The sequence below is a fragment of the Haloarcula limicola genome, from assembly GCF_010119205.1.
GTDB classification, from domain to species: Archaea; Halobacteriota; Halobacteria; order Halobacteriales; family Haloarculaceae; genus Haloarcula; species Haloarcula limicola.
On sequence record NZ_WRXM01000001.1, the window covers coordinates 828,648 to 883,244 of the forward strand.

60 protein-coding genes (2 of these 60 running past the window's edge) are annotated in these 54,597 nt (G+C 68.0%); 30 read left to right on the forward strand and 30 right to left on the reverse strand.

Annotated elements, in window-relative coordinates; translation table 11 throughout:
• From GO488_RS04295 to GO488_RS04315, 5 genes are all read left to right on the forward strand, one after another.
• Positions 1–113 carry the 3' portion of a protein translocase SEC61 complex subunit gamma gene (locus GO488_RS04295; protein WP_162316558.1) on the forward strand. Its footprint begins 67 nt before the window's first position, so only the last 113 of its 180 coding nucleotides appear in the window; its start codon lies off the left edge, out of view; it ends in the stop codon at positions 111–113.
• Positions 114–117: 4 nt separating this feature from the next.
• Complete coding sequence (locus GO488_RS04300; protein ID WP_162316559.1) at positions 118–555, forward strand: transcription elongation factor Spt5; 438 nt, start codon at positions 118–120, stop codon at positions 553–555.
• Positions 556–671: 116 nt separating this feature from the next.
• Entirely contained in the window at positions 672–1,634 is a 963-nt protein-coding gene (locus GO488_RS04305; protein WP_162316560.1) for an ABC transporter ATP-binding protein, read from the forward strand.
• Positions 1,631–2,482: an ABC transporter permease subunit gene (locus tag GO488_RS04310; protein ID WP_162316561.1), complete on the forward strand. Its 852-nt coding sequence runs from the start codon at positions 1,631–1,633 to the stop codon at positions 2,480–2,482. Before GO488_RS04305 ends, GO488_RS04310 begins: the two co-directional genes overlap by 4 nt.
• A complete protein-coding gene (locus GO488_RS04315; protein WP_162316562.1) occupies positions 2,479–3,105 on the forward strand; it encodes a hypothetical protein in 627 nt (208 codons plus the stop codon). Before GO488_RS04310 ends, GO488_RS04315 begins: the two co-directional genes overlap by 4 nt.
• Positions 3,106–3,185: 80 nt before the next feature.
• Here the strand turns inward: GO488_RS04315 and GO488_RS04320 are convergent, their stop codons facing one another.
• Positions 3,186–3,476: a DUF7565 family protein gene (locus tag GO488_RS04320; RefSeq protein WP_162316563.1), complete on the reverse strand. Its 291-nt coding sequence runs from the start codon at positions 3,474–3,476 to the stop codon at positions 3,186–3,188.
• Between the two features lie 97 nt (positions 3,477–3,573).
• Here GO488_RS04320 and GO488_RS04325 point away from each other — a divergent pair, with 97 nt between their 5' ends.
• A complete protein-coding gene (locus tag GO488_RS04325) occupies positions 3,574–4,335 on the forward strand; it encodes a PHP-associated domain-containing protein (RefSeq protein ID WP_162316564.1) in 762 nt (253 codons plus the stop codon).
• On the opposite strand, the gene GO488_RS04330 is transcribed toward GO488_RS04325, so the two are convergent.
• Together GO488_RS04330 and GO488_RS04335 are read right to left on the reverse strand one after the other, a co-directional pair.
• Entirely contained in the window at positions 4,332–4,838 is a 507-nt protein-coding gene (locus GO488_RS04330) for a metal-dependent hydrolase (RefSeq protein ID WP_162316565.1), read from the reverse strand. The genes GO488_RS04325 and GO488_RS04330 overlap by 4 nt on opposite strands.
• A 37-nt stretch (positions 4,839–4,875) precedes the next feature.
• On the reverse strand, positions 4,876–5,388 hold the full coding sequence (locus GO488_RS04335; protein ID WP_162316566.1) for a CinA family protein: 513 nt from the start codon (positions 5,386–5,388) through the stop codon (positions 4,876–4,878).
• A gap of 80 nt (positions 5,389–5,468) precedes the next feature.
• Between GO488_RS04335 and GO488_RS19600 the strand changes: the two genes are divergently transcribed.
• Together GO488_RS19600 and GO488_RS04340 are read left to right on the forward strand one after the other, a co-directional pair.
• Complete coding sequence (locus GO488_RS19600) at positions 5,469–5,612, forward strand: hypothetical protein (RefSeq protein ID WP_164509616.1); 144 nt, start codon at positions 5,469–5,471, stop codon at positions 5,610–5,612.
• A gap of 70 nt (positions 5,613–5,682) precedes the next feature.
• Positions 5,683–6,801 (forward strand): pyridoxal phosphate-dependent aminotransferase, encoded by a 1,119-nt coding sequence (locus GO488_RS04340; protein WP_162316567.1) that lies wholly within the window; start codon positions 5,683–5,685, stop codon positions 6,799–6,801.
• Here the strand turns inward: GO488_RS04340 and GO488_RS04345 are convergent, their stop codons facing one another.
• The 7 genes from GO488_RS04345 to glmS are packed head-to-tail and all read right to left on the reverse strand — an operon-like array spanning position 6,802 to position 13,925.
• A complete protein-coding gene (locus GO488_RS04345; protein WP_162316568.1) occupies positions 6,802–7,590 on the reverse strand; it encodes an ABC transporter permease in 789 nt (262 codons plus the stop codon). It abuts the gene before it with no gap.
• Positions 7,583–8,581: an ABC transporter ATP-binding protein gene (locus GO488_RS04350; RefSeq protein WP_162316569.1), complete on the reverse strand. Its 999-nt coding sequence runs from the start codon at positions 8,579–8,581 to the stop codon at positions 7,583–7,585. The genes GO488_RS04345 and GO488_RS04350 overlap by 8 nt, the downstream gene beginning before the upstream one ends.
• 60 nt (positions 8,582–8,641) lie before the next feature.
• Entirely contained in the window at positions 8,642–9,688 is a 1,047-nt protein-coding gene (gene citE, locus GO488_RS04355) for an L-malyl-CoA/beta-methylmalyl-CoA lyase (protein ID WP_162316570.1), read from the reverse strand.
• Complete coding sequence (mch, locus tag GO488_RS04360) at positions 9,685–10,773, reverse strand: 2-methylfumaryl-CoA hydratase (protein WP_162316571.1); 1,089 nt, start codon at positions 10,771–10,773, stop codon at positions 9,685–9,687. Before mch ends, citE begins: the two co-directional genes overlap by 4 nt.
• Positions 10,766–12,037 (reverse strand): methylaspartate ammonia-lyase, encoded by a 1,272-nt coding sequence (locus GO488_RS04365; RefSeq protein WP_162316572.1) that lies wholly within the window; start codon positions 12,035–12,037, stop codon positions 10,766–10,768. Before GO488_RS04365 ends, mch begins: the two co-directional genes overlap by 8 nt.
• A complete protein-coding gene (locus GO488_RS04370; RefSeq protein WP_162316573.1) occupies positions 12,027–13,481 on the reverse strand; it encodes a methylaspartate mutase subunit E in 1,455 nt (484 codons plus the stop codon). Before GO488_RS04370 ends, GO488_RS04365 begins: the two co-directional genes overlap by 11 nt.
• 3 nt (positions 13,482–13,484) lie before the next feature.
• Positions 13,485–13,925, reverse strand: a complete 441-nt coding sequence (glmS, locus tag GO488_RS04375; protein ID WP_162316574.1) for a methylaspartate mutase subunit S — start codon at positions 13,923–13,925, stop codon at positions 13,485–13,487.
• A gap of 121 nt (positions 13,926–14,046) precedes the next feature.
• Here glmS and mct point away from each other — a divergent pair, with 121 nt between their 5' ends.
• The 4 genes from mct (at position 14,047) to GO488_RS04390 (ending at position 19,413) form a co-directional block, all read left to right on the forward strand.
• Positions 14,047–15,237: a succinyl-CoA:mesaconate CoA-transferase gene (gene mct / locus GO488_RS04380; protein WP_162316575.1), complete on the forward strand. Its 1,191-nt coding sequence runs from the start codon at positions 14,047–14,049 to the stop codon at positions 15,235–15,237.
• Positions 15,238–15,537: 300 nt separating this feature from the next.
• A complete protein-coding gene (locus GO488_RS04385) occupies positions 15,538–17,982 on the forward strand; it encodes an ATP-dependent DNA helicase (RefSeq protein WP_162316576.1) in 2,445 nt (814 codons plus the stop codon).
• Between the two features lie 90 nt (positions 17,983–18,072).
• Positions 18,073–18,234 carry a DUF7563 family protein gene (locus GO488_RS20180; protein WP_422111213.1) on the forward strand — a complete coding sequence of 54 codons (162 nt, stop codon included), beginning with the start codon at positions 18,073–18,075 and terminating at the stop codon, positions 18,232–18,234.
• An 81-nt stretch (positions 18,235–18,315) separates the two neighbouring features.
• Complete coding sequence (locus GO488_RS04390) at positions 18,316–19,413, forward strand: ArsA family ATPase (RefSeq protein ID WP_162316577.1); 1,098 nt, start codon at positions 18,316–18,318, stop codon at positions 19,411–19,413.
• 82 nt (positions 19,414–19,495) lie between these two features.
• On the opposite strand, the gene GO488_RS04395 is transcribed toward GO488_RS04390, so the two are convergent.
• The 4 genes from GO488_RS04395 to GO488_RS04410 all read right to left on the reverse strand — a co-directional run bounded on the left by GO488_RS04395 (position 19,496) and on the right by GO488_RS04410 (position 23,167).
• Entirely contained in the window at positions 19,496–20,329 is an 834-nt protein-coding gene (locus GO488_RS04395; RefSeq protein ID WP_162316578.1) for an SDR family oxidoreductase, read from the reverse strand.
• 57 nt (positions 20,330–20,386) lie between these two features.
• Positions 20,387–21,202 (reverse strand): endonuclease V, encoded by an 816-nt coding sequence (locus GO488_RS04400; RefSeq protein WP_162316579.1) that lies wholly within the window; start codon positions 21,200–21,202, stop codon positions 20,387–20,389.
• 1 nt (position 21,203) lies between these two features.
• Complete coding sequence (locus GO488_RS04405) at positions 21,204–22,151, reverse strand: rhomboid family intramembrane serine protease (protein WP_162316580.1); 948 nt, start codon at positions 22,149–22,151, stop codon at positions 21,204–21,206.
• Positions 22,152–22,231: 80 nt separating this feature from the next.
• Positions 22,232–23,167, reverse strand: coding sequence for a response regulator (locus GO488_RS04410; RefSeq protein ID WP_162316581.1), 936 nt, complete (start codon positions 23,165–23,167; stop codon positions 22,232–22,234).
• A gap of 469 nt (positions 23,168–23,636) precedes the next feature.
• Here GO488_RS04410 and GO488_RS20185 point away from each other — a divergent pair, with 469 nt between their 5' ends.
• The gene (locus tag GO488_RS20185) at positions 23,637–23,753 is read left to right on the forward strand and encodes a DUF7503 family protein (protein WP_422111216.1); all 117 of its coding nucleotides are present in this window, start codon (positions 23,637–23,639) and stop codon (positions 23,751–23,753) included.
• 77 nt (positions 23,754–23,830) lie between these two features.
• Here the strand turns inward: GO488_RS20185 and GO488_RS04415 are convergent, their stop codons facing one another.
• Positions 23,831–25,906, reverse strand: a complete 2,076-nt coding sequence (locus GO488_RS04415; protein WP_162316582.1) for a hypothetical protein — start codon at positions 25,904–25,906, stop codon at positions 23,831–23,833.
• Between the two features lie 130 nt (positions 25,907–26,036).
• Here GO488_RS04415 and GO488_RS04420 point away from each other — a divergent pair, with 130 nt between their 5' ends.
• The 3 genes from GO488_RS04420 to GO488_RS04430 are packed head-to-tail and all read left to right on the forward strand — an operon-like array spanning position 26,037 to position 28,690.
• Positions 26,037–26,489, forward strand: coding sequence for a DUF5788 family protein (locus GO488_RS04420; protein ID WP_162316583.1), 453 nt, complete (start codon positions 26,037–26,039; stop codon positions 26,487–26,489).
• 1 nt (position 26,490) lies between these two features.
• Positions 26,491–28,233 carry a DNA polymerase/3'-5' exonuclease PolX gene (gene polX, locus GO488_RS04425; RefSeq protein WP_162316584.1) on the forward strand — a complete coding sequence of 581 codons (1,743 nt, stop codon included), beginning with the start codon at positions 26,491–26,493 and terminating at the stop codon, positions 28,231–28,233.
• Positions 28,226–28,690, forward strand: coding sequence for a Mut7-C RNAse domain-containing protein (locus tag GO488_RS04430; protein WP_162316585.1), 465 nt, complete (start codon positions 28,226–28,228; stop codon positions 28,688–28,690). Before polX ends, GO488_RS04430 begins: the two co-directional genes overlap by 8 nt.
• Before the next feature lie 26 nt (positions 28,691–28,716).
• Here GO488_RS04430 and GO488_RS04435 read toward each other — a convergent pair whose 3' ends face one another.
• From GO488_RS04435 to GO488_RS04455, 5 genes are read right to left on the reverse strand one after another with little or no spacing between them, the layout of a single operon-like run.
• Entirely contained in the window at positions 28,717–29,184 is a 468-nt protein-coding gene (locus tag GO488_RS04435; RefSeq protein WP_162316586.1) for a hypothetical protein, read from the reverse strand.
• Between the two features lie 30 nt (positions 29,185–29,214).
• Positions 29,215–29,586, reverse strand: coding sequence for a hypothetical protein (locus tag GO488_RS04440; protein WP_162316587.1), 372 nt, complete (start codon positions 29,584–29,586; stop codon positions 29,215–29,217).
• A gap of 39 nt (positions 29,587–29,625) precedes the next feature.
• The gene (locus GO488_RS04445; RefSeq protein WP_162316588.1) at positions 29,626–30,765 is read right to left on the reverse strand and encodes an ABC transporter permease; all 1,140 of its coding nucleotides are present in this window, start codon (positions 30,763–30,765) and stop codon (positions 29,626–29,628) included.
• Positions 30,758–31,453 carry an ABC transporter ATP-binding protein gene (locus GO488_RS04450; protein WP_162316589.1) on the reverse strand — a complete coding sequence of 232 codons (696 nt, stop codon included), beginning with the start codon at positions 31,451–31,453 and terminating at the stop codon, positions 30,758–30,760. The genes GO488_RS04445 and GO488_RS04450 overlap by 8 nt, the downstream gene beginning before the upstream one ends.
• The gene (locus GO488_RS04455) at positions 31,450–33,027 is read right to left on the reverse strand and encodes a COG1361 family protein (RefSeq protein ID WP_162316590.1); all 1,578 of its coding nucleotides are present in this window, start codon (positions 33,025–33,027) and stop codon (positions 31,450–31,452) included. The genes GO488_RS04450 and GO488_RS04455 overlap by 4 nt, the downstream gene beginning before the upstream one ends.
• A 100-nt stretch (positions 33,028–33,127) precedes the next feature.
• Between GO488_RS04455 and GO488_RS04460 the strand changes: the two genes are divergently transcribed.
• Positions 33,128–33,607, forward strand: a complete 480-nt coding sequence (locus tag GO488_RS04460) for a DUF5797 family protein (protein ID WP_162316591.1) — start codon at positions 33,128–33,130, stop codon at positions 33,605–33,607.
• Here the strand turns inward: GO488_RS04460 and GO488_RS04465 are convergent, their stop codons facing one another.
• The 3 genes from GO488_RS04465 to GO488_RS04475 form a co-directional block, all read right to left on the reverse strand.
• Positions 33,608–34,639 (reverse strand): DUF5787 family protein, encoded by a 1,032-nt coding sequence (locus GO488_RS04465; RefSeq protein WP_162316592.1) that lies wholly within the window; start codon positions 34,637–34,639, stop codon positions 33,608–33,610.
• 52 nt (positions 34,640–34,691) lie between these two features.
• The gene (locus GO488_RS04470) at positions 34,692–35,111 is read right to left on the reverse strand and encodes a hypothetical protein (protein ID WP_162316593.1); all 420 of its coding nucleotides are present in this window, start codon (positions 35,109–35,111) and stop codon (positions 34,692–34,694) included.
• A 151-nt stretch (positions 35,112–35,262) separates the two neighbouring features.
• Positions 35,263–35,697, reverse strand: coding sequence for a bis(5'-nucleosyl)-tetraphosphatase (locus tag GO488_RS04475; RefSeq protein ID WP_162316594.1), 435 nt, complete (start codon positions 35,695–35,697; stop codon positions 35,263–35,265).
• Between the two features lie 204 nt (positions 35,698–35,901).
• Between GO488_RS04475 and GO488_RS04480 the strand changes: the two genes are divergently transcribed.
• Both GO488_RS04480 and GO488_RS04485 read left to right on the forward strand, forming a co-directional pair.
• Complete coding sequence (locus GO488_RS04480; protein WP_162316595.1) at positions 35,902–36,234, forward strand: uS10/mL48 family ribosomal protein; 333 nt, start codon at positions 35,902–35,904, stop codon at positions 36,232–36,234.
• 74 nt (positions 36,235–36,308) lie between these two features.
• Positions 36,309–37,577 (forward strand): amidohydrolase, encoded by a 1,269-nt coding sequence (locus GO488_RS04485; RefSeq protein WP_162316596.1) that lies wholly within the window; start codon positions 36,309–36,311, stop codon positions 37,575–37,577.
• A 21-nt stretch (positions 37,578–37,598) separates the two neighbouring features.
• On the opposite strand, the gene GO488_RS04490 is transcribed toward GO488_RS04485, so the two are convergent.
• Both GO488_RS04490 and GO488_RS04495 read right to left on the reverse strand, forming a co-directional pair.
• Positions 37,599–38,087 (reverse strand): type IV pilin domain-containing protein, encoded by a 489-nt coding sequence (locus tag GO488_RS04490; RefSeq protein WP_162316597.1) that lies wholly within the window; start codon positions 38,085–38,087, stop codon positions 37,599–37,601.
• A gap of 177 nt (positions 38,088–38,264) precedes the next feature.
• Complete coding sequence (locus GO488_RS04495; protein WP_162316598.1) at positions 38,265–39,638, reverse strand: geranylgeranyl reductase family protein; 1,374 nt, start codon at positions 39,636–39,638, stop codon at positions 38,265–38,267.
• Between the two features lie 191 nt (positions 39,639–39,829).
• Here GO488_RS04495 and GO488_RS04500 point away from each other — a divergent pair, with 191 nt between their 5' ends.
• Both GO488_RS04500 and GO488_RS04505 read left to right on the forward strand, forming a co-directional pair.
• A complete protein-coding gene (locus GO488_RS04500) occupies positions 39,830–40,159 on the forward strand; it encodes a 2Fe-2S iron-sulfur cluster-binding protein (protein WP_162316599.1) in 330 nt (109 codons plus the stop codon).
• Between the two features lie 186 nt (positions 40,160–40,345).
• Positions 40,346–40,948, forward strand: coding sequence for a DUF7110 family protein (locus GO488_RS04505; protein ID WP_162316600.1), 603 nt, complete (start codon positions 40,346–40,348; stop codon positions 40,946–40,948).
• Between the two features lie 16 nt (positions 40,949–40,964).
• On the opposite strand, the gene GO488_RS04510 is transcribed toward GO488_RS04505, so the two are convergent.
• Complete coding sequence (locus tag GO488_RS04510) at positions 40,965–41,594, reverse strand: stage II sporulation protein M (RefSeq protein WP_241692890.1); 630 nt, start codon at positions 41,592–41,594, stop codon at positions 40,965–40,967.
• Positions 41,595–41,714: 120 nt separating this feature from the next.
• Here GO488_RS04510 and GO488_RS04515 point away from each other — a divergent pair, with 120 nt between their 5' ends.
• The 4 genes from GO488_RS04515 to GO488_RS04530 all read left to right on the forward strand — a co-directional run bounded on the left by GO488_RS04515 (position 41,715) and on the right by GO488_RS04530 (position 45,619).
• Positions 41,715–42,689: a phosphoadenosine phosphosulfate reductase family protein gene (locus GO488_RS04515; protein ID WP_162316601.1), complete on the forward strand. Its 975-nt coding sequence runs from the start codon at positions 41,715–41,717 to the stop codon at positions 42,687–42,689.
• Between the two features lie 518 nt (positions 42,690–43,207).
• Positions 43,208–43,771 carry a PH domain-containing protein gene (locus GO488_RS04520; protein ID WP_162316602.1) on the forward strand — a complete coding sequence of 188 codons (564 nt, stop codon included), beginning with the start codon at positions 43,208–43,210 and terminating at the stop codon, positions 43,769–43,771.
• Positions 43,768–44,367 carry a PH domain-containing protein gene (locus GO488_RS04525; protein ID WP_162316603.1) on the forward strand — a complete coding sequence of 200 codons (600 nt, stop codon included), beginning with the start codon at positions 43,768–43,770 and terminating at the stop codon, positions 44,365–44,367. Before GO488_RS04520 ends, GO488_RS04525 begins: the two co-directional genes overlap by 4 nt.
• Before the next feature lie 61 nt (positions 44,368–44,428).
• A complete protein-coding gene (locus GO488_RS04530; protein ID WP_162316604.1) occupies positions 44,429–45,619 on the forward strand; it encodes an MFS transporter in 1,191 nt (396 codons plus the stop codon).
• Positions 45,620–45,622: 3 nt separating this feature from the next.
• Here the strand turns inward: GO488_RS04530 and GO488_RS04535 are convergent, their stop codons facing one another.
• Positions 45,623–47,656, reverse strand: coding sequence for an AMP-binding protein (locus GO488_RS04535; protein WP_162316605.1), 2,034 nt, complete (start codon positions 47,654–47,656; stop codon positions 45,623–45,625).
• 159 nt (positions 47,657–47,815) lie between these two features.
• Between GO488_RS04535 and GO488_RS04540 the strand changes: the two genes are divergently transcribed.
• The gene (locus GO488_RS04540; protein WP_162316606.1) at positions 47,816–48,403 is read left to right on the forward strand and encodes a GNAT family N-acetyltransferase; all 588 of its coding nucleotides are present in this window, start codon (positions 47,816–47,818) and stop codon (positions 48,401–48,403) included.
• Here GO488_RS04540 and GO488_RS04545 read toward each other — a convergent pair.
• Positions 48,400–48,879, reverse strand: coding sequence for an FKBP-type peptidyl-prolyl cis-trans isomerase (locus tag GO488_RS04545; RefSeq protein ID WP_162316607.1), 480 nt, complete (start codon positions 48,877–48,879; stop codon positions 48,400–48,402). The genes GO488_RS04540 and GO488_RS04545 overlap by 4 nt on opposite strands.
• A gap of 176 nt (positions 48,880–49,055) precedes the next feature.
• Here GO488_RS04545 and GO488_RS04550 point away from each other — a divergent pair, with 176 nt between their 5' ends.
• Both GO488_RS04550 and GO488_RS19605 read left to right on the forward strand, forming a co-directional pair.
• Positions 49,056–50,213, forward strand: a complete 1,158-nt coding sequence (locus tag GO488_RS04550; RefSeq protein WP_162316608.1) for a glutathione-independent formaldehyde dehydrogenase — start codon at positions 49,056–49,058, stop codon at positions 50,211–50,213.
• A 63-nt stretch (positions 50,214–50,276) separates the two neighbouring features.
• Complete coding sequence (locus tag GO488_RS19605; protein ID WP_164509617.1) at positions 50,277–50,438, forward strand: hypothetical protein; 162 nt, start codon at positions 50,277–50,279, stop codon at positions 50,436–50,438.
• 1 nt (position 50,439) lies between these two features.
• On the opposite strand, the gene GO488_RS04555 is transcribed toward GO488_RS19605, so the two are convergent.
• Positions 50,440–51,600: a CobW family GTP-binding protein gene (locus GO488_RS04555; RefSeq protein WP_162316609.1), complete on the reverse strand. Its 1,161-nt coding sequence runs from the start codon at positions 51,598–51,600 to the stop codon at positions 50,440–50,442.
• Between the two features lie 113 nt (positions 51,601–51,713).
• Between GO488_RS04555 and GO488_RS04560 the strand changes: the two genes are divergently transcribed.
• Both GO488_RS04560 and GO488_RS04565 read left to right on the forward strand, forming a co-directional pair.
• Positions 51,714–53,396 (forward strand): acyl-CoA mutase large subunit family protein, encoded by a 1,683-nt coding sequence (locus GO488_RS04560; RefSeq protein WP_162316610.1) that lies wholly within the window; start codon positions 51,714–51,716, stop codon positions 53,394–53,396.
• A gap of 119 nt (positions 53,397–53,515) precedes the next feature.
• The gene (locus tag GO488_RS04565) at positions 53,516–53,908 is read left to right on the forward strand and encodes an SHOCT domain-containing protein (RefSeq protein WP_241692891.1); all 393 of its coding nucleotides are present in this window, start codon (positions 53,516–53,518) and stop codon (positions 53,906–53,908) included.
• Here the strand turns inward: GO488_RS04565 and GO488_RS04570 are convergent, their stop codons facing one another.
• On the reverse strand, positions 53,909–54,597 hold the 3' portion of the coding sequence (locus tag GO488_RS04570) for a sulfite exporter TauE/SafE family protein (RefSeq protein ID WP_162316611.1). Its footprint extends 97 nt past the window's final position; the window shows 689 of its 786 coding nt (coding positions 98–786); its start codon lies beyond the right edge, outside the window; its stop codon occupies positions 53,909–53,911. It abuts the gene before it with no gap.

Here is a 54,597-nt window from a genome sequence, read left to right on the forward strand (position 1 = left end):
AGGAGTTCTCGCAAATCGCAAAGATCGCCGGTGCCGGTATCATGCTGGTCGGACTGCTCGGGTTCGTCATCTTCGCGGTGATGACGTTCGTCCCCGGAAGCAAGCCGGTGTAAACAGATGGGTATCTACGCTGTCAAGACCACGGCGAGTCAGGAACGCACCGTCGCGGAGATGATCATCAACCGCGAGGAACCGGACATTCACGCGGCGCTGGCCCCGGATTCGCTGACCAGCTACGTGATGGTCGAGGCCGAGGACGCCGCCGTCTTCGACCGCATCTTGGACGAGATTCCCCACGCCAACGGTATCGTGCAGGGCGAGTCCTCCATCGCGGAGGTCGAGCACTTCCTCTCGCCGAAACCCGACGTCGAGGGGATCGCCGAGGGGGACATCGTCGAACTCATCGCCGGCCCGTTCAAGGGCGAGAAGGCGCAGGTCCAGCGCATCGACGAGGGGAAGGACCAGGTCACCGTCGAACTGTACGAGGCGACGGTCCCGATTCCGGTGACGGTCCGCGGCGACCAGATCCGGGTGTTGGATAGCGAAGAGCGATAAGCCGGCCCCCCAGCGGCGGAGCCGTTCAGTTCTCCGCCGACGAGTTAGAAGGCTCAAAATACGATCGAACTGTTCTGAGCATTTAAGCGGGAACCGTTCGACGGTGCGGCTACACGATGCCTGCCCTCCAGACGAACGGACTGACGAAGCGATTCGGCGACGTCGTCGCCGTCGACGACCTCGACCTGACCGTCGAGTCGGGCGAGGTGTTCGGCTTCCTCGGCCCGAACGGGGCCGGGAAGTCGACGACCATCAACCTCCTGCTGGACTTCATCCGCCCCACCGAGGGAAGCGTCGAAGTGCTCGGGATCGACGCGCAGGCCGACCCCGAGGCGATCAGGCGGCGGGTCGGCGTCCTCCCGGAGGGGTACGGCTTCGACGACCCGCTGCTCGGTCGGGAGTACCTCGAATGGGCCATCGGGACGAAGGGAGCCGACGACGACCCCGACGAACTGCTCTCGCTCGTGGGCCTCGAAGACGACGCCGACCGTCTCGCGGGCGACTACTCGAAGGGGATGCAACAGCGCCTCGCGTTCGCCATCGCGCTGGCCGGCGACCCGGACCTGTTGATCCTCGACGAGCCGTCGACCGGCCTCGACCCCAACGGCATCCGGCGGATGCGCGAGGTCGTCCGCGACCGGGCGGCCGACGGGACGACGGTCTTCTTCTCCAGTCACATCCTCTCGGAGGTCGAGGCGGTCTGTGACCGCGTCGGCGTGATGAATCGGGGGGAACTCGTCGCCGTCGACAGCATCGACGGCCTCCGGGACAGCGCCGGCGGTCACGCCACCGTTGAGCTCGAATGCGCGACGCCGCCGACGGGCCTCGGCGTCGAGTCGCTCTCGGGCGTCGAACGCGCGACGGTCGAAGACCGGACGCTCGTCGTCCGGTGTTCGGAGCCGAGCGCGAAGGTGGACGTGGTCACGCACGTCGCCGAGCGCGCCGCCGTCGAGGACATCCTCTCGGAGACCGTTCCCCTCGAAACGCTGTTCAACGAGCTGACCGGCGGCGGCCGCGACGGCGGCGAGGCGGCGACGGCGGACGAGGCGACGGACGACCCGGCGGAGGCGCTCCAGTGAGCGCCCTCGACGTCGCGCGGAAGGACTTCAAGGGGGCGCGCCGCTCGCGGTCGCTGTGGACCGTCGCGACCCTGTTGGGAGCGGTCACCGCGCTGATCGCCTTCGGGTATCAGGGGTATCAGCTCTCCCCGAGAGAGACGGTCGTACGGCTGTTCTCGACGATGGGGCTGCTGCTCGCGATGTTGCTCCCCGTCGTCGCGCTCGTCGCCAGTTACATGGCCATCGCCGGCGAGCGAGAGAGCGGCGGCGTGAAGTTCTTGCTCGGCCTGCCGAACACGCGCCGCGACGTGTTCCTCGGGAAGCTCCTCAGCCGGCTCGCGGTCGTCGCCGCGGGCGTGACGTTCATGTTCGCGACGGCCAGCGCCGTCGCCGTCGCCCGCCACGGCGTGCTCCCGGCCGGCGTCGTCGTCGGAATGCTCGCTATCTCGCTCGCCTACGCCGCCGTGTTCGTCGCCATCGCCGTCGCGCTCTCCTCGGCGCTCGCCGAGCGGAGCCGCGCCATCGCCGCCGCCATCGGGTCGTACTTTCTGCTCGTCATCCTCTACGTGGTCCCCGGCATCGGCGTCTCGACCGTCGCGCAGTGGGTCCACACCACGATGCTCGGGGCCGAGCCGAACCTCGACCTCTACAACGCGGTGACGTACACGAGTCCCTTCATCGCCTATCGGAAGGCGGTGAACCTCGTGCTGCCGGCGGGGATGGAACAGCGGGTCCTCCAGCGGGCCGGCGAGAACAGCGAGCTGCCGGCGTACCTCGGCGACGAGGTGGCGCTCGCGGTGTTCGCCGTCTGGCTCGTCGTCCCGCTGGCGATCGGCTACCTGCGGTTCGAGGGGGCCGATTTAGAATGAACCGGCGCGATACGCTCGGGAACGCGCTGCTCGTACTGGGCGTCGTCGCCCTGATCGGCCCGGCGTTGTTTCCCGTCCAGCCGGTCTTGTACCACGATACGGGCGACGGGAGCCCGGCGAACGAGTCACAGCTCCGCGAACAGGGCTATCGCATCGTCGCCTACGAGAACCTCTCCGAGCGGGGACAGCGGCTGTACGTCGAGACGCTCCGGGCCGGCGGCGAATACACGGTCCCGGTCGGCGAGGGCGCGCCCGAGTTCTCCTATCCCGACTCGGAGCGGCTCGGCGAGATGGAGGACTACGACGAGCGCCGTCGGCTGACGACAGTGGTCATCGAGCGGCCGCCCGAGGCGGGTCTCCCGCCGGCGGACGAACCGCTCCGGGCGGCGGAGTACTCCCTTCGCCGGGAGCGACGCGAGCGGAACGAAGAGGGAGAGCGAGTCGAGACGCCCAGCGAGGCCGCCGTCGAAGAGCGGCAGCGAGCCATCGCTCGCTACGACCTCGTGACGACGCGGACGGATAAACCGCCGCTGACGGCGACGCCACAGCTCCTCCGAATCGTACCGGCGCTGCTCGGCATCTTCGCGATCGGAACGGGCGGATACCTCCGGTCGTCGCCCTGACACCGGCGCGTCGCTTTCGGACAGTCGGATACGATCTCAATCAGGCGTCAGCGATATGCGGCAGAACGTGCCCAGTCGGCTCACCCTTCTAACCGCTCGATGATCTCGTTCATGTCTGCGGTCGACTCGACGGACTCCTTGACGTTCTCGCGCCGGCGGACTTCCGCGGCGGAGGCGTCGTAGGCGCGGACGTACTCGGCCCGCGAGTGTTCGTCGAACGCGTGTTTGATGGCGAAGTAGCCGTCGGGGACGACGGTCCCGCACACCTTACAGGAGACGCGGTCGTGTTCGGTCGACTGATGGACGATGAGATCCTCGACGCGGTCGAACCGGCTGTCGTCGCCCGCGATAGCGCACTCCCAGCGTGACATTGCAGAGGGGGAGGCGGGCCTCGGACAAAAGCGTTCGCCACCGTCGAGGCTGTTTCGAATAGAAACCTCTAATGGGACCACCGAGATAACGAAAGCCGTGACGAGCGAGGGGTTCAACGTCGATCCACACGTCAAAGTGCTGGACGAGTCCGTCGTCCAGCGGGCGAGAGAGCGGGGACTCGACGCCCTCGTGTACGCTCCGCACTTCACGCGACTGTCGGAGATCCGCGCTCGGGCCGAGCGGTTCTCCGACGACGACCTCCGGGTCTATCCGGCCCGAGAGCTGTTCACCGGGACGTGGCAGCGACGACGACACGTCCTCGCGGTCGGGCTGGAAGAGCAGGTGCCGGACTTTCTCACTCTCGACGGAACGATGGCGGAACTGCGACGGCAGGAAGCCGCCGTGTTGGTTCCTCATCCCGGGTTTCTGAGCGTGAGCCTCGGCATCAGCGAACTGGAGACGTACAGGAACACCATCGACGCGATCGAGACGTACAACACGAAGTTCCTGCCACATCACACCCGACGAGCGGAGCGGTTCGCCCGCGAGACGGATCTGCCGACGTTCGCCTCCTCGTACGCGCACCGCACCGGGAGCATCGGCGAGGTCCACGTGTCGTTCGACCGCTCGTTCGACGACGCCGAGGCGTTCGCGGCGGCGCTTCGGGACGGCGAACCGCGCCGTATCGTCCACCGCGACGGCGTGTCCCACACCGGCCGTCGGATGCTGGAGTTCGCCCACTTGGGGTACGAGAACAGCTGGGAGAAGTTCGACCGGGTGATGTTACAGGGGACTGCGCCGACCCACCCCGACCACGTCGCTTACGATGGGCAGTTCGACGACGTGAAGGTGTACTAGGCGATCAATGCCGTGTTCTCGGCGAGCAGCCGCGTGATCCCCGGCGGGAGATACTGCGGGAGGACGTAGACGAGGACGGCGACGCCCGCGAGTTCGAGAGCGGTGATGACGACGGTGACGACCTCGGCGTACTCACTCGACGTGGTGACCCCCGACGGGAAGCCGAACTCCTCGTCCCAGAACGGGTAAAACAGCGCGATCCCGCGCCGAGATCCGAACATGTCGAGGACGTAGTGCGTCAGCACGCCGAGCCACACCCACTGGAGGTTGCCGCCGTGGTATATCGGATGGGCGACGAAGACGAGGAGCACCGGGAGGTTGTGGAGCGTCTTCCGGTGTCTGCCGAAGGCCGTGTCGACGTCGGGGAACAGCGCGCCGAGCACGACCGGGAGGAACACCTCGGCGATGGTCGCGAACGTCGAGACGTCGCCGGACGGGTCGAGGACGTATCCCAGTCCGATGCTCAGGAGGACGGCGTTCAGGACGTGCCCGCGTTTGTTCATCTACACGGGCGGACGCTGTGGCTCCCGAAAGGCTTTACTACTCCTCCTGTACCGCCGCCAACAGGTCTGAGAGGGCCCGTCCGGCGATGCGCTCTTTCACCTCGGCTCGGTCGCCCTCGAACTCGTAATGAGAGACCGCGCAGTCGGAGTCGCCGGACTCCCAGGGCGCAGCGTGCGCGACGGCGATGTACACCGTCCCGACGGGCGTCTCGGGCGATCCGCCGGTCGGTCCGGCGACGCCCGTCGTGGCGACACCCCAGTCGGTGCCGGCGGTGTCCCTGACGGCGCGAGCCATCTCGTCGGCGACCGGTTCCGAGACAGCCCCGTGGGCGTCGAGCGCCTCTCGGGAGACGGCGAGCAGTTCCTGCTTTGCGTCGTAGGAGTACGACACCACCGACCGGTCGAAGTAGTCGCTGGACCCCGGCACGTCGGTCAGCAGCGATCCGACGAGGCCGCCGGTGCAGGACTCTGCGACGGCGACGGTCTCGTTCCGTTCGCGGAGCGCCTCGCCGACGCGCGCTTCGACCGGCGTCTCGCTGTCCTCGGTCATATCTCGGGATTGACGGCAGGGCGGGATAAGCGTTCAGTTGCCGGCCCCGAACCTATCCGTGTGGCCGCCCAATCGATCGTATGGCCTACCAGACGACGATCGGCTGGTCGCTCATCTCCTCGGGAATCGTCACGCTCGTGCTCGGATTCCTCCCCGGGTCGGACCTCACGTGGGGTATCACGCTGCTGGTGCTGGGCGCGATAACGCTCTACATTCGGCAGTGACCGGCCGGTAACTGCATCGAACCTCCTCGCTAACGGAAAGACAGACGGTCTCGGGGCTCCCACCGCCGGTATGGACTACGAGACGCCGCAGTTCTTCCGGGTGATGCAGTACGCCGCCCGGGCCGATCGGGACGTGGTCGACATGGTCTCGGGCAACCCCGATTGGGACCCGCCCGAGGGCCTCCGCGACGGCCTCCGGGACTACGCCGAGGCCGAGCCGACCGAGTTTCAGTACCCGCCCAGCGTCGGCCTACGGGAACTCCGCGAGGAGATCGCCGCCCGCCGAGACGTGGCCGTAGAGCGCGTAATCGTCACGAACGGCGCGGGCGAGGCCAACCACCTCGCCATGACCGGCGGTCTCGACCACTTCGACGGCGACGAAGTCCTGCTCGCCGACCCCGTCTACCCCTACTACGCCGGGCGAGCGAACTTCCTCGGTGCGACGACGAGATTCGTCCCCGTCGACGACGACGGCCGACTCGACCCGGCGGCCGTGCGGGCCGCGGCGAGCGAGGAGACGAGCGTCCTCGTCGTCAACTCGCCGAACAACCCGACCGGCGCGGTGTACGACGCCGACGCGATGGCCGAGTTCGCCGCCATCGCCGAGGCGAACGACGCCCTGCTCGTGAGCGACGAGGTGTACGACCACTTCGACTACTCCGGGCGGTTCGGGTCCGCGCTCGAAGCGGACTCGCCGAACGTCGTCGCCACGAACTCCTTCTCGAAGTCGCTGGCCATCACCGGCTTCCGCGTCGGGTACGCGGTCTTCCCGCCGGAGGGCGGTCCGAACGGCGACCTGCTAGAGCGGGCTCGCACCCGCCACATGCTGACGAACGTCGCCGGGAGTCGGCCCGCACAGTGCGCCGTCTCGCGGGCGTTGAAGACCACCTCGCCCGAGTACTACGCCGACTGCCGCCGCCGGCTCGAACGCCGAATCGACCGCTTCTGCGGGGCGCTCGACGAGGCGGGCGCGGAGTTCAACCGGCCCGACGGCGGCTTCTACGTGATGGCGCGCTTCCCGGACTTCCCGGGGAGTTTCGAGAACGTCTACGAACTCATCGACGAGGCGGGCGTCGGCGGGATGCCCGGCGAGGCGTTCGGGGATTCCCGGGCCGACTGGATCCGCTTCGCGCTGGTGACCCCGCGCGTGGACGAAGCGGCCGAGCGGCTGGCCGACTTCTTCGGCTGATTACACCGCCTCGACGCGGCGGAACAGCGCTGCGCCGAGGGCGACGGTGACGGCGGCGGCGACGACCATCGCGCCGAAGTCCGCGACCAGCGCCCGCTCGGAGTAGCCGACGAGCGCTCCGCGAAGCCCGTCGACGCCGTAGGTCAGGGGGTTGAGATAGCCGACGAGCCTGAGCGGGAGCGGGAGATTGGAGAGGGGGTAGAACGCCCCGGAGAGGAACGCCAGCGGAAACAGCGCGAAGTTGACGATGAGGTTGTACCCCTGCGTGTCCTTGAACTGCGAGGCGATGGCGAGCCCCAGACCGATGAACGTCGCGGCGACGAGGACGAGGAAGGAAACGGCGACGAGCACACCCGCGAGCGACGCCGGCCGAAAGCCCAGCGGGATCGCCAGCACGAGGATGAGCAGCGCCTGCAACATCGTCGTCGTCGCGCCGCCGGCGATGCGCCCGACGACGATGGCGGTGCGGCTCACCGGCGCGACCAGGATCTCCTTGAGGAAGCCGACTTCGCGGTCCGATAGCACCGCCAGCCCCGTGAAGGAGGCGGAGAACAGCATCGTGAACCCCAGTATGCCGGGCACGAGGTATTCGAGATACGAGAGCGACGACGGGACGGAGCCGAAGCGGGCGTCGCTGAACCCGAAGCCGAAGAAGACGAGGATGAAGAACGGCCCCAGGAGGAGGCCGACGACGCGGCTTTTGGCCCGCCAGAAACGCACGATATCGCGCTTCCAGAGGCCGTAGACGGCGACGGCGTCCCGTCGGAGTCGGCCGCCGTCCTCAGTCATCGTCGTCACCGCCCGTCCCGGCGCTCGCGGCTGCGGCGGGAGGGCCGCCTGTCGAGTCCGCCGCTTCCTCGACGGTGCGGCCGGTCAGCGAGAGGAACACCCGTTCTAAGGTCGGTCGGTCGACGGAGACCGTACTGACGGCGGCCGCGTCGCTGGCGGCGGTGACCAGCGCCGCGACCCGCCGCTCGCCGTCGTCGACGCCCACGTCCACGCCATCGCCGGACACTGTCACCGAGCGGACCCACGGTTCGTCGGGGACGGCCCGCTCGACGGCCGCCGGGTCGTCGGTGCCGATACGGACGACGTCGCCACCCAGCGAGTCCTTCAGCGCGTCGGGCGCGTCGAGCGCGACCACGCTTCCGTCGTCGACGATGGCGACCCGGTCACAGAGCGCGTCGGCCTCCTCCATGTAGTGAGTCGTCAGGACGACGGTGACGCCGGCTTCGCGGTTCAAGCGATCGATGTACTCTCGCACCGTCTTTCGCGTCCCCGCGTCGAGGCCGACGGTCGGTTCGTCCAGAAAGAGCACGTCGGGTTCGTGGAGTAGGCCGCGGGCGAGTTCCAGCCGTCGGGCCATCCCTCCGGAGTACTCGCCGACCGGCTTGTCCGCGTCGTCGGCGAGATCGACCAGTTCGAGGACCATCGCCGTCCGCTCCCGTCTACGCTCCGTTCGGATGCCGTACAGTCGCGCGTGAAACCGCAGGTTCTCCGCGCCCGTCAGTTCCTCGTCGAGCGCCGGTTCCTGGAAGACGGCGCCGATGCTCGCCCGGACGCCGCCGGGGTCGGCCGACACGTCGCGGCCGGCGACCCGCGCGGTCCCCGAACTCGGTCTCAGAAGCGTACAGAGCGTGTTCACGAGCGTCGACTTGCCCGCGCCGTTCGGTCCCAACAGCCCGAGAATCTCCCCCTCGGCGACCTCGAAGGAGACGTCGTCGACGGCGACGAGGTCGCCGTAGCGCCGCGTCAGTCCCTCCACCTCGATGGCGTTCATCACCGGCCGAAGGGGCCGGACGGGCTTGAGGTTGGTCCCGACGAGCGCGCTGACGCGAACTCAGTTGAAGATCAGTTCCACGTCGAGCGCCCGCGACAACAGCGCGTCGTCGTAGTGCTCTCCGGTCTGTTCGGGGTGGGTTTCGTCGATGGCCCGCACTTTCTGGACGGTGTTGGCGAAGTTCTTGTAGGTCGCCTCGTCGACCATCTGGCCGTCGACGACGACGGCTCCCGTGCCCTCACGCTTGGCGTCGTTGAACGCCTCGATCTTCGAGAGGTCGCGGTCCAGCTCCTCGCCGCTGGGCATGTGGACGCGGTTGGCCTGTGCGGTCTGTTTGGGATGGAGCGACCACGAGCCGTCGATGCCGATGGTCGCCTCGTGTTCGACCTGGTCGGCGTACCCCTCGGCGTTGTAGTAGGTGACGCCCGCCCGCTCGTGGAACAGCTGGTCGAACGGGCCGCCGATGGAGACGATGCCCGCGGCGCTCGTCTCGTTCGAGAGGGCTTCGAGCAGGCTGTCCCACCGAGGCCGCTCGCCGTGCAGGGCGCGGCCACCCAGTTCTGCCGTGTAGTCGACCGGGCCGAAGACGATGCCGGACAGCCGGGAGTCGGCGGCGAACTGACAGATCTCGCGCAGGTCCGAGCGGGCCGCGGCGGTTTCGAGGATGATCGCCATCTCCAGTGTGCCGTCCGCCAAGCCCGCCTCGCGCTCGGCGTCGGCGAGCACGCCGGCGGCGTCGCGCACGTCGTCGAGGCGGCCGACCTTCGGGAAGACGAACCCGTCGAGGTGCTCGCCCACCTCGCTCGCGAGTCGGCGGACCTGCTCGGTGCCGCGCTCTCTGAACTGCTCGCCGTCGTAGGCCCACTCGACGCGCGGGAGGATCTCCCCGGCGAAGTCGGGCGCGTGGTCGGGCAGTCGGTCGGCGATGTTCTCGACGGCCTCGTCTTTCATCGACGGCGCGGTGCCGTCCTCGATGTCGGGAATCAGCCAGTCGGGGGTCTGGAACCCCTCGCTGGTCAGGCCCGAATCGAGGAACTTCGCGCTGTCGTCTCGCGGAACGGCGGCCGGTGCGGTCTGGAACGTGCGGCAGAGTCGTGTGTCGGTCATTGCTGTCGCTGAATGAGGGCGGTTCGCCGGCCCGAGTAGACCGGGGTGCTGTCCTGATTGAACGCGACGTGCTCGAACGTCACCGCGCCCGCGCGGTCGGGGCCCGCGTCGGGGTCGCAGTCGAGGACGCGGGTGAACCCGTAGATCGTGTCGCCGAGCGTGACGAACGAGTGGAATCGCTCGTCCTCGAACCGGCGCTCGCGGTAGGTCGCCTCGTCCGACCGGGCGTGCGCGAGCGCGATGGAGCGCGTCACGTCTCCGTAGGCGACGATGTCGCCCGACGGCGAGTCGGCCATCTCGTCGCGGTTGTGGTGCTGGCGGGCGGTGTTGAGCGTCGAAAGCGGCAGGCCCGCGACGAGCTGGTCGTCCATCGTCCGCCCGCGCTCATGGCGGTAGGCGACGGCGGCGTCCTCCGCCTCGGCGCGTTCGAGAGCGGTGCTGAAGTCCTCGAAGCGCGCGCCGTCGGGCGCGAGCAGCGTCTCGGGCAGGTCGGGCGTCTCGGGGTCGACCCCGTCTCCGTCGGCCATCGAACCGCCGCCGTCGGTGGCGGCGGGCTCGCGCCGCGGGATCATGTTCGTCCGTTCGTAGGAGACGAGTCGGTCGCCCGTTTCGCGGTCTCGACCTTCCGTCTCCCACGTCACGATGCCGTAGGTCGGCCGCGACGACGATGTACGCGTGTCGACCACGCGGGAGGTGACGGCCAGCTCGGTACCCGGGTAGGCCGGTCGGTGGAACTCGACGTCCGTGCGTCCGAGAAAGTAGCCGCCCTTCTCAGAGAGGTCCTCGACGGTGATCCCCATCACGCAGGCGAGCAGGTAGTCCGGGTGGACCGGCACGCCGTCGAAGCCGCGTTCGCGGGCGGCGTCGCTCCGCCAATAGGCTGGATCGTGGTTCAGCGTCTGTCCCATCCACCCCTCGCTGCCGTGCTGTGAGAGGCGCAGGCCGGGGTCGTGACTGAGTTCGTCGCCCTCCGCGAAGAATTCGAAGTAGTTCCCCTTCTCGCGGGTCTCGGCGCGGTCGAGGAGCGCGTCGAACGTGTCCTCGTCCGAGCAATCGAGCGCCTCGGGGTCGCTCCAGTCAGTCATCGGCTTGCACCCCCTGTCGGCCGCCCTGACGGCGACTCAGCATCCGGCGCATCTCGTTGGTGACGACCATGAACCCCTCGTCGAAGCCCATGCCGGGCTTTGCCAGCACCTGCGCGGCGTCGGTGGCCAGCGCGACGTGGGCGCAGGCCCGCGCCGAGGTGACCGTCTCGTTGCAGGTGCCGCCCAGGTACGCGCGGGTGTCGGTGCCGTCGCAGTACAGCACCGCCTCCGCCGAGCGCTGGACGCCGCCGAGGTCCGGCGTCTTCACCTGCACCACGTCGGCCGCGCCCGCGTCGACGAACGCCCGCACGTCCTCGAAGGTGTTGCACCACTCGTCGGCGACGATTTCGACGGCGACGCCGGCGTCTCGGAGGCCCTCGCGCAGTTCGGCCATCTGCTCTATCTGTTCGGCGCGGCCGCCGGCGTCCATCGGCCCCTCGACTTGGAGGGGGTAGGGCGCGGCGGCCTCCCGCAGCGTCTCGAAGTAGTCCGTGACCTCGCGCCGGTCGTACGGCGGGCCGAACACCTTCCCGAGGATGCCGTAGACGTCGACGTGGAACCGCGGCGCGTACTCCTCGGGGCCGAGTTCCCCCGCTCGGTCCGAGAGCCACGCGAGGTACTCGCGCAGACCCTCGCCGCCCTCGCCGACCTTCTCGACGCTGTTGAACAGGCCGTGGGGGAGGACGGGGACGCCCTTGATGAGCATCTTCTCGGCGTTGCTCCGGCGCTCGTCGCCCGACTGGCCGAACACCGGGACGGGCGAGGTAGCCGGGTCTGTGTCGTAGGCCGCCGAGAGAACGTCGGTCGGCGTCTGCCCGCGGGCGCGGGCGGCGGCGTTCAGCAGCGCCTGTGAGACGCCGTAGCGGACCGCCGTGTGCAGACGGTCGCCGCCGGAGCGCTCGGGGTCGATCGCCTCCAGCGTCTCCGCGTTCTCGCGGAACAGCGTGGCGTCCCGGCCCCGGAGCGCGTCGGCGACGACGCCCTCCACGACCGGGCGGTACGTCTCGGCACGAAAGAGCGGGTCCCGACCGCCCGCGCCGGAGTACTGCACCGCCGCGCAGTCGCCCGTGACGACGGTGCCGTCGGCGAGTTCGAGTTCGACGATGAGCGACTCGCCGGCCTCGCGGACCCGGTCGAATCCCTCCGTCACCGGCGGCCCATCGTAGTCGAAGCCCCGCTGGGTCGCGCCGTCCTTGATGGCGCGCTGGTCGTCGAAGAAGAACCCCGAGACGCCCGGAACGGCCCGAATCTCCTCAATCCGCATCGCTGGCACCTCCCCGCTTCCCGGTCGGGCGACCGATGAGTTTCCCGTCGCTGATGGCGTCCACGTCGTCGGCGACCATCCGGAACGACTGGTCGCGTCCCTCCGTGCGGGCGCGTTCGCCCAGTCGGGCCTTGTGCGTCTCCTTGATGTCGTCGGGCAGGGCGAGGTCCGCGAACTCGAAGATGCGGACGCGGCCGTCGTCGTCCCGCGCCGGGAGGACCGCCCCGGCGGCGGCGTCGCTCGGCGCGAACGGCACGTCGAGGTCGCCGGTCTCGAACGCTCGGACGACGCCGCTCGCCACGTCGCCGTCGCCGGCCTCGAAGACGGCGTCCATCAGCGCGCGGGTCGCCCGTTCGATGAGCCGCTGTTCGTCGCCGATACCGCCGAGATCGATGTCTTGCTCTATCATCATATCGATGAGCTGTCTCGTCGTGCGCAGACCGGAGGCGTTGGCCTCCTTCGTCGGGACCCCCTGGAACTCCTGCGGGGACTTCGTGATGACCTTATCGGGCTTGGCGACGGCCGCCGTCGCGCCGCCGAGGCTGATGACGCCGTTGGCGCGGGCCTCGTCGGGCGGGAACCCGCCCATCCACTCGTGGAAGACCGTCGTGACAGTGACCGCGTCGGGGAGGTACTCCTCGCCGAGTTTCCGGAGCGCGCGCAGGGCCGCCACGTCCTGCACGAGGTTGCCGACCTGTCCGTAACCGAGCGTCAGCGAACGCACGCCCTGCGTGGCGGCGAGTTGCCCCTCGACGAGCATCACCGCGATGGCGATACACGGCGGGACGAGCGTCCCGGTCAGCGGGCCGAACGGCTCGCGGTTTATCGTGACGCCCCGTTCGGTGTAGGCCCCGCAGAGCCGGTCCACGAACTGCCAGTGTTCGATGGTCGTCGCGAGGTCGTGGCGCTTCGTGTAGGGGATGTTGTACGAGATCGGGCCGCCCTCGAAGGACTGGAACCCGCCGGCGAGGGTGACCATCGCCAGCAGGCGCGCGTCGGGCGTGCCGTGGCGCACTTCGATGGGGGCGTCGAGCGCGCGAACGAGCCGGCGGCAGTCCTCGACGCCGTGGTTCACCGCGGGAAAGCCGTTGAGCTCGTCGGTCTCGCTGTTCCGGGAGGCCGCCAGCCCCTCCTCGGCCTTCTCGTACTCGTTGTCCCGCGTGTAGGAGTCGATGGTCGTCGGGAGGAGGTCCGCCGCGCCCTCGTCCTGCAGGTAGCGCAGGAGCGAGATCTGGTCCTCCAGGCAGGGGACGCCGGCGCGCGGTTGGAGCAGCGGCCGGTCGGCGGACTCGAGGACCGTCGCGAACTGCTTCGCGGCCGGAAGGGACTCGTGGAAACTGATCGCTTCCTCGAAGTCGACTTCCCGGCCGGTGGGCCACTCGTCGCGGAGGTCGTTTGCGATGCGCTGTAGCTGGTCGGTGGAGAGCTTGCTGTCTGTCGGCATGGATTACCCGTCGACTCTGACCCGCTCGGCCTCCGTCGTCGTGAGCTGGAGGTCCTGTCGGAGCGCCGCGATGGCCTCCTCCGGGTCCGTTTCGGCGTCGAAGACTCGGTCGAAACCCATCTCGCGGAAGGTCTCGCGCGTGGTCTCGAAGTCGTCCTGTCCGACGGCGAGGTTTCCGCCGACGTAGGTCCACACGTCGAGGCCCGCCGCCTCGAGCCGCTCGTGGAACCCCTCACAGTCCTGCCGGGCGTGCCCGTACAGCGACGAGACCAGTACAGCCTCGGCGTCGTGAGCTTTCGCCGCTTCGACGAACTCGGCCTGTGAGGTCTGGACGCCGAGGTTTTCGACCTCGAAGCCAGCGGCCGAGAGCGCCTGCTCGAGAATCGTGATACCGACGACGTGTGCGTCGGAGCCAATCACGCCGAGGATGACGGTCCGGGGCATGTACCAGTGACGACTCGTGGCATGTGTATAAAGTTAATGGTCTTTCATGATAATACGGCCTTATACAATTTATAATGATTTATCACCAGAGTTTATCACCCCGCCTCGCGTCCCTCCTCACATGGGTGCGCTTGCCGACCTGCGCGTGTTAGACCTCACACAGGTCCTGTCCGGACCGTACTGCACGATGCTGCTCGCGGACATGGGCGCGGACGTGGTAAAGATCGAGCGACCGGGCGGCGACATGATCCGGTCGAACCCGCCGTTCGTGGCGGACGCCGACGAGGAGGCCTACGGCGGCTACTTCCAGAGCGTCAACCGCGGCAAGCGCTCCCTCGAACTGGATCTGCGGACCGACGAGGACCGCGAGGCGTTCCTCTCGCTGGTCGAGCGGGCCGACGTGGTCGTCGAGAACTTCAAGGCCGGCACGATGGAGAAGTTCGACTGCGGCTACGAGACGCTGCGGGAGCGCAACCCGCAGCTCATCTACTCCTCCATCCGCGGCTTCGGCGACCCGCGTACGGGCGAGACCCACCGGCAGGGCCAACCCTCCTTCGACCTCATCGCGCAGGCGCTGGGCGGCGTGATGGAGATCACCGGCCCGGAGGACGGCCCGCCGACGAAAGTGGGACCCGGCGTCGGCGACATCTTCACCGCCGCGCTCAACGCCGTCGGGATCCTCGCCGCGGTCCACCACCGCGAGCGCACCGGCGAGGGCCAGTACGTCGACACCGCGATGTACGACGCGATGGTCTCGCTCGCCGAGCGGTCGGTCTATCAGTACTCCTGCGACGGCGACGCGCCGACCAGACAGGGCAACTCCCACCCGACGCTGTTCCCCTACGACGCGTTCCGTGCCGCCGACGGCCACGTCGTCGTCGCGGCGTTCAACGACCGCCACTGGCGCGCGCTCTGTGACGCGATGGACCGGCCCGACCTCGCGGCCGACTACGCCGACGCGAACGCGCGTCGCGCCGACCGCGAGTCACTGCGCGAGGAGATCGCGAACTGGACCCGCGAACACGACACCGACACCATCCTCGAACTGCTCGACGGGCGCGTCCCGGCCGCGCCGGTGCAGGACGCCAGCGAAGTGTTCGAAGACCCACACGCCCGTGCCCGCGAGATGCTCGCCGATGTCTCCCAACCGGGGGCCGACGACGAGATGACCGTCGCCGGCAGCCCGATCAAGATGACCGAGACGATGCCGCGGCCCCGCGGCCGCGCGCCGCTGCTGGACGAACACCGCGAGGAACTGCTGGGCGAGGCCGACTCCGCGAGCGACCGGCGAACCGCCGAGAGCGACGACTGAGTGAGAGGCCACTCACGGGAACGCCACCCGCGACGAAACCGGGTTTTCGACTTGATGAACGGTCCACCCGTTTCGGCCGGTGAAACAGTGGGTGGGTGGGAATGAAAGGGGCCGCTCGCTCCGGGAAGACGGCCGACGCAAGGACCACAACGAGCGGAGCGAGTGAGGACCACAGCGAGGCCCTCGACTGGAGCGAGCGGGGGCTTTCTGGTTCTATATACAGTCACCAATTCTGACAGAGCAGAGAACTGCTGCTATAAACCCGGCGGTTCAAATAGGGGGACGACCAACCACGGTTCGATGCGGGACACGGCCTCGACCGGCGGCGAAGTCTGGCGGGAGTACTTCGGCTTCGACGAGCCGTACGCGAACCAGGCCGACGCGATCGAGCGCGCCGTCGAGGCCGGGAAGTCGCGCGGCTTTCTGGCGATGGAGGGGCCCTGCGGGACGGGGAAGACGATGGCGGCGCTGACCGCCGGGGCCCACCTCGTCCGGGACACCGACCTCTACGAGCGGATGGTCGTCGTCACGCCGGTCAAACAGCAGCTCAAACAGTTCGTCGACGACCTGCGGACGCTCAACGCGGGGCTGGACGACCCGCTCGACGGCATCTCCCTGGTCGGCAAGCGAGACCTCTGTCCGTACGGTCGGGAGGGGAAGTTCCCCGCCGACGTGGGGACCCACGACCGCTGTGAGGACTTACGGGAGGCGACGGCGCGACTGGTCGAGGACGACGGCCGGTCGAGTGGCGGGGCGGTCGCCGACGCCGCTATCCGGAACGAGGTCGACGACGAGGACCAGTGGTGGGACCCGCGGAAGGGTCAGGACCTCGCGGCCGCGGCACGGCCCGACGCCACCGCCCAGACCACCATCGGCGAGGACACGCTGAGCACCGCGGGCGCGGCGTCGCCGTACCGGCCCGAGCAACCGACCGCGCCGGAGTCGATGAGCGAGAGCGACGACCCGCCGCTGTACTGCCCCTTCGAGGCCGACTGGTACGCGCGGAACAAGGGGTCTCCCGTGGACTTCTCGGCGGGACCGGAGAACGTCGTCACGCTGGAGAACTACCTCCCGGCGGCCGTCGAGCGGGGGACCTGCCCGCACCGGGTGATGAGCGTCATGCTGGAGCGGGCGGACGTGATCGTCGGCAACTACAATCACCTGTTCGACCCCGGCTCCCGACCGCTGCTGTCCTCGATCCTGGACGAGGACACGTTCGTCGTCGTGGACGAGGCCCACCGCCTCGAAGAGCGAGTTCGGGACCTGCTCTCGGACAGGCTCGGCAAGCAGACCATCGTGCAGGCGCGCAACGACTGCAACCTGCTGGTCCAGCGCGCCCAGCAGTCGGCCGACCACAAGAAGCAGGTCCGAGAGGTGCTGTCAGCCCGCGAGGTCCCGCTGGAGGCGGTCGACCACGCGCGGAAGTTCTACGACGACCTCCAGCGGTGGCTGGACGACCGCGTGGAGTCGTATCTCGACGCCGAACACGAAGGCTGGCGCGCGAACCCCGCCGTCCTCCCTGAGCGGGACCGCGAGATCCCGCTGCGGGACCCCGATACCGTCGAGCAAGACGAACTGACGGAGTGGGCCGAGGAGAAGGGCTACGACGGGCAGCTGTGGCGCTCGCTGGCGAAGGTCGGCGCGGCCGTCGAGGACGCCATCGACCAACTGGGGTTGACCCGTCAGCCGGTCTGTGCCGCCGTCGGCGTCGTCGCGGGCCAGTGGTGGGAGTGGGACCACTCGACGTTCCTGCGCGAGATCGAACTCGAACACTCGCCCGCCGAGAACCGGAGCACGGACGCCGACTACGAGGCCGTCTACACGCCGGGACTGCTCTGTTACAACTGCATGCCGGCGACGGCGCTTCGGGACGTCTTCGACGAGTTGGGCGGGGGCGTGCTGATGAGCGCGACGCTCGAACCCCTCGACGTGTTCACGCGCGTCTCGGGCCTCGACGCGCTGGCGGAGACGGACGACGGCGACGGCGGTGACGACCTGACTCGGTCGGTCCGTTCGGCGACCTACGACCTGCCGTTCCCGCCGGAGAACCGCGCGTCGTATCTCGTGGACTGCCGGCCCTTCACGGCCCGTAACCGCGGCGACCCCGAGGACATGAAGCCCATCGGCGAGAACTGGAACCCCACGCGCGACGAGTACGCCCAAGCGCTCCGAGCGCTCGCTCGCTCGCCGGGCAACGTGCTGATCGCGATGCCGAACTACCGCGAAGCGCGCTGGGCCGGTGCCTACCTCGGAGAAGCCGTCGAGAAACCCGTCGTCGTCGACGAGGCCTCCAGCAACGAGGAGACCGAGCGGCGCAAGCAGTCGTTCTTCCGCGGCGAGGGGAAGGTCCTCGTCACCTCGACGCGGGGAACGCTGACTGAGGGCGTCGACTACGACGGCGCGAAACTCTCGACCTGCGCCGTCGTCGGCGTCCCCCTCGTCAACATCGGCTCGCCGCGGATCAGAGCGGTCCAGCGGGCCTACGGGGATTCGTTCGGCGAGGAGAACGCCTTCGAGTACGCGCTGACGGTGCCCGCGGTCAGGCGCGCTCGGCAGGCTATCGGCCGCGTCATCCGCGGCAGCGAGGAGGTCGGCGTGCGCGCGTTCGTCGGCCGACGGTACGCGCCCGACGCGCGCCACTCGGTCTACCCGTTCCTCCCGACCGGAGAACGCGAGGAGTTCACCCGGATGACCCCCGATTTCCTCGCGGGGCAACTGGACGCGTTCTGGGGAAAACGCGACTGACGGCGGCCAGTTCGTCTGAAACGGATTATTAACCGGAGTTTTTCATCGGTAACAAAAAGACTATACAGTATCGTCAGAGAGTTCCATGAGATGCCCGAGTGTCAGAACTGCGGTGAGTTCGTAACTGAGCAGTACGTGCGGGTCTTTACACCGGAATCTTACGAGGCAGCCGGGCCTCGGGTTTGCCCGAACTGCGAGGACAAGTTACGTGACGGAGCCGACGTGCGCGAAGCGCGCTCCTCTCGACAGTAACGCTGTCGCTGACGCGGTTCAGCCGACAGTCCCCGTCGCGGTTTTCGGGAAGTACACAAGGCCGGAGGCGTAGCCTCGGGTATGAACGACATCGACGTCGAGCCGGTCGAGGAGATAGACGCACCGACAGGCGTAGACGCGCCCGATTACGTCCTCTACGGCGGGAAAGGCGGCGTCGGCAAGACGACCTGCGCCGCGGCGACGGCGCTCGCCTCCGCGCGCGACGGGACGGCGACGCTCGTCGTCTCGACGGACCCGGCCCACTCGCTGTCGGACACGCTGGAGACGGAGATCCCGGCCGAACCGACGCGCATCCGCGACGATATCCCGCTGTACGCCGCCGAGATCGACCCCGAGGCCGCGATGGGCGAGGGCCCCCTCGGGATGGAAGACGACGCGCTCGGCGGTCTCGGCGGGATGCTCGGCGGCGAGAACAGCCCGCTCGGTGGGGGCGGTAGCGGCGGACCGGGCGCGGGCACCGCCGGAGACGACCCCATCGGCGGCGAGGACGGTCTGCTGGGCGGGTCGATGCCCGGCGCGGACGAGGCCGCGGCGATGCGGCTCCTCCTCGATTACGTCGACGACCCCCGGTTCGACCGCGTCGTCATCGACACCGCGCCGACCGGCCACACGCTCCGCCTGCTGGAACTCCCCGAGACGATGGACTCGATGGTCGGGAAGATCCTCCAACTTCGCGAGCGCTTCTCGGGGATGATGGGGAACCTCACCGGGATGTTCGGCGGGAGCGACGACGAGGTCGACCCGGAGGAGGGAATCGAGGACTTGCGGGAGCTGAGCGACCGCATCGAGCACTTACGCGGCATCTTACGCGATCCGGCGAAGACCGACTTCCGCATCGTGATGGTGCCCGAGGAGCTCTCCGTAGTCGAGTCCGAGCGACTGCTCGGCCAGCTGAACGAGTTCGGCATCCCGGTCGGCACCGTCGTCGTCAACCGCGTGATGCAGGACCCGAGCGAGGTGCTCGGCCGCGACGTGGGAATCGCCGGACCGAACCACGACGACTGCGAGTTCTGCGCCCGCCGCTGGCAGGTCCAGCAGGACGCGCTCGCCCGTTCGCAGGACCTGTTTCGCGGCCACGAGGTGCGCCGCGTCCCGCTGTTCGCGGAAGAGGTCCACGGCGAGCGACTGTTAGCCGTCGTCGCCGCCTGTCTGGATTGATACGAATTGTTGTAGCCGTTTACCGGTAATCGTCGTACCGGAGTCGACGATACCGGTAAGAGACTACGACGATCCGTATGAGTTACTCGATCAGCCGCCGCACCAGCGACAGTCCAGCGTCGCGCCACCTCGCGGGAAGGTGGCGAGCCAGCAGGAGGTACTTCGCGCTCTCGCCGACCGGATAGCGCGGCTCGGGGTCGCTCGCGTTCGCCGCGTCCCGAATCGTGAGCGCGACGGCTCCCGGCGTGACGGAGAGCGCGTCCTGTACGCCGGCCAGTCGCGAGTCCTCCTGTGCCCGGTAGAGCCAGTCGTACGCGCCCGTGTGTTCCGGGTCGTCTCGCACGTCGTCCTCCCCTTCGACCGCCGAATCGATCCCTCGCCGGACGGGACCGGGCTCGACCAGCACCACGTCCACGTCGAACTCGGACGCCTCGACGCGGAGCGCGTCGCTCAGCCCTTCGAGTCCGAACTTCGAGGCGGCGAACCCGCCCTGCCCCGGCATCGAGAGTCGGCCGGCGACGCTGGAGACGTTGACTATCGTCCCGTTCTCCCGGGCGCGCATGTGCGGGAGGACCGCCCGAATCATCCGGTGCGGGCCCAGCAGGTTCACGTCGAGTCCAGCCTCGAAGTCGGCCGTCGAGACGTCCTCGACGGCTCCGAAGTGCGCCGACCTCGCGGCGTTGACCAGGCAGTCGATCCGCCCCTCCTCGGCGACCACGTCCTCGACGACCCGCGTGCACTCGCGGGCGTTCGTCACGTCGAGTTCGGCGGTCTCGCAGCCGTCGTCCGCGAGGGCCGCCACGTCCGCTTCCTCGCGCGCGGTCGCCCACACGATCCAGTCGTCGTCCAGAAAGGCCTCGGCGGCCGCTCGACCGATGCCCGAGGCCGCGCCAGTGATCAGCACCGTCTTACCCATGAACGGTCGGACACGCGCCGGACAATTAAGCCCACCCGCTTGCGTCTCGCCGGCCGGCTATATCTCGGCTTTGACGTCGTCGGCGTACTTATCGGCCAGCCGCGTCGGTTCCGGGAGCTTGTAGCCGCCGGCGGTCGCCGACACGAGGTCCGCGGCCGTCTCCGCGCTCACGCGGTGGCCGGGACTGACGATGAGGGGATTGACGTGCTGTTTCGAGGATTCATACTGCCGCGTCTGGACGGCGTGACCGATGAGGGTGCCCGCCGCGGCGGTCTCGACCTCAGCGTCGGCCTCGATGGGAACGCGCGCGCCGGTCGGCAACTTGCGGTCGAGGGACTCTCGTGGCGTGCCACAGAGCAGGTTCTTGGCGACGCCGACGGTCGGCACGTCCAGCGTCACGCCGACGTGCGTCGCCAGTCCGGCCTCCCGATAGTGGATGCGCCCGCTCCCGTCGACGAAGACGACGTCCGGGTCGCTGTCGAGTTCGGCGAAGGCCGAGAGGATGGCGCTGCCCTCGCGAAACGAGAGGAGTCCCGGAACGTACGGTATCTCGGCCGGTTCGACGGCGTAGACCCGTTCGACCACCTCGCGGCCGCGCAGGACGACGACGGCCGAGACGGCTCGGTCGCCGACGAACGCCTGATCGACGCCGGCGACGAGCGGTCGGTCCGCGGGGGCGTCCTCGCCATCGCCCGCCGCCCCGAGCTCGCCGAGCGTCGCCTGTTCGGCCGGCCCGTCGAGAGTGACGGCGTCCGGATCGAAGTCGTGGTCGTCCTCGAACACCGCCGTCGCCGCGATCTCGCGCTGGAGGTCCTCCATCTCCGCGGTCGAGAGCGACGGGTCCGGGACGAACGTCGAGTTGACGACCTCCATGTCAGAAGGGACCGCGACCCCCGGGGCCGCCCGGGCCGCCTGGACCGCCCGGGCCGCCGCCACCGCCGCGACCGAACTGGAGCTGGCCGGGTATCCGCGCGCGGTCCTTGACCTTCTTGCCGTACCACAGACCGATTCCGAGGCCGATGAGGTGTGCGGTGTGGGCGATGTTTCCGCCGAGCAGCCCCGCCGCGCCGGGCGAGAGCGACCCGAAGACACTCAGTAGCAGATAGAAGCCGGTGATCGCCCAGATGGGGACCGGGATCAGGAAGTAGAGGTAGACGCGCAGGTCGGGCTTCAGCACCGTCAGGAAGCCCAGGATGGCGAGTGCGGCCCCGCTGGCACCGAGGACGCCGTAACCGCCCCCGCTCTGGACCATCTGCAGGCCGATCTGGCCGAGTCCGGCGAGCATCCCCGAGGCGAGGAAGAAGATGGCGTACTTCTTCGAGCCGAGCTGCTGCTCGACGAGTTGGCCGAAGAAGTAGATGATGATGCCGTTGCCGAGGATGTGATAGAACGAGAAGGGCTGGTGGGAGAAGACCGAGGTCACCCACGTCCAGACGTACTCCGGGTGGTCGGGACTGAGGACGAACAGCGTCTGGAACAGCTGACTTCCGACCCCGAGCAGGACGATATGTTCGAGCGCGAAGACGATCGCCATGACGGTCAGGAACAGGTAGGTGACGTTCCCGCGGAAGTAGCCGAGCACGCCACCGGGGCCCGTGTCCAGGCCGACGCGGCTGGCCATTCCGCCGCTCTGGTTCCCGCCGCTACTCGTCACGCTGTCGTCGAACCCGCTGTCGAACACGCCGCTCGGGTCGTTCCAGTCGTTCAACCCGGGGCAGTCGTGGGCCTCCGGTAAGCGATGCTCGCCACAGTAGGTGCCGCCGCAGTGCCCACACTGGTAGGGCATGTTCTCCTCCTTGCCACAGGCGTCGCACTCCGACATTGCCCTCACTTAGAGAGGGTCGTGCAAATGGATTGTGTTTATCCGGCCCCGCGAGCGGAAAAACGGTCGTCGCGCGGGAGCTACTCGCCGGCGTCCGGACGGTCGTCAGTCACGCGGAGGACCCCGATCCACGCGGGCGCGCCGTCGTACTCGACGTCGCCGCCCGACACCTCGACGGTGAGACGCTCGCCGTCGGCCCGGACGCCGGTGAACGTCGAATCGAACGACTCCAGGTCGCCCTCGCCGGACTCGCGCTGTCCGGAGAACCAGTCTTGGTCGTCCGTCGCGGTGATGCGCGCCGGCGACTCGCCCATGAGCTCGCACTGCTCGTAGCCGAACATCTCCGCGAGCTTCTGGTTCACGTAGGCGAACTCGCGGTCCTGGACGATGCAGACGCCGGCGATCTCCTGTTCGACCAGCCGCTGGTACCACGAGAGGGCGTTCCAGAACTGCTCCTCGGTCCGGGACTGGGAGACGGCGTTCTCGACGCGGTTGGCCAGCACTTCGTACTGGTCGGTGCCGGTCTCCTTCTGCATGTAATCGGTGACCCCCGCGGCGATGGCGTCGCTGGCGATCTCCTCGCTGCCCTGCCCGGTAAAGAGGATGAAGGGCACGTCGGTATACCGCTCGCGCACGATTTCGAGGAACTCCAGCCCGTCCATGTTGGGCATCTGGTAGTCGCTGACGATGCAGTCGATGCGGCTCTCGCGCAGGTGGTCCATCGCCGCGACGGCGCTCGTCTCGGTGACGACCGTGAAGTCGTCGTTGATGCGCTCGAGAAAGGTCTGGAGCAACTCGCCGATCTGCGGGTCGTCGTCGACGTGGAGGACGCGGATTCCCTGCGTGTCCTGCATCTTCGCCAGCGGGACCGGTACCTCCGCGTACGAGTCGTCCGCCGACCCCGACGACTGCGTGCGGATGAACGGAACGCTGCGGTTCGACGCGCGCCGGCTCCCCCGAATCGAACTCCGCGACAGTTCGACAGTCTCGGCCGGAAACGCGGAACTACCGTCCATCGTCAACCCCCGTTCCCACCGCCGATGTCGACGCGATTTCCTTGCTTTCCAAACGTGACCGAAATATTTCACGATGGCGACTCGACCCGCTCCCGCGGGGGGTCTGATACGTCGACCGCGAGAAGGGGCGTCTCGTGTGTTCGTGGCTGGCCATCTGTACTGAACTCTGCACGTCTATACGACGGCGGCCCACAAAACGATACTGATAGTGTCGGTAGTCACCAACTAACGAATACAGAGAGCGGGGTGAGGACGAATATCGCCAGCAGGGACTGAGATGGCCACGAGATAGGGGGCGGTCGTGCTGTGAAGCGTTAGGTCGCCTGCTCGTCCGAACGGGTTCGGGTCGTTCCGCTAGCTAAGCGTATATTATTCAATACTTTATCTCGATTAATATATGTAAGAACACTTCAGAAATATTTAATATCCAACCGTCAGATACTATGATTGTATCATGTCCGATACTACGATGACGGAGTTCCTCTCGGAACACCCACGAATGGCCGGCGCACTGTTCACGATCCTCCTCCTGCTCACGCAGGCTGGAAATGCGGCTGCGCGCGGAGCAGCGATTAGTGGTCCGTAATACCGGAATCAAAAACTGTAGTACTTAGCGTACCGCCGTAAATAACGATAGAACGCCCGTTCAAACAGAGCCGGTTCTCAGAATAAATCGTCTAGTTGCAGCGATCTGCTCCAGTAGAGACTACCATTAATCCGTACTGGCCCTTCTTCTAATTGAAGGAATCTCTGTAGTTCCTGCTTTGGTACCTGAAATTTCCCAGTCATTCCTGATGCTAAAAAGTAATCTTCGCTGCCATCAATAAATGGCATAAAGATAGTGCCTAATCCACGTTGGTCGGTGGTATACGTCGTCATCTTGACCTTGAACGCACTATCTTTCGCGCTAACTTCGAGAAGATTTGGTGAACCGTTGGCCGACTGCGTCACCGTAATCCCCCCATCTCCAACGACGATGTACTGCCCGCCGAGGATGCTCTCGTCGCGGGCGATCGTGAGCGCCGCGCGGAGCGGGAACCCGCAGTTGAGCAGGCGGGCGACGGTCTCGCCGATCTTGACCGCGCCGTCGTTGAGCACCTCGTTGAGGGTGACGATGCCGCCGATGGCACCGCCGTCGATGAGACCGAGTCCCTGCTGGTAGGAGCTACAGGCGTTCAGGAGGAAGGTGTCGACGCCGACGCCGTCGAGCGTCCGGACGTCGAGCGCGCCGTCCTCGCAGGTGAAGCCGTCGGCGTCGATGTGACCGATGTAGTGGAAGAAGTCGTTCTGCTCGGCCAGCGTCTCGGCCAGTTCGTCCCTCGTCAGATTCTCGCGGACGGTGATGTCGAAGGGCAGGTCCTCGCGGTTGCCGTACACCTCGTCGGCGATCTGGCGCTCCTGGGCCATCCGGGCGTCGTTCTGGACGACGGTGATGGAGATGTCGCCGTCGGTGGCCTCCCGGTCGAGGCGGTTCCGGAACGCCTCGGGGGTGAGCTTGCTCGCGCCGATGGGGACGCCGTCGCCGATCCAGGCCTGTTCGAGCGTCGACTCGGACTGCGGTTCGACGTAGTCGGTCTGGACGGCGGCGGGCTCGGCGCTGGCGGCTCGCGTGAAGTCCGACGAGCGGGTGAACTCCTGTTCGACGCTGGCTGTCACGCTGGTCTGTGTCCGCTGGTGGGGCTGGTGCGTGCGGACGATAGCGAGGTCGTCGACGACGAACGGCAACTGCTCGGCGTTTCGGGCCACCGGGTCGACGTGGGCGGTCAAGCGCCACTCCGGGATGTGCTCCTCGACGACATCGTAGGGCACGGTCAGGTATTCGGCGACCTGTTCGGCGAGCGGTCGGTGATACAGCGTCTCGAAGTCGAGGTCGACGTACGGCTCGACCGCGCGGCGCTCGTGGAGGTCGATCTCGTAGTAGCCCTCCGTCCGAGTGAGACAGTCGAGGAAGAACAACTGCTTGAGCACCCGCTCGACCTCGCGTTCGTAGCCGTCGGGGCCGGTCAGCGCGTACTCGAAGCCGTCGTCCGTCGTCAGTCGGGGGGACGGCCCCGGCCGAATCGACGCGCCGAGGTAGTACGCGAGCGGCGCGGCGACGAATATCGAGGGGAGGTCCGGCGGGAGTTCGAGGCGGACGCCGGTGTCCGGGCGCTCGACGCCCGAGGGAATGTCGAGGCTGTCGCCCAGTTCCAGCGCCGGCGGGTGACCGCGGAGCGTCGGATAGGAGCGCTCGGGGTCGGTCGTCTTCAGCGCGGAGCCGAACGTCTCGACGGCGGCCATCATGTCCAGCGGGTCCTCGGTCGTGGTCACCGTCGCCGCGGGGCGGTCGTGACGCGAACGCGCGCCGACGCGCACCTCGGTCGGCTCGCCGAAGTCGATGCGGGTCTGCTCCATGTCGACGCTGACTTCGAACGCCGCGTCGGCGCGGAGATACGTCTTGATGCGCGTACAGAGGTCGATGCTGTAGGAACCGTCGGGAACCGTCTCCGCCTCGAACTGCTTGACCTCCGCGACCATGTTCCCCCCGACGTCGCGGACGTAGACCGGGACGACGGTCGGGAGGACGATCTCGCTCGTCCGGACGGCGACGGCCGACCCGACCGGGAAGTGGAAGGCGTCGACGTCGACCGGCGTCGGCGAGACGGGCGAGGGCGTGTGGAGTCGGTAGCGCTGGCGCTCGATCCGATCGATGATCTCGATCCCCGGCCTGTCGTCGAGCGTGGTGAACGTCAGCGTCATTTATTTAGTGCCTACCGAACTCCCAGTAGTTGGTACGTACCGAACTACTAGCAGAGAAGACGAAAAAGTTACCGGCGGTTATGCCGGTTGAGCGAAGCGGGTAAGACCCCGCGGGTCGAAAGCGCGGACAGTGCAAGAGTTCGAGCGCAAACAGCTCTTAGAGCGCATCGAACGGGAGGGCGCGACCGTCGGTGCCGAGATCCCCGACGAGATCACCGTCCAGGGAGAGGACATCGACCTGCGGTCGTTCGTCTTCGAGATCAAGCGCCGGGACACCGTCCCGGCCGGAGAGCGAGAGCGCGTCGAGCAGGCGAAGCGGAATCTGCGGCGCGAGCGCATCGAGCGCAAGGAACGCATCGAGGACGGCGGAGTGAGCTACGAGGAGGGCGAGGCGCTGGCCGAGGCCGTCATCGGCATCGACCGGGCGCTGAACGCGCTCGAACAGCTCGGTCCCGCGAACCTCGAACAGGAGGCGAAGACGCAGGAGACCGCCGACCAGAAGCGCTGGATGAAGTTCCTGCGGAAGGCGCTGGGTCACGAGGACGCCGATTCCGGCACGGGTCGTGCCGGGCGAGGGAGATAACATGAGCCAGAACGACGAAATCGCCAGCCGACTGGAGGAGTTCGCCGACCTGCTGGAGGCACGGGGCGTCGAGTACAAACCTCGGACCTACCGGCGCGCGGCCGAGAACATCCGCGAGTACCCCGCCGCCGTCGAGGGGCTCGCCGCGGAGGGCGAAGAGGCCGTCGGCGAGATCGACGGCGTGGGCGACGCCATCTCCACGAAGGTCGTCGAGTACTTCGAGACGGGGGAAATCGAGGAACTCGAAGAGCTCCGCGCGGAGCTACCCGTCGAGATGGAAGCCCTGACGGCGGTCGAGGGCGTCGGTCCGAAGACGGTCGGGACGCTGTACGAGGCGCTCGGCATCACGACGCTCGACGAACTGGAAGCCGCCGCCGAAGCGGGCGAGATACGGGCGGTCGAAGGGTTCGGCGAGAAGACCGAGCAGAACATCCTCGACAACGTCGACTTCGCGCGCGAGGCCCACGAGCGGGCGCTGCTCGGCGAGGCCCGACCCTACGGCGAGCGCATCGAGGCGTACATGAGCGACGTCTCCGGCGTCGAGAAGTGCGCGCTGGGCGGCTCGATCCGGCGCTGGAAGCCGACCATCGGCGACGTGGACGTGCTCGTGGGCAGCGACGCCGAGGGGGAGGTCGTCGAGGCGTTCACCGACTGGCCGGAGGTCGACCGGGTCATCGAATCGGGCGAGACGAAGGCGAGCGTCTACGCGGGCGACGACGACGTCCGCGTGGACCTGCGTATCGTCGTTCCCGAGGAGTTCGGCGCGGCCCTGCAGTACTTCACCGGGAGCAAGGACCACAACGTCGCGGTCCGTAACCGCGCCATCGAGCGGAATCTGAAGGTCAACGAGTACGGGGTTTTCGACGTCTCCGGCGTCGAGGACGACGACCAGCGGGCGGGCGAGCGAGTCGCCGGCGAGACCGAGGAGAGCGTCTACGAGGCCCTCGACATGGCGTGGATGGCCCCGGAGCTACGGGAGAACCGCGGCGAAGTGGAGGCCGCGGCGAACGACGACCTCCCGGACCTGCTGGAGACGGACGACGTTCGCGGCGACCTCCACACGCACACGGAGTGGTCCGACGGGGGACACACCATCGAGGAGATGGTCGAGGGAGCCGAAGCGTTCGGCCACGACTACATCGCTATCTCGGATCACGCGACGGGACCGGGGATGGTCGGCGGCGTCGGCGTCTCCGACGAGGAACTTCGCGAGCAACTGGAAGAAATTGAGGCCGTCGCCGCCGAAGCGGACATCGACGTATTCAGCGGTGTCGAAGCCAACATCGCCGAGGACGGGGATATCTCCGTCGCCGACGACCTCCTGGCCGACCTCGACTGTGTGGTCGCCTCGCCGCACGCCGCCCTCGACGGCGACGGGACCGACCGGCTCGTCGCGGCCGCCGAGCATCCCGAGGTGAACGCCATCGGTCACCCGACGGGGCGCTATCTGAACCGACGGCCGGGACTCGATCTCGACGTCGAGCGCCTCGCTGAGGTGGCCGCCGAGAACGGGACCGCCTTGGAGGTCAACGCGAGCCCCGCCCGGTTGGACCTCTCGGGGGCGGCGGTCAAGCAGGCCGTCGAGGCCGGGGCGACCATCGTCATCGACACGGACGCTCACAGCCCCGGTAACTTCGAGCAGGTCCGCTACGGCGTCCACACGGCCCGTCGCGGCTGGGCCGAGGCCGCCGACGTTCTCAACACGCGGGACACCGAAGGCGTCCGGGAGTTCCTCGATGCGTGAGGCGAGCGAGCGGGACCCGCTCTTGCTCGACGTGATGCTCGGGAAACTGGCGTCCTATCTCCGGATGTGCGGCTACGACGCCGCCTACGCGCTGGACCGCGACGCCGAGGACGACGATGCGATGCTCGCGCTCGCCCACACCGAGGGCCGCCGCCTCGTGACCCGCGACGAGGGGCTGGCAAGGCAGGCACCGAACGCGGTGTTGCTCACCGAGCGCGAGGTCGAGGCGCAGCTGCGGGAACTGGCCGCGGCCGGGTTCGAGCTCGAGCTGACCGAGGAGCCGGCCCGCTGTGGCACCTGCAACGCGCCCGTCGAGCGCGTCGACCGGACCGAGCCGACTCCCGACTACGCGCCCGATCCAGCCGAGGAGTCGGTCTGGCGGTGTCGGGACTGTGGCCAGCACTTCTGGCGCGGCAGCCACTGGGACGACGTGGCCGACACCGTCGCCGATCTGTAGTCGGCGGCGCTCGACGCCGCCGGCCGTCATCGCAGTCCGGAGAGCCCGTCGGTCACGTTCGACTGCCGGCGCGCCTCGAAGCCGTAGCAGAGGCGATCTGAGACGAGTTCGTAGGCGGTTATCGCCGTCTCCAGCGTCGAGGCGTCGGACGGGTGAAGCAGGCGCGGCGGCGACTCCTTCCGCCGGTCGAGCAGGCCCGAGACGAGGCGGCCAAGCGACGAGCCCGCGTCGTCGCGGCGGGTCGGCCACGAGAACAGCAGTTCGCAGGCGGCCTCGTCGGCGACGACGCCCGATAGCTGCTCGTGGGGATACCAGCGGCTCTCGCCGCCCGAGCGGCCGAGCCACAGCCCCTCGGTCGTGATCTCGATGCCGACGTCGCCGACGGTCCACGACGCGAGCGCGCCGTGGGGAAAGAGCTCGGTACAGGGGACCTCGGAGACCGCCTCGCGAATCGCCGCCTTCAGGTCGTCGTCGGGGTCGTCGACCGCGCGCACCGCCGCCTTCCGCGGGACGGAGTAGTAGCGTCACTCGTCGCCGTCGACGACCGCGATCCGGTAGATTCCCTGCGAGCGCCAGAGCGGGACCTCGTCGGTCGGCGAAACCGCGAGCGCACCCAGCAACCGCTCGCGGTCGGTCGGCCCCGCGCGAACGATCGGTGGCTCGCCTCCGAGCGCGCGACCCTCGACGCGGTCTAACCGACCGAGGGCGGTCGCGACGGACGGCGCGCCCTGCTTCAGCAGGCGGGGATACACCGCGAGTTCGACGGCCATTCCGGCGTCGAGGCAGGCCCCGAGGACGGCGTTCTCGGCGCGGACCCACGCGTCGGGCGGGGCGGGGTCCCGGTTGGTCACCAGTCGGTGGGTGGTGGTGCGGTAACTGCGTTCGGGCGGCTGCACGGCCGAAAACTGGACCGGGAGCGGTCAAAAACGCGCCGGTCAGCCCCGGAGCGCCTCGACCGGCGGCTCCCACGCCGCGCGGTAGGCGGGGTAGAGCCCGCCGACCAGCGCGACGAGGACGCCGAAGGCGAACGCGCCGAGGGGGACGGCGGCGTTGCCGGGCAGCAACACCGCCCACAGCGGGAGTTCGGTCTGCGTGGCCGTGACGACGACGGCGGCGGTGCCGAGAATCGCACCGATGGCACCGCCGACGACCCCCAACAGCGCCGCCTCCACGAGCAGCGTTCGGAGGACCTGCCGCCGGTGGACGCCGACCGCGCGGAGGACGCCGATCTCGCCCCGCCGCTCGGAGACGGACATCAGCATCACGTTGAAGATGCTGACGCCGGCGACGACCAGCGAGACGCCGGCCACGGCGAGCAAGAAACCGTTCAGCAGGTCGAAGAACTCCGCGATCTGGTCGAGGACGCTCGTCAGCGAGAAGACGCTGACCCGCTCCTGCCTCGCGTTCAGCCGCCGTTCGACGCCGTCGGCGACGGCCCGCGCGTCGGCCGCCGAGTCCGCCCGGACGACCACCTGCGAGAAGCCCGGCGCGGCGAACTCGCGGGGCGGGAGGATCACCGCCGAATCCGGCTGGAGCGGCGAGATGCTCTGGACCTCGGGGAGGACGCTCACGACGCGGTACTCGTTCTCCTCGACGGTTATCGTGCTGCCCACCCGCAGCGAGAGGTCCGCGGCGAGGTCGGCACCGACGATGGCTCCCTGCCGGTGAAACGCCGGGACGGCGTCGCTTCCGTTACCGAACAGCGCCCGCGGGCTGTCGGTACCGTACACCTGCGCGACGGTCTGTGCGCCGTTCGCGCGCACCGACCCGCCGGTGGCCTTCAGCGGGACGACGGTCCCGCGCCCGTCCGCCGCCCGCCGGACCGCCGCGAGGTCGCGCGCGTCCAGCGATTCCCGGTCGCTGTCCGAGGACGGGCTGACGATGACCTGATCGCCCAGGCCGCCGAGCTCCTCCGTCGCGGCGGCGCTCAGCGCGTTCCCGAGCAGGCCGAGCGTGACGACGGCGAACACGCCGATGACGATGCCCAGCGCCGCGAGCGCCGCCCGCAGGCGCTGGCGCGAGAGGTTCCGCGTCGCCAGCGACAGCGCCGGAAACCGCCGGCCGTTCCTACCCACGGCGAATCACCCCGTCGACGAGTTCGACGGTGCGGTCGGCGTACTCGGTGACGAGGTCGTCGTGCGTGACCGCGACGACGCCGACGTCGTCCTCGTCGGTGATGCGCCGGAACTCTTCGAGGATGTTCCGGCCCGTCTCGCGGTCCAGGTTGCCCGTCGGCTCGTCGGCCAGCAGGACCGACGGCTCGTTTATCAGCGCGCGAGCGATGGCGACGCGCTGTTTCTGCCCGCCCGATAGCTCGTCGGGCGTGTGGTCCAGTCGGTCGCCCAGTCCCATCCGCTCCAACAGGTCGCGCGCCCGGTCGGTGGCGTCACCAGGCAGGAACGCCGTCGGCAACCGGACGTTCTCCAGCGCGGTCAGCGTCGGCAGGAGGTGGAACTCCTGGAAGACGAACCCCAGCGACTCCCGACGGGCGTCGGTGCGCTGGGCCTCGGTCAGCCCCGTCGTCGGCTTCCCGTCGAGTTCGACCCGCCCGCTCGTGGGCTCGTCCAGCAGCCCGAGGACGTTGAGCATCGTGCTCTTGCCGCTGCCGCTCGGGCCGACGACGGCGACGACTTCCCCGCGGGCGACGGCGAAGTCGACGTGCGAGAGCGCGACCACCACGCCACCGCCGCCGCTGTCGTAGCGCTTGCTCACGTCGACGAGGCGGAGCGGCGGGGCCGGTTCGAGGCCGTTTTTGGGCCTCATCGGCCCCGTAACCGGCGGACGAACAGCGCGAGAGCGACGGTAAGCACCAGCGCGATCGCCGCCGCGAGGGCGATACCGAGCGTCTGCCAGTCTCGACCGTCGCTCTGCTCCTCGGGCGGCAGCGGGACCTGCACGGTGTCGGTGACGCGGTCCCCGCCGACGGCGTAGTCGAGGCGGACCGTCACCGCCGTCGCGTTCGCCGTATCGGCCCGCGCCGTCAGTTCGAACGGTGCGAACTCGCTGCCGGCGACGGTGCCCACGAAGTAGTCGCGCTGGGGGTACGCCGGCCGGACGTGCTCCGTCGGTTCGACGGCGACGACGGCGCTCGTCACCTCGCCGTCGCCGGTGTTGGCGAGGTTGCCGTCCACGGTCACTCGGCCGCCTTCGGTGACCGAGACGTCGAGTCCGGTGACGGTGGCGTCGCCGCGGGCGACGCGGTAGTCGTAGACGGCCGCGCTCTCGGCTCGCCGGTCCGGCGCGTCGTATCCGGCGACGAACCGAACGCCGTCGGCGGCCGGAACGGTCGAGAGGTCCACCGTGACCGTCGCCGACTCGCCCGGCGCGAGCGCGTCGGCGACGACGATTCGCCCGATCGACTCCAGCGTCTCGCCCTCCGTCGTCTCACCGGCGAGGACCACCCGTTCGACCGGCGCGTTGCCGAAGTTGGTCACGGTCACGTCGACCAGCGACTCGCCCTCTTCCTCGCTTTCGCTCGATTGGGGTCGCAGCGCGCCGCCGTCACCGCCGCCTAGCAGCCCCGATAGTCCGCCGGTCACCTGCGCGGCGTCGTCGGTCTGCGCTCGCCGGACGCGAACGCCCACGTCGGTCGAGAGCGGCGCGACCGGGACTGTCCGCGTCGCCGTCGCCGTCCGTTCGACCCCCGTGGCCGTCGTGTACGTCGCCGTCAGTTCGAGCGGCGTCTCACCGGGTGAAGCGGCCCGAACCGAGAAGTTCCGCGTCGCGGACCCGCCGGCGGCCAGCGTCGGGATAGCGCGCCGCGTGCGCTCGCCGGTCTCGGGGTTCGTCACCCGCAGTTCGATGCCTCGGAGCGGTGCCGTCGTCGGGTTCGAGACGACGGCCTGAATCGGTGTGTCCGCGCCGGCCACGAGGCCCTCGGTCCGGAGTTCGACCTGCGGCCGCCCGCGCTCGACCCCGACCGCCAGCGGTCGGGCCGCCCGCGCTTGCTCGCCGTCGCTGTCGGTACCGACGGCGACGATCCTGAGATCGTAGGACCGGGATTCGTCGACGGTGAAGGTGACCGGGACCGTCAGCGTCTCGCCGGGCGAGAGACGGCCGAGGTCTGTGGCCGCTCCGAGGACTTCACCCGTCTCCTCGTCGCGGACGATCACCTCCTCTACGGTCAGCGGGGTGTCGCTGCCCGCCGAGAGCCGAACCGTCGTCTCGGCGGTTATCGGCGCGCCCGCGGTCGGCGTCGCGGGCGTGACGGTCGCGTCCGTCAGCGCGAGGCGAGCGTCGGCCGCGACGACCGGGCCGACGGCGACGACGGCGACGACGGTGAGCGCCCCCAAGAGGGAGAGGGCGACGGCGACCGTGAGGCGGGAGCGCGAAATCACTATCTGTGGGGCTACGGGTTCGAGCGGTCAAATATCGTTCGCCGGGCGCGATTGACCGACTCCAGAACGCTTGTAACACCGCTGGCGCTATGTGCGGGCAATGACCCTCTCGGAGGAGGCCCGCGAGCGACTCGCGGACATCGTCGAGCGCCAGCCGACGAAGAACGGCGAGTTGCAGGAACTGTGGGACATGGACAGCGGCAGCGAGGTCCACCAGTACCTCGAATCCGAACTGAAGGAGTACTACTACCGCAACGAGGACAGCCTCATCTGTGCGACGCCGGAAGCGACCGCGCTGATAGACGGCGAGGACTCCGACCGCGTCCAGACCATCGCGGTCACGCCGTTGCAGGCCGCCATCGTCGAGGTCATCGCCGGTCCCGACGAGGAGAGCCAGAGCGTCGTCTCCGTGTTGCACGCCCTGCGCGAGGCCGGCGAGGAATCCGACGTCGACGAGGTCCGCTCGGCGCTTCGGAGCCTCGCCGATAAGGGCATCGTCGAGACGGTCCAGAAGACGGTGCCGACCTTTCGGCTGGCCGTCGAGCGCGAGGACGTCGACGTCGAAGTGCTCGACTCGTAGTCACTTCTCCGCGAGCCCCGGCCGGGACCGACGGCGACGCCGATCGAGCAAGCGCTTGATCGCCGCGCCGGGACCGCCCTCGATGGGCCACCCGCGCGTGCGCCAGACCGGCGGTTCCGGCTCGTACTCGTGACAGGACCCGCGACACTCTTTCTGCGTGGGCAGTCGCTCTTTGGCCGCACAGTGAGGGTAGACGCCGGTTTCGTCGGCCCGCAACCGGAAGTGCCGACAGTCCGGACGCATCGTCTCCGCGTAGGCGCGCCAGCCGCGCTCGTACGCTCGCTCGGCGATCGCCAGTCGCTTCTCGGCCTTCCAGTCGGGGTCGGCGTACTCGAAGCGGGCGGCGCTGGCGTCGTCGGTCGGCCGGTCGAGGATGCGAGTTCCGGGGTCGGAAACGGCGAGCGTGCGCGGCTGCCACACCGGGTCGGCGGTGCCGCGCTCGGCGTCGACGGTCAGGACGCCCGCGGCGGCGGGAAAATCGGAGAGCAGTATCGGCTCGATGCGCTCGCCCGTCGCCGCCGTCGCCACCCACACCTCGTCCGCCAGCCCCAGCGCCACGTCGCGTTCGAGCTGGTCCGCGAGGTCGCGGGCGGCGCTCGCCGAGAGGTCGGGCTTGTTCTCGATCGCGACGATGCGGCGGAGCCAGTCGGGATACTCGCGACGGCGGCGAATCTCGATGCGGTTGCCCCGCTTTCGCGTCTCCAACGCGTCCCGGTCGGCGGCCTCGTGGATGGACTCGCGGACGTACCGCCACGGATAGCCGGGGTCCGGCAGCGCGTCGCGGTAGAACTGCCAGTCCGCCGGGGCGTGTCGCAGGACGTGCAAGAGGTCCGAATCGAACGCCGTCGCTCCGAACTCGGCCCGTCGGCGCAGCCCGTCGGGGTCGCATTCGAGAATCAGCGTGTCCCAGCGGCGGTACTTCGTCCCCAGCTGGCGGGCGACGAACACCGCCGAGTCGTCCCGGGCGGGCGACCACTCGCGCTCTGCCCACTGGCAGACACAGAGTTCGAATGCGAACTCGCTTGCCGTCACACACTAACGAATCAGGTCTGGAGTATTATACTCCCCGGCGTGACGGCCGAAGTTAGCTGTTGAGCACGCTGCCGAGCGCCCCGCCGATAGTATACCCGATCGGCGACATGAAGATGAGGCCGACGATATTCGTGAGCGCCCCCAGCCCCGCGAGCATGGCCATACCGCCGGCCGCGTCGGGGTTGCTTCCGCCCATGCTCATGATGCCACCGAGGACGAACGACCCCGGAATGTAGATCAGGTTGAACGCGACGGCGGCGATCATCCCCGTCACCAGCGCGAACTTGATAGCTGTTTTCGTGTCTTCGATGGTCGTGAACACGGCCACGACGGCCGCTCCGAGGAGGATCTCCTTGAAGAAGGGGACGAAGCGCACCAGATTGAGAATCGGTACGAAGCCGGTCACCAGCAGGACGACGAAAATTGACGCCGTCGCCTTCTTGAATTCAGACTCGTCGAACCCGAATATCATAGTTCGGGTACCGTTATTCGAACGAGCTATTTAAGATTATCTTTAAATATTTTCGCCAAGTTATTCGTACCGTGGCTACTCCCCGAACGCCGCGTCCGCTCACAGTCGGGACTGGTGGCGCGCAGTTCGCCCCGGAACAGCCGACGTTCTCCTACTCCTCTTCGTCCTCCAGTCGCTCGTCCAAGAACTCGTGAGCGTCCTCCAGGATCTCCCGGGGGCCGTCCTGCGTGACGGTGTTGACCGCCTGTTCGTAGTCGCGCCACTGCAGGTCACGGTGTTCCGTCGATAGCTCTGCGGACGCTTCGAAGGACTTGGCGACGAACAGGTGGACCGTCTTGTGGATGGTGTTGCCGTTCGCTTCGAACACGTAGTCGTAGTCTTTGCGGAAACCGTCTAAGAGCCGGAAATCGCCGATTCCGGCCTCCTCTTTCACTTCGCGTATGGCGGTCTGCTGGAGTTCCTCGTCGCCCTCGACGCCGCCCTTGGGGAATTCCCAATCGCCGGGTCGGCTCTTGAGCAGGAGGTACTCCCGCCGGCCACGCGTATCGCGAAAGAGGATGGCTCCCGCGCTCGTGGCCTCTATCATTACGATAGGTTACTGCATGGGTACTTAAGAGAATATCGGAGACTGCGCGACGGCGGCTCTCGTCGCCGAAGTCAGGCTGTACGCCCGGAGACTGCTTGAGGGGGCCGTTTCGCCGAAGCGACGGTCGTACACGATAGTCCCTCCCCGTCGGGTCGAACGCGAAGCGGAGAGCCTTTTAGCGCTCGCCGGCGAGACTCTCCAGAGATGCCGTTCGTCACGACCCTGACACTCACGAGTGGGGACCGCCACCGCCTCGACGACGTCGTGGCGGACATCAAAGACCGCGCCGAACGGAAAGGCGTCGAACTCAAGGGACCGCACCCGAAGCAACCGACGGAACTGCGCGTTCCGCAGTCGAAGACGCTCGGTCCGGACGGCGGCCGCTTCGAGCCGTGGAACTACACCGTCTACACGCGCACCATCGAGATCGTCGGCTACGAGGACTTCGCCCGCGACGTGACCGAGGATTCGTTCCCGCCGGGCGTCCACGTCGAGGCCGGCATCGAGCAGCGCACGCAGGTCGGTAGCGGATCGTAAGCCGCCGCGTTCGTCCCGACGCGAGCCGCGCCGGACGAGACGCCTTATAAGTTCTCGGAGCACCTCTCGCCCGTATGGACCAGGACCGACACGAGCGTCTCGTCGGCTTTCGGCGGGACCTCCATCGCTATCCCGAACCCGCGTGGTGTGAGTTCTACACGACGAGTCGCGTCGTCGAGGAAGTCGAGCGAATCGGCGTCGACCGGCTGCGCCTCGGCCCGGAGATACTGGACGGCGACGCCCGGATGGCCCTCCCCGACGAGTCGGTACTGGCGGAGTGGCACGAGCGAGCGCGCGAAGCGGGGGCGCGCGAGGACGTCCTCGACGCCTGTGCCGGCGGCTACACGGGCGCGCTGGCGACCATCGAGCGCGGCGAGGGGCCGACTGTCGCGCTCCGGGTCGATATCGACGCGCTCCCGATCACCGAGTCCGAGGGGGTCACGCACGCGCCGGCCGACGCCGGGTTCCGCTCGGCCAACGAGGGGTACATGCATGCCTGCGGCCACGACGCCCACGCGACCATCGGTATCGGCGTCCTCGAAGCGGTCGCCGAGAGCGACTTCTCGGGGACCTTCCACGTCCTCTTTCAACCGGCCGAGGAGGTCATCGGCGGCGCGAAGGCCGTCGTCGAGAGCGGCGTCTTAGACGACGTGGACCGCCTGCTCGCGGTTCACATCGGGCTGGACCACCCGACCGGCGAGATCGTCGCCGGCGTCGGGGGGTTCCTCGCGGTGCGGCAGTTCGAGGCGACGTTTTCCGGCGAATCGGCTCACGCCGGCGGCCATCCGGCACAGGGCCGGGACGCGGTGCAGGCGCTGGCGACGGCCGTCCAGAATCTCCACGCCATCCGGCGGCACGGCGAGGGCGACACCCGAATCAACACCGGCGTCGTCGAGGGCGGGACCGCGACGAACATCGTCCCGGAGTCGGCCCGCATCGAGGGGGAGGTCCGCGGCGAGACCACCCATCTGAAGGAGTACATGAGCGAGCGCGCCGACACGGTGGTCGAGCACGCCGCGAAGATGCACGACTGCGAGTCGAGCGTCGAGACGACGGCCGAAGCGCCCAGCGCCGAGAGCGACGCGGAACTGGCCGACGTGGTCTACGCCGCCGCGGGCGAGACCACCGGCGTCGATTCGCGCCTCCGCAGCGCCGAACTCGGCGGCAGCGAGGACGCCACCTACCTGATGGACCGCGTCCAGCGCCGCGGCGGGCTGGCCACGTTCGTCGGCGTCGGCACCGACCACCCCGGCGGCCACCACACGCCCACCTTCGACGTGGACGAGCGGTCGCTCGCCATCGGTATCGAGACGCTCGCCGACGCGATCACTCGGCTGGACTGAATCGCCGAGACGGGGCAATCCTCAGACTTGCGGCCCGGTCCAGCGGGCCAGCCGAACGGTCTGACCGTTGGTCGGCGACGCCCACCGAACGGTCACCGTCGCCGCCGAGAGGTCCAGATTCGCGACGCTCACGACCGTCGAGCCGTCGAGCGTGACCTGCTGTCCGGCGCTGACGGACGACCCGGGGCCGAAGGCGGGGAACGCGTCGAACCCGTACTCCCCGTTCGGGTCTGACGACGCCGACGCGCCGCTGACGACGAGCGAGACGTCGCCCGCGGTCAGCGTGTCGCCGCTGGCGTGACGTATCGAAAGCGAGTCCGACCCCCCGACGTCGCGGTCGTAGTCGAAATCGAACGCGGTCTGTGGCGTCCGCCCCTTCGAGTCCTCGCCGATGCCGTACGCGAGCATCGCCGTCGTCGCCGCCAGCAACAGCGCGATCGCGACGAGCAGGACGACGCCGACGACTGGCGAAACCGCTCTGTTCCGCGTGTCGTACGTCGCTCCTGTCATCGTGAACCCCTCGCACCCGCAGGTGGCAGAACGGATCGGTCGATGCGTCACATCGCTGCCCCTGACCCCGACGGCACTGTCCGCCCCCACGCCCAGTGCGATTGGTCGTGATTTCGTCGGTATAGAGAATAAACGTTCGGACGCTATCGGAAGCCGTTTTTCGGCGCGGCGGCCGGCTCAGTACTTCGCTTCCGCGTCGGTGACCTCGTAGATGTCGTCCATGATGGCGTCGCGTTCGCGCTGCCACGCCGCGAAGCCGCCGGGGTCGCTCGGGTAGCGCTCGTAGTGGTCGAGCAGTCGGTCGGCGAGGTTCTTCGTCTGGTAGAGGTCGTAGATGGTCCCCCAGTGGCCGAAGCTCTTCATCGCCATCTTGACCTTCAGCCCGAAACTGACGCTCGTCGAGCCGCCGTACAGCGCCTCGGCGAGTTTCTCGCCCGGGAGCGCCGCCAGCAAGCCCATCAAGTCGTCCACGTCGTAGGCCGTCGTGAAGATGTTGTAGACGTCCAAGGCGGCGTAGCGCGCGCCGAAGTGGTCCATCACGTCGACGTTGTACTCCCAGAGCGCGCTCTCGTCGCCGGTGCGGCCGTCCTCGATTGCCTCGATGGCCTGCTCGGCGGCGTACTTCCCGGCGTAGGCCGCGCCCGCGATGCCGCCGCCGGTGGTCGGGTTGACGTGGCCCGCCGCGTCGCCGACGGCCATGAAGCCGGGTGCGACCGCCGAGTCGTAGGGCCGCCGGGTCGGGAGCGCCGCGCCGAGTTTGTCCTGCACTTCCGCGCCCCGGAACTCCTCGCGGTTCCGGAGGTCGGCTTTCAGGTCGTCGACCAGTTCCATCGGCTCCTCGTTCATCTGGAAGCCGAGTCCGGCGTTGATCTCGGTCTCGGTGCGGGGGAAGTACCAGAGGTAGCCCGCCGACCGTTCGGTGGGCTTGAACACCAGCGCGTCGTCCCACTCGACCGGTTCGTCCACCTCGATGATCTCCCGGTAAGCCGAGCAGAACTGCGAGTACCGGACGTTCGTATCGAACGTGGCGTCCTCTAGCTCCGTCTTGTCCTGCAGCAGCGAGAGCGCGCCGGCCGCGTCGACGACGATGTCGGCCTCGTAGGTGGTAGGGTCGCCTTTCCGGACGGCTCTCACGCCGGTCACCTCGCCGTCGTCCGACTGGATCACGTCCTGGACGACGGTGTCGTAGTGGAACTCCGCGCCGGCGTCCTCCGCGCCGGCGATGAGACAGCGGCCGTACTCCCAGCGGTCGATGACGGCGAGTTCGCCCGGCACTGGGATCTCCAAGACGGTGTCTTCCTGTGGAATCTCGAAGCGCCCGTGGTCGACGCCCGTGTTCGTGAAGGCCGGTTCGAGCCGGGACTTCGGGATGGCCTCCGGGAAGTCGCTGGCTCCCTTCAGCGCGTCCCCGCAGGCGATGTGGCCCGCCTCCTCGGCGTCCTTGCGCTCGACGACGACGACGTCGTAGCCGGCGTCGGCGACCGTCGCGGCCGCGTAACACCCCGACGTCCCCGCCCCGACGACGGCCACGTCGCATTGGTGTGTGGTCATGCACCCTCGTCTTCACCCCAGAGAGAAAATCGTTCCGACTGGCGGAACCGGTCGGTATCGCCGGGTCACGGCGGAATACGGACTGTCGTAGGTCATTTCGGTATTGTACCGCCACGGGAATGGTACATACCGAAAAACGGCGACAACAGTCCGTATAAAGAGTTTTCCCGAGGGGTTTCGAACGCCGACGTATGACCGACTACACCGTCGAGTTCGTGGGGACGGGCGAGGAGATCACCGTCTCCGAGAAGGAGACCATCCTCTCGCGCTGTATCGAGGAGGGAATCGCACAGGAGTACTCCTGTCGCGTGGGGATGTGCCTCGCCTGTTCGGCCGAGATCGTCGAGGGCGAGGTGACCCAACCCGCCGCGCGCGGACTCACCGAGCGAGAGCGCGAGGACTTCGCACTGACCTGTATGGCCCGTCCCGCGTCGGATCTGCGCCTCGACCGGGGGAAGTACCCGCCGAGCATCGAAGCGGACGCCGCGGTCGGAGACGACGCGGCCGCGGCCGACGACTGAAACTCGGATACGAGTTGTCAGTCCCGTAATTTTCGGTTAGAAAGGGCTTTAGTCTATTTTGCCCTCTCTTAGGCCTCAGTTTGGATGGCTAACAGGAAGGACAGACCCTATATGCACGTGGTCCCTATAGTGGGATGACAGCAGCGTCAGCGGACGGCCGTCGACGATTGACACACGCTCCCAACCATGACCAGCCGCGTATACAGACTCCACTCGACGCTAGAACTGCCACTGGAAGATACATACGACTTTTTCGAGGATCCCGATCTGCCCGAGGAAATCGAGAGTATCGACATCACCCGCCGGAACAACACGCTCATCGTCAGCGCCGTCGCCACCGACGAGAGCATGAGCAAGTACACGCCGACGGCCCAGCTCAAGGCCAGCGTCACCGAGAACCGGGTGTACGAGGAGGACCCCGACGAGATGGGGCCGCCCGGTGCCGCAAGCACCGGGTCGACGGGCGGCGGCCCGCAGTGGGGCGCGCTCGAAGAGGAAGAGGAGGAGATCGAATCGGAACTCGTCGAGTACGCCTGCTTCAAGGGCGACCGCGAGACGGTCCTCCAGAACACGGCGCTCCAGTACGCCATGTTCGAGGTCCTCTGTGAGGTCGCGAAAGTCGCCGAGAAGGGGACGCTGACCGCTATCGCCTCGGTCGACGACGAGCTCGAAGCGATCCGTATCGTCGACGGCGAGGAGCGCCCGGCCTCCATCAACGTCGTCGAGGACCCCGCCGAGGACGAGGAAGCCGACGGCATCAACTGGCGGGACAACGAGTTCATCAGCTAATTCTGCTGCCGCGGTTTCAGACGTTCGCTAGCTCCCGGCCAGCCACCCGCTCGGCGATTTCGAGGGTGATCGTCGCCTCGACGTAGGCCGCGACGAGGATCATCGCGGCGGCGACGGCGACCAGCCACCCCGCCTCGCGGAAATCGCGTTCGGTCACCAGTTCGTCTTCGAGGCCGCGGAGGTAGCGCACGGTCAGCCGCGCGAAGCGGAGCCCCACGGCGGCGACGATGAGCAGCGCCGGAATTTCTATGACGCCGTGGGGAACGATGAGCGCGGCGACGACGGTCGGCTCGACCTGCTGGACCGCGAGACCGACGACGGCACCGATGAGAAGCCCGTTCAGGACGAGCGCCAGGACGGTGACGATGCCGAGCGAGACAGCCCCGAGCAGCATCACGAACATCGCCACGAGGTTGTTGACGGCGATGTTGACGGTGGTCAGTTCGGCCGGCATGAACGGGTTCGATCCGGCTTGTTCGGCGGTCGGGAGCGCTTCGAGGGGGACGGCACTTCCCAACAGGTATCCGGCGAGCGTGCTCGCGCCGAGGAGCAGCGCGGCGACCGGGACGTAGAGGGCGAGCCACCGGCGGCAGACGGCGCGAACTGCGGCGAAGCGGGAGGTCATCTCGTCCGAGTCCACGCGCATGGGAGTGAAAAAAGGTGTTGGCGCGCTCGGTTGCGACCCATTTACCATCGTGGCAGTCGGTAGCACACCTGTCGGTTTCCCAAAAAGTACTTACAGCCACTAATTATATCTCATTACACGATGTCCAACGAAGACTTCCCCGAGTACCTCGACGTCGACTACTCCGACGGCGAAGGCGAGGAACCCGAGGAGTACCCGACGGTCAACCACAAGATCGAGAAGGCCATCGAGGTCACGAAGACCGGCCTCGAACAGTACGAGAACCCGGTCGTGATGTGGACCGGCGGCAAGGACTCGACGCTGACGCTCTACTTCGTCAAGGAGGTCGCCGACCGCTTCGACCTCGAAGTCCCGCCGGTCGTCTTCATCGACCACTACCAGCACTTCGACGAACTCATCGACTTCGTCGAGCACTGGGCCGACGAGTGGGACCTGGACGTCATCTGGGCGCGCAACGAGGACGTCGGCGAGATCGTCGAGGAGCAGGGGCTCGAACCCGGCGACGACATCGCCATCGAGGACCTCTCCGAGCACAATCAGCACCACGTTCGCAACATCCTCGAATACGAGGAGGACACGTTCCCGTTCTTGCTCGACACCTACGTCGGCAACCACCTCCTGAAGACGGTGGCGCTCAACGACGCCATCGAGGAGCACGACGTCGACGGTATCATCTCCGGGATCCGCTGGGACGAACAGGAGTCCCGCGCGGACGAGACGTTCTTCTCGCCGCGTCACGACCCCGACATCTACCCGCCGCACGACCGCATCCAGACGATTCTCCAGTTCGCCGAGGCCGACGTCTGGGAGGCCTTCTGGAACTTCGTCGTGCCGGACACGGTCGAGGGCTACCCCGACGACGGCTACGTCCCGCAGGGACAGGACGACCTGCCCGAAGGCATCGAGAAGGAGGACGTGCCCGTCTCGCCGAAGTACTTCGCCGGGTTCCGCTCGCTCGGGAGCGAGGTCAGCACGGACAAGTCCGCCGAGGAGCCCGCGTGGCTCCAGGACATGGAGAACACGACCGAGCGCGCCGGCCGCGCCCAGGACAAGGAGGACCTGATGGAGCGCCTGCGCGACCTCGGCTACATGTAAGCGGGCCACACGGACGCGGCATCTCGTCGTCATCGTTTCTCTCCGTTTTCCACACGAGTGCGAACTTGTCCCACGTATCGCCGGGAGCGACCGCGTTCGCGGGCGAGAGAGCGCGACGGCCGCCTATCGACTGTCGTCGATGCGATTCGTCGCGGAGCGTCTCTTCGGCCGATAGTGTTAGCTGCCCGCCACGTCGCCCAACGACCGGGTTCGCTGCCCGCGAGAGACACTCTATGGCACAGTTTACGAGAGCGTCTCCCGGTCACGATAGTACGACGACTGTCGTATAAACATTTAGATACTGTCGAACCGTGGGACTACTCGATGAGCGAGAGCCGGTACGAGTGTCCGAACTGCGAGACGGAGATGAGCTACTACACGACCAAACACACGGGCTGTCAGAACTGCGGGTTCGTCCCGCCGCACGGCGCGGAGTGAGAGGCTGAACGCCCGTGAGTCGCGGGCACATCTCGGGCGTCGTCGAGCACGTTTTTGTCGTTGCGCCGTGAGCACCCGATATGCCCTCCGAACACGATTGGCTCACGCTGGACGACGACGAGGAGATCGTCTGGCGGGGCCAGCCCTCCACCGAATCGCTCTACGGGACGTATATCGTCGGCGTCCCGATGATACTGCTCTTGGGACTGGGCCTCGTCGTCATCGCCTCGGCGCGCCTCCGCCAGCGGAACACCGACTACGTCATCACGGACAAGGGCGTCTACAAGAAGACGGGGATCTTCAGTCGCGCCGTCACGGAGATCGACCTCGACAAGGTCCAGAACACCTCGTTCTCGGTCGGCGCGGTCGGCCGGTACTTCGACTACGGGGACGTGATGATAAGCACCGCCGGCGGCTCCGGCGTCGAGATGACGCTCCGCGGCGTCGCGGACCCGCAAGCCGTTCAGAAGCAACTCTCGCGCGGCGTCAAACGCGCACAGAGCGAGTCCGACGACGAGACCGACGACGAGTCGAAATCGGACGTGCTCGTCGAGATCCTGACCGAGCTGCAGGCGATACGGCAGTCGCTCGACGCGGGGAACCGGCCCGGCAACGGTGACCGCCGGCCCGAGCGCGACGGATGAGCGACCCGGCCTGGCTCTCGCTGGACGGCGACGAGGAGATTCACTGGCAGGGCCAACCCCGTCAGCGGGTCGTCCTGCAGGGCGTCGCGCTGGGGCTGATCGCGGCGCTCGTCGTCGGCGCGCTGGGGTGGCTGGTCGTCGGGGCCGCGGCGCTCTCGACCGCCGTCTCACTCGCCGTCGTGGTCCCCATCGCGCTCGCGGCGTTCGCCGTCCCGACGGCCGCGGCGTGGCTCTGGCGGCGGACGACCCGCTACGTTCTCACCGAGACGGCGCTGTACCACCGGACCGGCGTCCTCTCGGTGACGGTGACGGAGCTCTCGCTCCGGAAGATCCAGAACACCTCCTACGCGCAGGGCGTCCTCGGCAACGTCTTCGGTCACGGCACGGTCACCGTCGACACCGCCGGGAGCGAGGGGGCCGAACTCAGATTGGTGGCGATGAACGACCCGGCCGCGATCCAGCGACGCATCGCCGAGCGGGCCAAACGGGTCCGCGGCGACGACGCCGACGCCGCGGACGTGCCGGGCACCCTCGAACAGTGGCGGGCCGTCCTCGCGGAGATTCGCGGCGTCCGGGCCGCGCTCGATCGGGAGTAGTTCGACGAGCGAACCGCGACACTTCGACACGTATTTTCGCTCGCCGACCGGACGTTCGACCGTGAGTGTCCGGAGAGAGCGGACCGTCCTCGCGGCCGTCGTCTTCGCCGTGCTGTTGGCACAGGTGCTCCTCTACCCGGGCGTCGACACGCTCGTCCGGGCGTTGGGCGCGGAGACGCAACTGGACGCGAGCATGTGGTTCCTCGCCGCGGAGTTCGCGGCCTTCGTCGTCTGTGCCGGCCTCTGGGGCGCGGTGAGCGACGCGGTCGGACGCCGAGTCCCGTTCATCGTCGGCGGTGCGGTGGTGGGCGCGGTGTTCTACGCCGCGCTGGCGTGGCTCCCGACCGTCACAGGCATATCCTTCGAGGGCATTCTCGTCCTCAGAGCGCTACAGGGCGGCGCGACCATCGCCGCGTTCTCGCTGTCGATGACGATGCTGATGGATCTCGAGGGGGGCCACGGGAAGAACATGGGCGCGGCGGGCATCGCCATCGGGTTGGGGACGGCGACCGGCGCACCGCTGGGCGGGCAACTGTACGGCGTCTCGCCGACGCTTCCGCTGTATATCGCCAGCGTCGTCTTGCTCGCGGTGGCGGTACTGGCGGTGCTGGTGACCGACCGCGCGCCCTCGGACGGGGAGAGCAAGGCGGCGGCCGCGGTGACGACCCTCCGAGAGACGCCTGCGCTGGGAATCCCGTACGCCTTCGGTTTCATCGACCGCCTGACCGCCGGCTTCTTCGCGCTCGTCGGCACGCTATACTTCCGAGAGGCCTTCGAGTTGACCCCCGGCGAGACGGGGATCATGCTCGCGCTCTTCTTCGCGCCGTTCGCCCTGCTCCAGTACCCCTTCGGCGTCCTCTCGGACAGCGTCGGCCGGACCGTCCCCATCGTCGCCGGGTCGTCGCTGTACGGGCTGGCCGTCATCGGCGTCGGGCTCGCGCCGACCGTCGTCCTCGCGGGGGCCGGGATGGTGCTGGTCGGCGTCATCGGCGCGCTGATGTCGCCAGCGACGATGGCCCTCGTCACCGACCTCGCGGGCGAGAGCGGGCGCGGGACGGCGATGGCCGGCTTCAACGCCTTCGGGAGCGTGGGCTTCCTCGCGGGCATCCTCGTCGGCGGATCCGTCGCCGGCGAGTTCGGTTACTTCGCGGCGTTCGTCGTCGCCGGCGGCGCGGAACTGGCGCTCGCGCTCGTGACGCTTCCGCGACTGCTCGAACTGGACCTGCCCGTCGAGGAGCGACCGACGGACTGACGGTCAGTTGGCGTCGGCCACCGCGTCGAGCGCGTCGGGGTTCTCGATACTGGACATGTCCCCCAAGTCCTCGCCGCGGTAGACCGACCCGATGGCTCTGCGGAGGATCTTCCCGCTCTGGGTCTTCGGGAGGGCGTCGACGAATAACACCTCGCGCGGGCGGAACGGCTTGCCGAGTTCCTCGCCGACGGTCTCCGCGATGGCCTCGCGGAGCGAGTCGGTCGGTTCGTGGCCGGGTTCGAGGACGGCGTACAGGACGACGGCGGTGCCCGTGGTGTCGTCGGGGACGCCGACGGCGGCGGCCTGGTTGACCGCGGGGTGGTCCATCGCCGCGCCTTCGACCTCCGCCGGGCCGACCTTCCGTCCGGCGACATTGAGCGCGTCGTCGGCCCGGCCGTGGAGGAACCAGAGGCCGTCCTCGTCCTTCTGCGCCCAGTCGCCGTGGTCCCAGAGGTCGGGCCACGTCGACCAGTACTCTTCGAGGTATCGCTCGTCGCCGCTCCACAGCGACTTCGTCATCGACGGACAGGAGTCGCGAGCGACGAGGAAGCCGCGTTCGTGCGTGTCGGCGATGGAGTCGCCCTCCTCGTCCACGATGTCGACGTCCATCCCCAGTCCCGGCCCGCCGAGCGTGCAGGGTTTCAGCGACTGGATGGGCATCGGCATCAGGAAACAGCCCATTATCTCGGTGCCGCCGGAGATGTTGATGATCGGGCACTCGCCGCCGCCGACGTTCTCGTAGAACCACAGCCAGCTCTCGGGGTCCCACGGTTCGCCCGTCGACCCGAGCAGGCGGAGCGAAGAGAGGTCGTGGCCCTCCAGCCACTCGTCGCCGCGCTTCCTGAGCGCGCGGATGGCCGTCGGCGAGACGCCAAAGGCCGTCAGGTCGTGGTCGTCGATCATCTCCCAGAAGCGGTCGGGCTCGGGGTGGTCGGGCGCGCCCTCGTACATGAAGACGGTGCCGCCGAAGGCGTGGTTGCCGAGCAGCGTCCACGGCCCCATCATCCACCCGATGTCGCTGACCCAGAAGAAGCGGTCGCCGGGCTTGTGGTCGAAGCCGAAGTAGACCTCCTTGGCTGCCTGTATCAGCGCCCCGGCGTGCGGGGAGACGATCCCCTTCGGTTCGCCGGTCGTCCCCGAGGAGTACAGCAGCATCGCCGCCTGATCGCTGGGGAGCGACTTCGTCTCGTAGCTGTCCGATTGCGTCTCGATGGCCTCGGTCCACCAGTCGTCCCGGCGCGTCCACGTCAGTCTCTCGACCGGGTCCTCGGCGGTGCCGATGCGATCGTAGACGACGGTGTGCTCGACGGGGGAATCGCCGCTCTCTGTCAGGTCTTCCGTCTCCCGAATCGTCTCGTCGGCGCTGCCCTTGAGGTGGACCTTCGACCCGCGCCGGTAGAAGCCGTCGGCGGTGAACAGCACCGAGCACTCGGCGTCCGCGAGGCGGGTCGCCGTCGCGTCGACGCCGAACCCCGAGAAGATGGGCACCGCGATGGCCCCGACTTTCAGACAGCCGTAGAGGATGCTCGCCACCTCGGGCACCATCGGCATGTAGAGCCCGACGGTGTCGCCCGTCCCGACGCCGACCGATTCGAGGTAGTTGGCGACGCGGTTGCTCTGGCGGTGGAGGTCGTGGAACGTGAGCTGTCGCACGTCGCCGGGTTCGCCCTCCCAGACGAGCGCGAGGTGGTTGCGAGCGCCGTTGTCGCGGGCGGCGTGACGATCGACGGCGTTGTGCGCCGCGTTGAGTTCGCCGCCGGGGTACCAGTCCGTGAACTGCGGTCCCTCGCTGTCGTCTCGCACTTCCTCGTACGCCTCGAAGAACTCGATGCCGAGGTAGTCGACGAGTTCGTCCCAGAACCAGTCGACGCCGGAGTCCGGCTCGTCCGGCAGGTCGGTCGTCGTCCGCTCGATCAGTTCCTCGTAGCCGTCGATGTCGTAGGTCTGCATGAACTGCCAGACGTTGGTCGACTCCACGAACTCTCGGGAGGGTTCGTGGACGACCCGGTCCAGCTCTTCGAGTGAGTCCGGGGCCATGACGTGTGGTTCGATGACAGCCCACTAAGTAGTTGCGCGGGTCTCCGTTGGGGAAGACGGCAGTTGCAGACGCCGCGCAATCGGCGAGAAACCGATTTCCTTCGGGGGTATATTCGAAGTGCGCAAACCCTTTTGACCGGGGACGGTCAACGAACGGGTATGTACGTACGGGACGCGAAAAACCGCGAAGAGGTCTGGCTACTGGACCACATCGAAGAGATGGGGCTCGACGACACAGCCTTCCGCTCCCGTGACTACGTGCTCGCCATCGACGAGCACACCCACGAGAAGGCCGGATTCGGCCGTATCCGCATCCACAAGCCCGACGACGCCGACCCGGTCTGCGAGCTGACGAGCATCGGCGTCCTCCCGGAGTGGCGCGACCAGGGCGTCGGCGCGCACGTCATCGAACGACTGGTCGAGTACGCCGCCGACGAGGGGTTCGACGTGGTCTACTCCCTGACCGGCGCGGCCGACTACCTCGCGCAGTTCGGCTTCGAGCGCATCGAACCCGAGCAGTTGCCCGAGCGGTTACGGGAGCGCCTCGAAGCGAAGCGGGAGAACGTCCAACCCGACGCCGTGCCGCTCCGCCTCCAGCGCGACCGGTTCCGGATGCCCGACCGCTTCCGGGAGCGGTTCAAGAACGCCTCGGTCCACGAGGCGGAGGCCAACGAGCCCGAGGACTCGCCGGAGGACTTCGGCATCGATCCCGACGAGGCGACCTACAAGTACGACACCGGCGGCTAATCCTCCCTGACTTCGAGGACTTCCACGTCGAAGACCAGCGTCTTCCCGGCGAGTTCGTGGTTGAAGTCCACCTCGACGGCGTCGTCTCGAACGGCCGTCACGTCCCCGTGGAGGCCGTTCTCGGCCTCGACGTGGATGCCGACCTCGGCCGATCTCCCGACCATCGCCTCGAACGTCTCGGGGTCGTACTCCCTGACTTTCGTCTCGTTGGGTTCGCCGTAGGCTTTCTCCGGGGGGACCGTGACGGTCGCTTCCTCGCCTTCCTCCATCCCGACGAGCGCCTCGTCGAGCCCCTCGATGATGTCGCCCGCGCCGACGGTGAACGCGAGCGGCGCGTAGTCGTCGGGGTCGGTCCCCTGCGCGTCGAGCAGTCCCTCCTCGCGGGCCACGTCAGCGCGCGATGTATCGAAGACGCTCCCGTCCTCGAACCGACCGACGTACTCGATGGAGACCCCGTCACCGGGTTCGATTGCCATGACAGGAGTTGGTGGGAGGAAGCGGAATAAACCTCGGGCTCTGGCCGCGACTGCGACGAGCCGGTCGTCGGCGCGGTCGGCCCGGGATAACTGCTAGTTGCGCCCCGCTTCATAACGTACATTGATTATATATACCGTCCGCTCTACTGACAGTATGGGAGTGCTAACAGATGTCAATGGACGCCGTAGTATACAAAGGCGAACACGAAGTGGCGGTCGAAGAAGTGGACGAGCCGGAGATCGAACACCCGAACGACGTGATCATCGACATTACGACGACGTGTATCTGTGGATCTGATCTCCACATGTACGAGGGGCGGACGGCCGCGGAGCCGGGGATCGTCTTCGGGCACGAGAACATGGGAATCGTCACGGAGGTCGGCGACGCCGTCTCCGACCTGGAGGAGGGCGACCGCGTCGTCGCCCCGTTCAACGTCGCCTGCGGGTTCTGCGAGAACTGCGAGGACGGGTACACCGGATTCTGTACGAACGTGAACCCGGGCTTCGCCGGCGGTGCGTACGGCTACGTCGCGATGGGGCCCTATAAGGGCGGACAGGCGGAGCAGCTGCGCATCCCCTACGCCGATTTCAACGCGCTGAAACTGCCGGAGGGCGACGAACACGAGGACTCCTTCGCGCTGCTCGCGGACATCTTCCCGACGGGTTGGCACGGCACGGAACTCGCCAACCTCGAACCGGGCGACTCCGTGGCCATCTACGGGGCCGGCCCGGTCGGGCTGATGGCGGCCTACAGCGCGAAGATAAAGGGCGCGGCCGAGATCTACTCGGTCGACCGCGTCCCGAGTCGCCTCGAACTCGCGGAGGAACACTGCGACGCGACGGCCATCAACTTCGAGGAGGGCGACCCGGTCGAACAGATTATGGACGAACACGGCGGCGAAGTGGACAAAGGCGTCGACGCCGTCGGCTATCAGGCCATCGACCCCGAGAAGGAGGCCGACGACGCCTACGACCCGGCCCGCGAGAACCCCGCCGTCGTCCTCAACAATCTCATCCGCACGGTCAAACCGACGGGCGAACTCGGCATCCCGGGCCTGTACGTCCCGGAGGACCCCGGTGCGCCCGACGAGATGGCCGCGCAGGGCCGCCTCGGCATCGACTTCGGCCTGCTCTTCGAGAAGGGCCAGAAGCTCGGCACCGGCCAGTGTAACGTCAAGTCCTACAACCGGGAACTGCGCGACCTCATCATCGAGGGCCGTGCCGACCCCAGTTGGGTCGTCTCCCACCGCGTCGGCCTCGAAGAGGCCCCGGAGATGTACGAGGCCTTCGACGACCGCGAAGAGGGCGTGACGAAGGTCCTGCTGGAGCCGTAACTCCCTCGAACCGAGATCATTTTTCCCGGTAACTATACGAGCGCCGAGCGGCAATGCGGAGGCATGTGTCAGTACTGCAGTTACCAGTACCACGACGGGTGGACCCAACTGCTGGCGTACGACGACGTCTACCAGACCGCCGTCGGCGGCGACGGATCCGACTCGACGTACGGCTTCCACGAATCGTGGGACGAACTCCGCGAAGACGTGGGCTACGAGGTCTGAGTCACCCCTCGCGCGGGAACGGGTCGCCCGCTGCCGCCCCTTCTCCCTCCGCTCCCGCCGCCCGCTCCGCGTCGGTCGCGAGACAGTCGTCGAGTTCCGAGGCGATACCCTCCTCGTCCATCTCGCGGCCGATGAAGACGAGCCGGGTCGCCGGGTCGTCCTCGCCCCACTCCCCGATGGGACCGGCTTGCACGGCCGGCCCCGCCTGACTCACGCCGAGTACCGTCTCCGGCCTGCTCGCCACCCACGCGAACCCCTTCGCCCGGACGACGGAGCCGTCCCAGTCGTCGAGCCGCGCGTCGAACCGCTCTGAGTGGAAGGGTCGCTCGCGGCGGTAGACGAACGACTCGACGCCGTGGGCCGCCGCGGCCGACTGCTCGCCGTGGTCGTGACCGCGGTCGTGGCTCTCGTGACCTGATTCGTCGTGTCCCTCCGCGCGTCCGTCCTCCGCGAGCGTTCGTTTCCAGCCCTGTTCGCGCCGCGCGGACTCGAAGTCGAACAGCCCGGTGCCGAGCACCGCGCTCGGGTCGACCTCGCTGTAGGTCGTCCGGTACAGCGTCGCCCGCGGCTGGAGTTCGCGGATCGCCGCCTCGACGGCGTCGAGTTCCTCGTCGGGGACCATGTCGCACTTGTTCAACAGGAGCACGTCGCAGAACTCTATCTGGTCGACCAGTACCTCGGTCAGGGGTCGCTCCGGGTCTGGCGCGGCGTCGGGCAGCGACTCGTCGGCATCGAAGGCCTTCCAGAAGCCGTAGGCGTCGACCACGGAGACGGTCGTGTCGAGTCGGAACTTATCGGGGAGGGTCGCGTCGTCCGTGCCGACGCTCAGCGTCCGCGCGATGGGGAGCGGTTCGCTGATTCCCGACGCCTCGACGACGAGGTAGTCGAAGGAGCGCTCCTCGGCCAGCCGCGTGACTTCGGTGACCAAGTCGTCCTGCAGGCGACAGCAGATACAGCCGTTCGAGAGATCGACGATGCCCTCCTCGGTCTCCTCGGCCAGCAACTCCGCGTCCACGTTGACCTCGCCCATGTCGTTGACGACGACGGCGATGCGCCTGTCGCCGGGATTCGAGAGGAGCCGGTTGACGAGCGTCGTCTTGCCCGCGCCGAGCGGCCCGCTGACGACCGTGATCGGTACCGAGTCCGTCGGGTCAGTTGCCATGATGTTCGGTAGCACGAATCGAGGGGTCATGAACCCTCGGCCGGCCCATTAATTCATGAACAATCGGGAAGGATTCGGGAACGCTTAAGCCGCCGCCGGTCCACGTCCCGGGCATGTTCGACCCCGACGAGCTGGACGAGATCCGCGAGGCGAAAGCCGAGTGGGAGGAGGAGGCGGTCCAGCCGACCGTCGACCGCTTCGGCGAGCGCAAGGAGACGTTCACGACGGATACCGCGGGGCACGAGGTAGACCGGCTGTACACGCCCGCCGACGTGGCCGACCTCGACTACGAGGAGGATCTCGGCTTCCCGGGAGAGGACCCATATACCCGCGGCGTCTATCCGACTGGGTATCGGGGCCGCCTGTGGACGATGCGTCAGTACGCCGGGATGGGCACCGCCGCCGAGACCAACGAGCGCTATCACTACCTGCTGGAGCAGGGCCAGACCGGGCTCTCGATGGCGTTCGACCTGCCGACCCAGATGGGGTACGACTCCGACGCGGCGATGGCTGCGGGCGAGGTCGGCAAAACCGGCGTCGCCATCGACTCGCTCGACGACATGGAGACCGTCTTCGACGGCATCCCCTTAGACGAGGTCTCGACCTCGATGACCATCAACGCGCCCGCGAGCGTCCTGCTGGCGATGTACATCGCCGTCGGCGACCGGCAGGGCGTCGACCGCGAGGAGCTGCGCGGGACCATCCAGAACGACGTGCTCAAGGAGTACATCGCCCGCAACACGTTCATCTACCCGCCGGAGCCGTCGATGCGGCTCATCACCGACATCTTCGAGTTCTGCGCGGCGGAGGTGCCGAACTTCAACACCATCTCCATCTCGGGCTATCACATCCGCGAGGCCGGCTCGACCGCTGCCCAGGAGATCGCGTTCACGCTCGGCGACGGCATCGAGTACGTCGAGGCCGCCATCGACGCCGGACTCGACGTGGACGAGTTCGCCCCCCAGCTCTCCTTTTTCTTCGCCTCCTACAACAACATCTTGGAGGAGGTGGCGAAGTTCCGCGCCGCACGCCGCCTCTGGGCGAAGATCATGGAGGAGCGCTTCGACGCCGAGAACCCCAAGTCGAAGCAGCTGAAGTTCCACACCCAGACCGCCGGGTCGACGCTGACCGCCCAGCAGATAGAGAACAACGTCGTCCGCGTCGCCTATCAGGCGCTTGCGGCGGTGCTCGGCGGCACGCAGAGCCTGCACACCAACGGGAAGGACGAGGCCATCGGCCTGCCGACCGAGGAGTCCGTTCGGACGGCGCTGCGGACCCAGCAGATCCTAGCCCACGAGTCGGGCGCGGCCGACACCATCGACCCGCTGGCCGGGAGCTACTACGTCGAGTCGCTGACCGACGAACTCGAGGCGGACGCCCGCGAACTCATCGGAGAGGTCGACGAGCGCGGCGGGATGCGACAGGCCATCGAGGACCAGTGGGTCCAGCGCCAGATTCAAGACGTCGCCTTCGAGCGCCAGCAGGAACAGGAGGACGGCGAGCGGATCATCGTCGGCGTCAACGAGTTCGAGGTCGAGGAGGAGGGCGAACAGGACATCGAGGAGGTGGACGAGGCCCTCGAAGAGACCCAGAAGGAGAACGTCGCGGCCGTTCGCGACGACCGGGACGAGGCGGCCGTCGAGGACGCGCTCGACTCCCTCCGGACGGCCGCCGAGGGCGAGGAGAACCTGATGCCCTATATCATCGACGCGGTGAAGACCTACGCGACGACCGGCGAGATCTGCGACGTGCTCCGGGACGTGTTCGGCGAGTACCAGCCCGGGTCGTCGCTGTAGGCTTTCGAATCCAAGGTTCGGCTCGGTTCTCGGTTCGTTCTGCCAACAGGAACGGCATTGAACGGGGAGCGCGTACGTTCACGTATGCCACGGAACTGCCACGAGAGAGGTGACCGACCGTGAGCGCGACGCGGAACGACGGCCGACTCGTCGCGCTGATTCTCCTCGCCCTCGGCGCGCTCGTCGTCCTGCCGGCCCTCCTGATGGGGTTCGGGATGCTCGGCGGCGGCATGATGTGGGGGAGCGGAATGTGGGGCGGTAGCGGCATGTGGGGCGGCGGGATGTGGGGCGGTAGCGGGACCGCGCCCGGCTGGATCTGGCTCGTCGGTCTCCTCGCACAGCTGCTGTTCCTCGCGGCGGTCGTCGGCGTGGGCTACCTCCTCTACCGGGCGCTCGTCGGCGGGGACCGGGCCGACCCGGCGCTGGCCGAACTCCGGCAGGCGTACGCCCGCGGCGACCTCAGCGACGAGGAGTACGAGCGGCGGCGCGAACGGTTGCGCGAGGAGGAGTAGTCACAGCGCGAGGTACGGCCCGACGAGCAACAGGACGCCGCCGAGCGCGACCTTCAGGCGGTTCGGGTCGACGAGGTGGGCGACGCGCCAGCCGACGAGGACGCCCGCGACGAGCGGGAGGCCGACGACGCCCGCCAGCGCGAGCGAGATCGTCCCCTGTGCGAGGTAGCCCAGCGAGGCGAACGCCGCGATAAAGATGGACTGGACCTGCGCGACGGCGATGGCGTACAGCATCGGTACGCCGACGAGGACGAGCGCGGGGACGGCCAGCACCGGGCCACCGACGCCGAGCAGGCCGCTGAACCCGCCGAGGACGAACCCGAGCGCGCCGAGCGCGAGTTTCCCCGACGCGGTCGTCTGATCGAACGTCGCAAGCGGCATGAAGCCGCGCCGCTCGCGGTAGAGGATGACGCCGCCGACGCCGCTCGCCAGACCGCCCAGCAGCAGGCCGAACATCCCGCGGGAGACGAACGCGTTCAGTCCGGCCCCGGCCAGCGCGCCGGCGACGCTGCTGACGCTCAAGACGACGGTCAGCGTCCGCGTCTCGCCGGTGGCGAGCTCGCCCGAGCGCACGTACGCGGCGGTGGCGACCAGCCCGGTCGCCACGAACGTCGCCTGCGCGGTGCCGGCGATGGTGCCCGGCGACAGGGGCGTCAGCGCGTACAGCGCGATGGTCAGGAAGATACCGC

Bases quoted from the DNA above. Each gene is read 5' to 3' on its own strand.
- GO488_RS04300 (WP_162316559.1), top strand. From the start codon at position 118: ATGGGTATCTACGCTGTCAAGACCACGGCGAGTCAGGAACGCACCGTC.
- GO488_RS04305 (WP_162316560.1), top strand. From the start codon at position 672: ATGCCTGCCCTCCAGACGAACGGACTGACGAAGCGATTCGGCGACGTC.
- GO488_RS04315 (WP_162316562.1), top strand. From the start codon at position 2,479: ATGAACCGGCGCGATACGCTCGGGAACGCGCTGCTCGTACTGGGCGTC.
- GO488_RS04320 (WP_162316563.1), bottom strand. From the start codon at position 3,476: ATGTCACGCTGGGAGTGCGCTATCGCGGGCGACGACAGCCGGTTCGAC.
- GO488_RS04330 (WP_162316565.1), bottom strand. From the start codon at position 4,838: ATGAACAAACGCGGGCACGTCCTGAACGCCGTCCTCCTGAGCATCGGA.
- GO488_RS04335 (WP_162316566.1), bottom strand. From the start codon at position 5,388: ATGACCGAGGACAGCGAGACGCCGGTCGAAGCGCGCGTCGGCGAGGCG.
- GO488_RS19600 (WP_164509616.1), top strand. From the start codon at position 5,469: ATGGCCTACCAGACGACGATCGGCTGGTCGCTCATCTCCTCGGGAATC.
- GO488_RS04340 (WP_162316567.1), top strand. From the start codon at position 5,683: ATGGACTACGAGACGCCGCAGTTCTTCCGGGTGATGCAGTACGCCGCC.
- GO488_RS04345 (WP_162316568.1), bottom strand. From the start codon at position 7,590: ATGACTGAGGACGGCGGCCGACTCCGACGGGACGCCGTCGCCGTCTAC.
- GO488_RS04350 (WP_162316569.1), bottom strand. From the start codon at position 8,581: ATGAACGCCATCGAGGTGGAGGGACTGACGCGGCGCTACGGCGACCTC.
- citE (WP_162316570.1), bottom strand. From the start codon at position 9,688: ATGACCGACACACGACTCTGCCGCACGTTCCAGACCGCACCGGCCGCC.
- mch (WP_162316571.1), bottom strand. From the start codon at position 10,773: ATGACTGACTGGAGCGACCCCGAGGCGCTCGATTGCTCGGACGAGGAC.
- GO488_RS04365 (WP_162316572.1), bottom strand. From the start codon at position 12,037: ATGCGGATTGAGGAGATTCGGGCCGTTCCGGGCGTCTCGGGGTTCTTC.
- GO488_RS04370 (WP_162316573.1), bottom strand. From the start codon at position 13,481: ATGCCGACAGACAGCAAGCTCTCCACCGACCAGCTACAGCGCATCGCA.
- glmS (WP_162316574.1), bottom strand. From the start codon at position 13,925: ATGCCCCGGACCGTCATCCTCGGCGTGATTGGCTCCGACGCACACGTC.
- mct (WP_162316575.1), top strand. From the start codon at position 14,047: ATGGGTGCGCTTGCCGACCTGCGCGTGTTAGACCTCACACAGGTCCTG.
- GO488_RS04385 (WP_162316576.1), top strand. From the start codon at position 15,538: ATGCGGGACACGGCCTCGACCGGCGGCGAAGTCTGGCGGGAGTACTTC.
- GO488_RS20180 (WP_422111213.1), top strand. From the start codon at position 18,073: ATGCCCGAGTGTCAGAACTGCGGTGAGTTCGTAACTGAGCAGTACGTG.
- GO488_RS04390 (WP_162316577.1), top strand. From the start codon at position 18,316: ATGAACGACATCGACGTCGAGCCGGTCGAGGAGATAGACGCACCGACA.
- GO488_RS04395 (WP_162316578.1), bottom strand. From the start codon at position 20,329: ATGGGTAAGACGGTGCTGATCACTGGCGCGGCCTCGGGCATCGGTCGA.
- GO488_RS04400 (WP_162316579.1), bottom strand. From the start codon at position 21,202: ATGGAGGTCGTCAACTCGACGTTCGTCCCGGACCCGTCGCTCTCGACC.
- GO488_RS04405 (WP_162316580.1), bottom strand. From the start codon at position 22,151: ATGTCGGAGTGCGACGCCTGTGGCAAGGAGGAGAACATGCCCTACCAG.
- GO488_RS04410 (WP_162316581.1), bottom strand. From the start codon at position 23,167: ATGGACGGTAGTTCCGCGTTTCCGGCCGAGACTGTCGAACTGTCGCGG.
- GO488_RS20185 (WP_422111216.1), top strand. From the start codon at position 23,637: ATGACGGAGTTCCTCTCGGAACACCCACGAATGGCCGGCGCACTGTTC.
- GO488_RS04415 (WP_162316582.1), bottom strand. From the start codon at position 25,906: ATGACGCTGACGTTCACCACGCTCGACGACAGGCCGGGGATCGAGATC.
- polX (WP_162316584.1), top strand. From the start codon at position 26,491: ATGAGCCAGAACGACGAAATCGCCAGCCGACTGGAGGAGTTCGCCGAC.
- GO488_RS04430 (WP_162316585.1), top strand. From the start codon at position 28,226: ATGCGTGAGGCGAGCGAGCGGGACCCGCTCTTGCTCGACGTGATGCTC.
- GO488_RS04450 (WP_162316589.1), bottom strand. From the start codon at position 31,453: ATGAGGCCCAAAAACGGCCTCGAACCGGCCCCGCCGCTCCGCCTCGTC.
- GO488_RS04460 (WP_162316591.1), top strand. From the start codon at position 33,128: ATGACCCTCTCGGAGGAGGCCCGCGAGCGACTCGCGGACATCGTCGAG.
- GO488_RS04470 (WP_162316593.1), bottom strand. From the start codon at position 35,111: ATGATATTCGGGTTCGACGAGTCTGAATTCAAGAAGGCGACGGCGTCA.
- GO488_RS04475 (WP_162316594.1), bottom strand. From the start codon at position 35,697: ATGATAGAGGCCACGAGCGCGGGAGCCATCCTCTTTCGCGATACGCGT.
- GO488_RS04480 (WP_162316595.1), top strand. From the start codon at position 35,902: ATGCCGTTCGTCACGACCCTGACACTCACGAGTGGGGACCGCCACCGC.
- GO488_RS04485 (WP_162316596.1), top strand. From the start codon at position 36,309: ATGGACCAGGACCGACACGAGCGTCTCGTCGGCTTTCGGCGGGACCTC.
- GO488_RS04490 (WP_162316597.1), bottom strand. From the start codon at position 38,087: ATGACAGGAGCGACGTACGACACGCGGAACAGAGCGGTTTCGCCAGTC.
- GO488_RS04495 (WP_162316598.1), bottom strand. From the start codon at position 39,638: ATGACCACACACCAATGCGACGTGGCCGTCGTCGGGGCGGGGACGTCG.
- GO488_RS04500 (WP_162316599.1), top strand. From the start codon at position 39,830: ATGACCGACTACACCGTCGAGTTCGTGGGGACGGGCGAGGAGATCACC.
- GO488_RS04505 (WP_162316600.1), top strand. From the start codon at position 40,346: ATGACCAGCCGCGTATACAGACTCCACTCGACGCTAGAACTGCCACTG.
- GO488_RS04510 (WP_241692890.1), bottom strand. From the start codon at position 41,594: ATGCGCGTGGACTCGGACGAGATGACCTCCCGCTTCGCCGCAGTTCGC.
- GO488_RS04515 (WP_162316601.1), top strand. From the start codon at position 41,715: ATGTCCAACGAAGACTTCCCCGAGTACCTCGACGTCGACTACTCCGAC.
- GO488_RS04520 (WP_162316602.1), top strand. From the start codon at position 43,208: ATGCCCTCCGAACACGATTGGCTCACGCTGGACGACGACGAGGAGATC.
- GO488_RS04525 (WP_162316603.1), top strand. From the start codon at position 43,768: ATGAGCGACCCGGCCTGGCTCTCGCTGGACGGCGACGAGGAGATTCAC.
- GO488_RS04535 (WP_162316605.1), bottom strand. From the start codon at position 47,656: ATGGCCCCGGACTCACTCGAAGAGCTGGACCGGGTCGTCCACGAACCC.
- GO488_RS04540 (WP_162316606.1), top strand. From the start codon at position 47,816: ATGTACGTACGGGACGCGAAAAACCGCGAAGAGGTCTGGCTACTGGAC.
- GO488_RS04545 (WP_162316607.1), bottom strand. From the start codon at position 48,879: ATGGCAATCGAACCCGGTGACGGGGTCTCCATCGAGTACGTCGGTCGG.
- GO488_RS04550 (WP_162316608.1), top strand. From the start codon at position 49,056: ATGGACGCCGTAGTATACAAAGGCGAACACGAAGTGGCGGTCGAAGAA.
- GO488_RS19605 (WP_164509617.1), top strand. From the start codon at position 50,277: ATGTGTCAGTACTGCAGTTACCAGTACCACGACGGGTGGACCCAACTG.
- GO488_RS04555 (WP_162316609.1), bottom strand. From the start codon at position 51,600: ATGGCAACTGACCCGACGGACTCGGTACCGATCACGGTCGTCAGCGGG.
- GO488_RS04560 (WP_162316610.1), top strand. From the start codon at position 51,714: ATGTTCGACCCCGACGAGCTGGACGAGATCCGCGAGGCGAAAGCCGAG.